This is a genomic window from Arenimonas aestuarii, assembly GCF_054781715.1.
Map to the genome: position 1 here is coordinate 338,634 of NZ_BAAGTW010000006.1, position 56,091 is coordinate 394,724.

Here is a 56,091-nt window from a genome sequence, read left to right on the forward strand (position 1 = left end):
CGTCGCCGTTCGGGAGCCTTCCTCACTTTCGACGCCGGTGATGGTCGGCGCCAGCGGCGGCGTGCCGTTGCCGCTGGGCACGTGCGGCCGGGCCAGGTGGAGCCGGATGCCGTCGAAAACGGCCTCCGCGACGTCTTCGAAGCCATCCCCGTCGAAATCACCGACCGCCAGCGAGCGCCCGTCGGGCGGGAGGATCGAGCTGTACCCGCCGATGGTCACCTGCTCAGGCATCTGCAGTTGCCCATCGCGCTGCTGGAACGACAGCAGCCAGCTCGGGAAGCTCCCCGCGGGCACCATGTCCGTGAATGCCACCAGGTCGTCGCGGCCATCACCATCGGCATCGAGCCGATGCAGTGCACGCAGTGATCCGACCATGGGTAGCGAACGGGGCGCAGCCAAGGTGCCACCCGGAAGTTGCTGGTACTGCTTCAGGCGCACATCGTCCAGGCCCGGCAAGCCGCCGGTCACTAGGTCGGTACGGCCGTCGCCGTTGAAATCGCCCGCGGCGAGGCCGCTGGCGTGGTCCGCGAAACGCACCGGGGCCGAGAAGGCGCTGCCGCCGAAGCCATAGCGCACGACGAGATTGATGGCGTTGCCCTGGTAGGCCCCGCCCTCGGCGGTGGCGATGTCGACGAAGGGGTCCGCGTTGAAGTGGCCGGCCAGCACGCCACGGAAATTGTCGCGACCGGCATCGATCACGCCCCGGGGCGCCAGCGCACCGGTTCCGTCACCAAAATACAGGTGCAGGGCGGAGCCGATCAGGTGGCCGGAGCCGGGGTAGGATTCGATCTGTTGCGCCTGCACCAGGTCCAGGTGGCCATCCCGGTCGATGTCGGAGACCAGCGGCGTTGCGACGCCCTGGTGCCGGTTCGGTGGTGGGCTCCGGACGACCCAGGCGCCGCCCGGCTGCGAGAGCAGCATCCGCCAGCCACCGTCGCCGGCGAACACCAGGTCGTCGCGGCCGTCTTCGTTGAAATCACCCGCAGCGAAGAGCGGCGTGCGCCCATCGGCCCAGGGCTCGAAGCCGGCAGGCGCCAGGGTCGTCGCCGTGAAGGCACCGTCGGACGTCTGCAGCTGCAGGGTCACGCGGTGCTGGTAGTCGAGTATCGCGAGGTCGCGCCGGCCGTCGCCGTCGAAGTCGCCGGCGGCGATCGCCTCGGTTTCCTCGTGGGCAAGCAGGTCGCCGGTGACGAACCTGACCTGCGCGGCAGCGGGGTAAGGCAGCGCCAGCACCAGCGCTATGCCGAGGAACAGGGCGATCGAACGATTCATGGACGTCGGGTTGCCAGTGGGTGTCGACCGCCGGGTTCGGGAGGGCGGGGTCTTTGCCCCGCCCGGGGATAGAATCCGGGTTTCCGGCCAGGAGTGTACTGTGCACCGACCAAGAATATTTCTCGGATGACCCCGCTGCTGCTGTCCACGCTGGACCTGGTCGGCACCTTCGCCTTCGCCATCAGCGGCGCCACCCTGGGCGTGCGCAAGCGCCTTGACCTGTTCGGGGTGCTGACGCTGGCCTTTGCCGCGGCCACGGCCGGTGGCATCACCCGCGACCTGATCATCGGCGCCCACCCGCCCGCGGCCTTCGGTGACTGGCGCTACCTGGCCACGGCGATGGCTGCGGGCCTGGTGACCTTCTTCGGCTACGAACATGTCGAACGCGTGCGCAACCCCGTGCAGATGTTCGACGCCGTCGGCCTGGCGCTGTTCGCGGTCAGCGGAACCAGCAAGGCGCTGGCCTTCGGCATCGACCCGGTGGGCGCGGTGCTGCTGGGCATGCTGTCGGGCATAGGCGGCGGCATGCTGCGCGACGTGCTGGTGACCGAAATCCCGGCGGTGTTGCAGCGCGAACTCTATGCGGTCGCTGCGCTGCTGGGTGCGACGCTGCTCGCGACCGGTACGTGGCTGGGTCTGCCGCCGGCGCCGACCGCGCTGGTCGCGGCGCTGGCCTGTTTCGTGCTGCGCTACCTCGCGATCCGGCGTGGCTGGAACCTGCCCATCGCCACCTGGCGCGACCCCGAATCCTGACCCCGCCCCGCTGTCCATGCAAGGGGGGGCAGCGGCGGGGCATGTATGCGAGTATCGGCCGGCCGGGCCCGCCCCGCCTGCTGTCCCGACGCCCCCACGGCAGGCCCTGCGCTTCAACTTCCCTTCGAAAGGAGTTTGCAGATGCGCAAGATCGGTTCCTGGGCCAAGCGTGGCCTGTTCGTGGTTTCCCCCCTCGCCCTGCTGCTGTCCATGTCGGTATCGGCCGCCGGGCCGGCTGATCGCGATGTCGCGCCCAAGGTGCGGGAAGCCCTGCAGCGTGATCTCGGCCTGTCGCCGCCCCAGCTGGCCCAGTACCTGAAGGTCGAGCGCCTCGCCACGTCGCAGCAGGACGTGCTGGCGACGTCGGGCGATGGCCGTTTCGCCGGCAGCTGGCTCGAGCGCAAGCCCAATGGCGACTACCAGATGGTGGTGGCCTCCACGTCCATCGCGCCCAAGCGCGGCATGGCCGATGTCGAATTCCGAAACGTCCGCCACAGCCTGGGTCGGCTGGCCGAGTCCAAGGCCGAGCTCGACACCCTGACCGAGCGGGGCGCCAAGGTGCCCAAGGGTGTCTACGGCTGGTTCGTCGATGTCCGCAGCAACGCCGTCACCGTGAACGTCGCGCCGGGCGCGCAGTTCTCGGCCATCGACTTCGTGGCTTCCAGCGGTGCCGACGCCGAAACCATCCGCTTCCAGACCATGGCCTCCGCGCCGCGGCCGCTGGCTACGCTCAAGGGCGGCAGCGAGTACCTGTCCAACGACGGTTCGAACTACTACTACTGCTCGGTCGGCTTCGCCGTCACCCGCCAGGGTGATCAGGGCTTCGCGACCGCCGGCCACTGCGGCAACGCCGGCGACCGCGCCTTCGTGGCGGTGAACCGCCGCACCGTCAGCCAGATCGGTGCCTTCGCCGCGTCCAACTTCCCCAACACCGACCGCGCCTGGGTGCGCGTGGACAACAACCACAGCCTGCTGCCGGTGGTGGACGGTGAAAACCAGGGCGACATTCCCGTGTACGGCAGCACCGAAGCGCCGATCGGCGCCGCCGTCTGCCGTTCGGGCCGCACCACGGGCCTGCACTGCGGCACCATCGAGGCCAAGAACGTGACCGTGCAGTACCCGGGCGAGTCGGTGAACGGCCTGACCCAGGTGAAGGTCTGCGCCGAAGGCGGCGACTCAGGCGGCTCCTTCATCACCACCCCGGGCCAGGCCCAGGGCGTGCTGTCGGGCGGCAACTACAGCTGCAAGGGCAAGCAGGCGCGGCTGGCCACCAGCTACTTCCAGCCGATCAATCCGCTGCTGCAGGCCTATGGCCTGACGCTCAAGACCAGCCAGTAAGCTTCCGGCTGTTTGCGACAAACGAACGCCCTGCATCGCCGGGGCGCCAGGAAGCGGCGGGGGGATTCCCCCGCCGTTTTCCTTTCAGTGCAACCCGCTCAGGCCCCGACCCGCCGCTGCTGCGCCGCCAGGAATGCCCGCAGGCTCGCGGGCTTCACCGGTTTGGTCAGCACCGGGATGCCCAGCTCGCGCGCCGCGCGTTTGACGGTGTCGCTGCCGTCGGCGGTCACCAGCACGGCAGGCGTATGCAGGCCACAGACCTCGCGCAGCGCGACCAGGGCGCCCAGGCCGTCGAGCTCGTCATGCAGGTGATAGTCGGCCACCAGGACGTCGGGGCGTGAGTCGCTGGCCAGGGCAAGTGCGGCGGCCACGGTTTCGGCCACGCGCACGTCCACGCCCCAGCGGCCGAGCAGGGCCTCCATGCCGTCGAGGATTTCGCGGTCGTTGTCCAGGCACAGCACCTTCAGGTCGCCCAGGTCCCCCGCCGGCGCCGCGGCACGTGGTGGTTTGGCCGGCGCGGCGGTTTCCGCCAGCGGTACGCGGATGCTGAACACGCTGCCGCGGCCGGGCCAGGAGCGCACGGAAATCGGATGGTCGAGCATGCGCGACACGCGCTGGCAGATGCTCAGGCCCAGGCCAAGTCCACGTTCGCCCCAGGGCGATGGCTGGTCGAAGCGTCGGAACTCCTCGAAGATTTGGGCCAGGTGGTGCGGCGGGATGCCGGGACCGCTGTCCCAGACCTCGATCTCGACCGCGCCCTGGCGTCGGCGCGCGCCGATGATCACCCGGCCGTCCTTGGTGTAGCGCAGGGCGTTCGCGACGAAGTTCTGCAGCGCCCGACGCAGCAGACGGCGGTCGCTGCGTACCGAGAGTGGGCCCGCGTGCACGCGAAAGCCCAGGCCACGCGAGGCCGCCAGCGGTGCGTACTGGGCCGCGACGCTGGCGACCAGTTCGTCGAGCCGGAACACCGTCAGCTCCGGCTTCAGCGAACCGGCATCCAGGCGCGAAATGTCCAGCAGTCCGTCCAGCAGTTCCTCGGCATCGCGCAGCGAGACGTCGACACGCTCGGCCAGGCGCCGCTGTTCAAGGGCCTCGTCGGTATCGCGCAGCGCCGAGGTGAACAGGCGCGCGGCATTGATCGGCTGCAGGACGTCGTGGCTGATCGCGGCCAGGAAGCGGGTCTTGGACAGGTTGGCGGCGGCGGCCTCGCGGGTACGCTGTTCGACGCGCTGTTCCAGCGTTTCGTTGGATTCGCGCAGGGCCTGTTCGGCGCGCTTGTAGTCGGTGATGTCGCTGTATGTCGTCACGTAGCCGCCGCCGGGCAGCGGCTGCCCGCGCATTTCGATCACCTGGCCGTTGGCGCGCACGCGTTCGAACACATATGGCGTGCCTTCGCGCAGGTGGCCGATGCGCTTGTCCACCTGCGCTTCGATGTCGCCCGGGCCCATTTCGCCGCGTTCGGCGTTGTAGCGGATCAGGTCCACCACCGGCCGGCCCACGTAGAGCATGCCGTCGGGGTAACCGAACATCTGCTGGTAGCGGCCGTTCCAGGCCACCAGGCGCAGGTCGCGGTCGACCACGCTGACCGCCTGCGACAGGTTCTCGAGCGTGGCCGAAAGGATCTCGCGGTTGAAGCGCAGCTCATGGCTGGCCTCGTCGAGCAGGCTCATCACTTCTCCCAGCTCCATGCCCGAGCCGCGCAGCGCGGTGGTCAGGGTCAGGCGCGCCGAGGCCGCGCCAATGGCGCCGGCCAGCAGCCGTTCGGTGAACTGGATCAGCGGCCGGTCGGCCGGCGCCGAGGCGCTGAGCTCGCGGCCCTGGGCGGCGGCGTGTTCGGCGAAGGCGCGGCGCGCGGCGCGTTCACCGACGATGCGCGTGGCCAGGGCCAGCAGGTCGCCGGCGCTGAGCGTGGCCGACCAGCTTCCCGGCGAGGCCAGCGGACGCGCGGCATACGGGTCCAGGAAGGGCGTGGCGCGGATGCGTTCTTCCAGGCTGGGGCGGTAGCGCGCCGACACCAGCAGCAGCGCCAGCACGTTCACCAGAAGCGACCAGAAGGTGCCGTGGGTGATCGGGTCCCAGCCGCGCAGGCCGAACAGGCTTTCGGGCTGCAGCCAGGCAATGCCCAGCGGGCCCAGTTGCAGCCACGCGGTGTCGAACCAGCCGGCGCGGGTCAGCGTCGGCAGCAGCAGCGTGTAGCCCCACAGCACGAAGCCCGCGACCAGTCCGGCGACCACGCCACGCCGGCTGGCGCCGCGCCAGTACAGGCCGCCGATCAGCGCCGGCGCGAACTGGCCGACGGCGGCGAACGCCAGCAGGCCGAAGGCCGCCAGCGAGCCCGATTCACCGGCGCCGCGGTAGTAGGCGTAGGCCAGCAGCGCGATCGCCACGATGGCGAAACGCCGCACCCACAGCACGCGCCGGCCCAGGTGCTGGCGCTGGCTGGGGTCGGTGAGGCTGCCGCGCCAGAGCAGCGGCATCACCAGGTCGTTGCTGACCATCGTCGCCAGCGCCACCGAAGACACGATCACCATGCCGGTGGCGGCGGAAAAACCGCCCACGTACGCGGCCAGCGCCAGCGCCGTGTTGTCGAAGGCCATCGGCAGCGCCAGCACGTAGGTGTCGGGCGCCACGCCGGCCCCGGCGAAAAGCGCCTGGCCGGCCGAGGTGATCGGCAGCACGAAGATGCAGATCACCACCAGGTAGCCACTGAACAGCCAGCGCGCCCGGCGCACGTCGGCGACTTCGCCGCATTCGACGACCGCGACATGGAACTGGCGCGGCAGGCAGACGATGGCCACGAAGGCCAGCAGCGTCTGCGCCATGAAACCCTGCGGGATGCCCGGCGCGACGAAATCGCGCGTGGCCGACTGGAAGCGCGACAGCAGGTCCTCGCTGCCTGGCAGGTGCCCCAGCGCGAACACGCCGACGGCGGCGAACGCGACCAGCTTCACCAGCGATTCCAGCGCCACGGCCAGGATCATGCCGTGGTGGTGTTCGGTGGCGTCGATCTCACGGGTGCCGAACAGGATGGCGAACAGCGCCAGCAGCAGGGCCGAGTACAGCGCAGGGTCGGTGAGCACGCCGCCGGCGCCGTCCGATGGTGCCCCCGAGAGCACGTCGATGCTCATCGCCACTGCCTTGAACTGCAGGGCGATGTAGGGAATGGCGGCGATCACCGCGATCAGCGTGACGGTGGCGGCGATGTTCTGGGCGCGGCCGTAGCGCGCGGCCAGGAAGTCGGCGATGGAAACCGTGCTCTGCTCGCGCGCCACCAGCACCAGGCGTTCAAGGATGCGCCAGCCGAACAGCAGCAGCAGGATCGGCCCCAGGTAGATCGGCAGGAAGCCCAGGCCGGTGGTCGCGGCCGTGCCGACCGCGCCGTAGAAGGTCCACGACGAGCAGTACACCGCCAGCGCCAGCGAATAGATGATCGGCCGCAGCCAGTTGCGGCGTGGGTACAGCGGCTTGCGGTCGCCCAGCCAGGCCACGCCGAACAGCAGCCCGACGTAGCCCACCGACACCAGCAGCAGGATCCAGCCTGCAATCACGGCCCCTCCCCGGGGGAACCTGCGGACCGGCCGAGTGTAGCGCCAGCCGCCGCCCGGCAACTTCGACCAAAGTCGCAGGCACGCCAACGCTGACGCCACGCCCGGGTCGTGGCAGGCTGGCGCCATGGCCACGCCCGTGCCCGGACTGGACCTCGATTCCCCGCCCTTCGACCTGCTCGACGCCGGCCAGAAGCGGCGGCTCTCGGCCGCCGTCGACCTGGCCTACCACGCGGCCGGCAGCCGCATCATCGAGGCCGGCGAGCCGTCCGAGCACGTGCAGGTGATCCTCAAGGGCGAGGTGCAGGCCTTCGACGGCCGCGGCGCCGACAGCACGCGCTTCGCCGACTATGGCCCGGGCGACCTGTTCGGCGCCTTCGCGGTGATCGCCGGGCGGGCGCGGCATCGTTACGAGGCGGTGCAGGACACGGTGTGTTTCCTGGTGCCCGCGGACACCTTCCAGGCGCTGCTGGCCGACAACCCGCGCTTCGCCGCCTACTTCCACGAGGCGCTGTCGGTGAAACGGAAGCTGCTGGCCGACCAGCAGCAGCCCAGCGAACTGGGCCGGCTGATGCTCACCCGGATCGCCGATGCCCAGCTCGCGCCCGTGCACGCGGTGCCGCCGGACACGGGCATCGCCGCCGCGGCCAGCGCGCTGCGCGAACACCGCGTGGACTGCCTGCTGGTTGAACCGGCGGCCGGCGAAGACGGGCCGGGCATCGTCACCCGCACCGACCTGCTCGACGCCCTGGCCGTGCAGGGCCTGGACCGCGATGCCCCCGTCGGCCCGCTGGCCAGCCGGCCGCTGCTGTCGGTGCGCGCGGACGAAGTGCTGTTCCAGGCCCTGGTGACGATGACCGAACACCACGTCGAACGGGTCATCGTGCGCGACGCCGACGACCAGCCCGTCGGCAGCCTCGGCCTGGCCGAGGTGCTGGCGCACTACGCCAGCAGTTCGCACCTGATCAGCCTGCGCCTGGCCCGTGCCGCCAGCGTGGAAGAGATCGCCGACGCCGCCCGCGGCATGACCGACCTGGTGCGCCAGCTTCACGCCCAGGGCGCGAAGATGAGCTACCTGATGGAAATGGTCAGCGCGCTCAACAGCCGCATCCTGGCCCGGGTGTTCGCGCTGTGCGTGCCGTCGGAATTCCACGAACACCTGTGCCTGCTGGTGCTGGGCAGCGAAGGCCGCCGCGAACAGATCCTCAAGACCGACCAGGACAACGCCCTGGTGCTGGCCGACGGCTTCGACTGGCCGGGACTGCCCGAGGCGATGCAGGCGTTTTCCGCAGCGCTCGAACACATCGGTTACCCGCCGTGCCCGGGCAAGGTGATGGTGAACAACCCGCACTGGCGGCTCAGCCAGAGCGCCTGGCGCGAGCGCATCGGCGAATGGGCGCGCGTGGCCGACGGCCAGAGCGCGCTGGACCTGGCGATCACGCTCGACGCCCGGCCCGTCGCCGGCAACCCGGCGCTCTACGATTCGCTGCGTCCGGCCATGCAGGCGCTGGGGCAGGACGCCATCGGCCTGAAGTACCTGGCCGAAGCGACGCTGAGCAAGGGCAACCCGCTGACCTGGCTGGGCCAGGTGCGCGAAACGCAAGGTCGCGCCGACCTCAAGCGCGGCGGCGTTTTCCCGCTGGTGCACGGCTTGCGTGTGCTGGCCCTGCGCCACGGCATCGCCCACCGCAACAGCTTCGACCGCTGCGCATCGCTGGTGAGAGCCGGCGACCTGTCGCCGGAACTGGGTCGCGACGTGCCGCAGGCGCTGGCGGTCCTGATGCGCCTGCGCCTGGGCCAGCAACTGGCCGACATCGATGCCGGCCGGCCGCCGTGCAACGGCGTGGATGTCGCCGCGCTGCGCCGGCTCGACCGCGAACTGCTGCGGGACGCCCTGCGCGTGGTCAACGCCTTCAAGGAACACGTGGCCGACGTGTTCCACCTGGACGGCTAGGCCGTGAACCCGCTGCGCCGCTGGTGGCTGGGCCGCCGCAATGCGAGCAGTGAGTGGGCGCCACTGTTCGCCGCCCCGGCGAAAGACGAATGGGTATCCCTCGACCTTGAAACCACCGGCCTGGACCCGCGCGGCGACGCCATCCTGAGCCTGGCGGCGGTGCCGGTACGCGAAGGCCGGGTGCGGCTGGCGGAGCGTTTCGAAACCCTGGTGCACCCGGGCCGCGCCTTCGACATCGAATCGATCCGCCACCACCGGCTGACGCCGGCCGACGTGGCCGATGCCCCGCAGCTGCGCCAGGTCCTGCCGGATTTCCTGCGCTGGCTGGGCCCTCGAACGCTGCTGGGCCACCACCTGGCCTTCGACCTGGCCATGCTCGATGGCCCGATGCGCGTGGTGGTGGGCTTCCCACTGCCCAACCGCCGCGCCGAGCTGGGCCAGGCCTGGCTGGACCATCGGCGCCTGGCCGACCCGCATGCGCACGTGGACCTGTCGCTCGACGCCATTGCCGGCGCCCTGGGCATCCCGGTCATCGCGCGGCACACCGCGCTGGGCGACGCCAGCACCGTGGCGCTGTGCTGGCTGGCGCTGCAGCAGCGCGCGGGCTGAGGATCAGGCCTCGGCCAGCACCTTGCGCATGCGTTTGATGTCGCGGCGGTACTGGCCGGCGAGCCTGGTCTTCTGCGCCCCGGTGAGCAGCTTGCCCGAGACCTGGAAAAACTTCCTTTCCTCTTCGCGCAGGTGGTGGTGCACCTGGTGCGACAGGGCGCGGGCGGTGTTCATCCAGCCACGGTCTGAGGGCTCGCCCTCCTGGAGCTTTTCCACCAGCTCGTCGATCTCGTGATGTTCGTGCAGGGCGTGGCGGGACGCGTCGAGGCCGCCGTCGTGCATGAGCAGCGGGGCATAGAGGTAACGTTCCTCGGACGCGGCGTGCGCGGCCAGCTCGATGCGCAGCTGCGTGAAGATCGCCTGGCGGTCGTCCCCGCGGGCGCTGGTGCGCAGCAGGCGGCGGCACAGCGAACGCTGGATTTCATGGCTCTCGCGCAGGGCGTCGTAGATGGACTCGCTCATCGGCGTGCTCCCGTGGGCCTGCCCCGAGTCTAGCCCCCGCCCAGGCGGCCGGGCGGTGCCGCGGCTGAATGGCCGTGGACACCCCCGCCGCCACGGGTCAAAATCCGTGCATGCACCTCACCGTCTCCGCCGAACGCAGCCTTCCCTGCACCCCCGAGGTCGCCTTCGAACTGGCGACCAACCCGGACCGGTTCCCGGTCTTCTTCACCGGCTTTGGCCCGATACGCGGCATCAGCGGCATCCGCCTGCATTCCGACCTGGCCGTCGGCAGCCAGCGCCGCGTGCACCTGGTGGACGGCAGCGTGCTGACCGAGCGCGTGGTCGAACACGACCCACCAGTGCGCCACGGCTACACGCTCAGCGGCTTCCGACCGCCCATGGCCTGGCTGGTGTCGCAGGGCGAGGCCATGTGGAGCCTGGCCGGACACGAGTTCGGCTGCCGCGTGCGCTGGGATTACGAATTCACCCTGGCCAAGCGCTGGCTGGCGCCCGTGGCGGTCGTGGTGCTGCACCTGTTCATGCGCCGCGCCATGCACCGCTGCCTGAAGAACATGGCCCGTTCGCTCGAAGCCCCGCTGGAAGCCGCGCCCTGATGGGCGAATGGCTGCTGCTGGCGCTGGCGCCGGTTTTCCTGGGGTTCGTCATCTGGGAAGCCTGGTACTGGCGGCGCCGGCAGCCGGCCATGTACAGCTGGCGCGACACGCTGTCCAACGCCAGCCTGGCGCTGATGCACCAGGCCGTCGATGCGCTGGCCTGGCTGGCGCTGATCGGCGTGTTCTGGTGGCTTCACCAGTACCGGCTGTTCGAAATCCCGACGACCTGGTGGACGATCGCGCTGCTCTTCGTCGCGCAGGACTTCTGCTATTACTGGTTTCATCGCGCCGCGCACCGCATCCGCTGGTGCTGGGCCTCGCACGTCACCCACCATTCGTCCGAACGCCTGAACCTGTCGACGGCGTTCCGGCAGTCGGTCACCTACCCGGTATCGGGCATGTGGCTGTTCTGGCTGCCGCTGGCGCTGCTGGGTTTCTCGCCGACGCACATCGTGCTGGTGGTGGCGATCAACCTGGCCTTCCAGTTTTTCGTGCACACCCAGGCAGTGGGCCGGCTGGGCTGGATTGAATACCTCTTCAACACGCCTTCGCACCACCGCGTGCACCACGCCAGCAATGCCCGCTACATCGACCGCAACTACGCCGGCGTACTGATCATCTGGGACAAGCTCTTCGGCACCTTCGAACCCGAGGACGCCGCCGAGCCCTGCCGCTACGGCCTGGTCAAGCCCGTGCGCAGCCACAACCCGCTGGTGCTCACCTTCCACGAATGGGGCGACATGCTGCGTGATGCCTGGCGTGCGCGCGGCCCGCGGGCCCGCCTGGGCCAGCTGTTCGGGCCGCCCGAGCGCGCAAGTTCGCAAGCCGGGTACCCACGCGGGCCCTGAGTGCGTCACTTGATGCATATCAAGGGCTTATGCCTGCTGCGGGCCTAGGCTGGTGGTGTCCCATGCAGGAGTAGCTGCCCGTGGCCAAGGTCGCGACGGTGCGCGCTGTGCCCCAGGGCCCTGGCCTGGGCGGCGACCTGCGCGCCTACGCGCTCGACCAGCTCGCCGCTGCAACGGCGCAGCTGGGCCGTGAGGGTGATGCCCGCCACGACGGCATCCACCAGGCGCGCAAATCCCTGCGCCGAGCGCGCGCGACGCTGGCCCTCGCCCCGCGTGCACTGGGTGACAAGGCCGGTCGGATCGATGCCGCCCTGGCGACTGCCTGCCGGGGTTTGAGCGCGCTGCGTGATGCTCAGGCCCTGCTCGAGGCCCTGCAGCGACTGGCACCGAAGCTGCCCGCCGACGCGCGCGACACGCTGCCCGAGGCGATGGCGCTGGCAACGGCGCGCCGGGACAGGATGCTTGCCGCCGCCCTCGAACGCGACCCGGGATTCGCACGACGCCGTGCGCGGCTCGAGACCCTTGCCCGCAGGCTGGCGAAACTGGACTGGGACGCCGTGCGGGAGAAGCACGTCGCCAAGGCGGTCGCGCGCAGCGAACGCCGGATGGCCAAGGCGCACCGGCGCGTGAAACGCCATCCCGAAATCGACGAGGGCTGGCACGTGCTGCGCCGCCGCCTGCGTCGCCTTCGCCAGCAGGACAGCCTGCTGCAGGCCGTGGCGCCGGCCCTCCGACCAGCGGACGGTGTGTCCGCCGACCAGGCCACGGTCCTGGGCGAAGCCCAGGACGATGCCCTGCTGCTGCGCCACTGCGCGCGGCGTTCGCCCTTCCCGCCGCCGATCCGCCGGGTGATCCGGTCTGTGGCCCGCGCGCGCCTTGCAGGCGTGCGTGATAACGGCAACCAAGTCTGAAACAAGGCCGCGGCGCGGGGTCCTGGCTGAACAATGGCGGCGTCGCGGGTCGCGCCGGTGCGTCCGGGGCTGGCACACTTGGGCCCCCTTCGCCGCCGGTGGCCTTGCCATGACCGACAGGAACCGCCTGAAGCTGCAGTGGGTGCTGTACACGGTAGTCCTGACCATCGTGGGCATCGCCATCGCCGCGAACTTCGACGTTCCCGAACGACAGCTCGAGCGCATGGTCGAGCACCAGCATGGCATCGGCAGCTCGCAGTTCCGTCGCGAAGTGGGGTCCCTGCTGGGGCCTTCGGTGGTCAACGGCAACCACGTCGAGGCCTACAACAACGGCGACCAGATCTTCCCGCCGATGCTCGAGGCCATCCGTTCGGCTGAAAAGACCATCAACTTCGAGACCTACGTGTACTGGTCGGGCGAGATCGGCCAGGAGTTCGCCGAGGCCTTCGCCGAACGTGCCCGCGCCGGCGTGAAGGTCAACGTCATCGTTGACTGGGTCGGCGGCCTGAAGATGGAGCCGTCGCTGGTCGCGCTGATGGAAGACGCCGGCGTAAGGGTGGAGCTGTACCGGCCGCTGCAGTGGTACAACATCAGCCGCCTGAACAACCGCACCCACCGCAAGCTGCTTGTCGTCGACGGAAAGATTGGCTTCACCGGCGGCGTCGGCATCGCCGACCTCTGGTCCGGCGACGCCGAGGACCCGGATCATTGGCGGGACATGCATTTCCGTGTTCGCGGCCCGGTCGTGTCGCAGCTGCAGGCAGCGTTCAACGACAACTGGATCAAGTCCACCGGCGAGATCCTGCACGGCGAAACCTATTTCCCGCCACAGCCCGAGGTCGGCGAAATGGATGCGCAGATGTTCATCAGCTCACCCGTGGGCGGCGGCGCCACGATGCACCTGATGTACCTGATGGCCATCGCCGCGGCCGAACAGAGCCTGGACATCCAGGCCTCGTATTTCGTGCCTGACAAACTGGCACTGGACGCCATGCTGGCGGCCATCGAACGCGGGGTGAAAGTGCGCATCCTGGTACCCGGCGAGCACATGGATTCTGAAACCGTGAGCATCGCCTCCAAGAAACTCTGGGGACCGCTGCTGGAAGCGGGCGCCGAGGTCTACGAATACAAGCCGACGATGATGCACGTGAAGATGATGATCGTGGACAACTTCATGGTGTCGGTGGGCTCGACCAACTTCGACGAACGCAGCTTCCACCTCAACGACGAAGCCAGCCTCAACGTCTACGATCGCGATTTCGCCCTGGCCATGACCGAAGTCTTCGAGCGCGACATGCGTCGGTGCGAGATCTACGACCACGACAGGTGGAGCGAACGGCCCTGGACCGAAAAGTTCATGGAAACAGCAATCATCCCGCTGCGCTCGCAGCTGTGAAGCGGGCCCGCTGGCTGCTGCTTCCCGCGCTGGCGGGACTGGCCGGTGCCGCGGCAGGCGCGGTGGCGCCGCCGCCGGTGCAGCTCGAGCCCCTGGTCGTGACCGCCACGCGCCAGCCGCTGCCGCGGCTGCAGGTGCCGGCGGCGATCAGCGTGCTCGACGCCGACGACCTGCGCGCTGGCCGCGCGGCGCTCTCGCTGGCCGAGTCGCTGCCGCGGATTCCCGGCGTGGTGGTGCGCGAACGCCAGAACCAGGCCCAGGACGTTCAGCTGTCGATCCGCGGTTTTGGCGCGCGCGCGAGTTTCGGCGTGCGCGGCGTGCGCCTCTACGCCGACGGCATCCCGGCGACGATGCCCGACGGCCAGGGCCAGGTTTCCCATTTCCTGCTGCCCGCGGCCGAACGCATCGAAGTGCTGCGTGGTCCGTTTTCGGTGCTCTACGGCAATTCCAGCGGCGGCGTCGTGTCGGTTTTCAGCGAAGCGCCGCCTGCGGTGGCCGAGGCGGGTGCCGAAGGTCTGGCCGGCTCCGACGGCCTGTGGCGCGCTTCGGCGTCCTGGCGCGGGCCGGTGGCCGGAAGCGCCGGGCTGCGACTGGATGTGCAGCGCGCGGCGGCCGATGGTTACCGCCGGCACTCGGCCTGGCGCCGCGACAGCGCCCAGCTGCAGATGCGCGGGGAGACGTCAGGCGGCGGGCAATGGACGCTGCTGGGCAACCACCTCGACCTGGCCGCCGACGACCCGCAGGGCCTCAGCGCTGCCCAGCTTGCCGGCGACCGCCGCGCTTCGAGCCAGGGCGCGCTGCTGTTCGACACCCGCAAGACCGTGTCGCAGCAGCAGTTCGGCGCCCGCTTCGCGCAGCCGGTCGGCGAGGCCCACGAGCTGGCCCTGGTGGCCTACAGCGGTCGCCGCCAGACCTTCCAGGTGCTGTCGATCCCGGCGTTCGTGCAGGCCAGCGCGAGTTCGGGCGGCGGCGTGATCGACCTCGACCGCGACTACCGGGGTTTCGATGCGCGCTGGCGCTGGCAGGCCACGGACACGCTGTCGCTGGTGCTGGGCGCCGGCCAGGAGCGCGCGGACGAAACCCGACTGGGTTTCGAGAACTTCATCGGCGGCCAGCTTGGCGTGGTCGGCGCCCTGCGCCGCGACGAAGACAACGCCGTGCGCAGCGACGACCTGTACCTGCAGGCCGACTGGCAGCCCGCCGATCGCTGGCGTGTCAACGGTGGCCTGCGCAGCAGCCGGGTGCGCTTTGATTCGCGCGACCGCTACGTGCGCGCCGGCAACCCCGACGACAGCGGCACGCGCCGGTATGCGCGGATTTCGCCGGTGCTGGGGGTGCTTTACCGGGCCAGCGAACGGACCAGCCTCTACGCCAACGCCGGCCGCGGTTTCGAAACCCCCACCTTCGCCGAACTGGCGTATCGCCGCGACGGCGCCAGCGGCCTGAACGACCTGGAGCCCGCGCTCAGCCGGCACCTGGAGCTGGGCCTGCGCTGGCAACAGGCCCGTTGGCAGGGCGACGTGGTGCTGTTCCAGGCCACGACCACCGACGAACTGGTGGTGGCCGCCAGCCAGGGTGGGCGCACGGTGTTCGACAACGCCGGCCTGACCCGTCGCCGCGGCGCCGAACTGTCGCTGGCGATGGAACTGGCGCCGGCCTGGGCGCTGGCCGCCAGCGCCACCTGGCTCGACGCGCGCTACCGGCGCGACGTAGCGGCCTGCGACACGCCGCCCTGCGCCGGTGGCCTTCGCATCGAGGCCGGCCGGCGCCTGCCCGGCATCGCGGCGCGCACGGCCTGGGCACAGCTGCACTGGCAGGCCGGCGAGCGCACCGACCTGTGGCTGGAGGCCCGCGCCAGCAGCCGGTTTTATGCCAACGACGCCAACACGGCCGCCGCGCCGGGGCATGTCGTGCTCGGCCTGGGCGCCGAGCAGCGCCTCGGCGACGGCCGCTGGACCGCCTGGGCCCGCCTCGACAACCTGGCCGACCGCCAGGTCATCGGCTCGGTGATCGTCAATGAAGGCAACGGCCGCTACTTCGAACCGGCGCCCGGGCGGACCTTCATGCTCGGCCTGCGGCTGGAGTCGCCGCTGCAATAAAAAAACCCGCCACGAGGGCGGGTTTTTCCGGAGGCGATCGAAGCCGTGAGGCTTATTTGATCTTGCCTTCCTTGTACATCACGTGCTTGCGGACGACGGGATCGTACTTCTTGATCTCCATCTTGTTCGGGGTGGTCTTCTTGTTCTTGTCGGTCGTGTAGAAGTGACCGGTGCCGGCAGAAGACGTCAGGCGGATCTTGTCGCGCTTGGATGCCATTTTTCAGTCCTCCTCAGATCTTTTCGCCGCGGGCGCGCATTTCGGCCAGGACGGAGTCGATGCCGTTCTTGTCGATGGTGCGCAGGGCGTTCATGGAAACACGCAGTTTGATCCAACGGTTTTCCGAGGCTACCCAGAAGCGGCGCTCGTGCAGGTTGGGAAGGAAACGGCGGCGGGTACGGTTGTTGGCATGCGAGACGTTGTTGCCGCTCTGCACACCCTTGCCGGTAACTTGGCAAACTCGGCTCATTGTGGAACTCCTGGGTCAGGACTGGCCGCCCATAGCCCGGGCGGCGGCGGCCCCGCGCGGCGGGCCGGAGGGCCTGCAGGCGCATGCGATGCGGGATACAGCAAACGCTCCGCCAGGGGCCGGGATCGCACTACCGGGGCCAGGGCCTGGGGGCAGATGCGGAGCGAGCCGCGCATTATGCCCGCAGGCGGGCCCGGGGGCAATACTTATCCACAGGGGGGCTAATGCCCGGCGCGGTCGCGGTGCCAGCCGCGGTGCTGGATGTCGAGGTAGAGGCTGTAGGCGGCGGTGAAGGTCGGGAAGAGGTTCTGCAGCACGCCCACCGAGTCCTGCTTGGCCGAAAACAGGAAATAGCTCAGGGTCATCATGGCGCCGGCCAGGCTCATGTACCAGAACACCCGTGGGATCACCGGCTTGCCGGCCTGGCGCGAGGCCAGGAACTGCACCACCCAGCGTCCGCCGAACATCAGCGCGCCCATGTAGCCGATCAGCTTCCATGGGGTGACGTGCAGGCCGGACCAGTCCAGCCACATGATTTCCTGGTTCATGGCTTACTCCAGTTCGCGCACGGCCGTGCGCCGGCTGCGCGTGATCAGCCAGGCCACGCCCATCAGGTCGCGGATGCCGACCAGGGCGCGGCCCAGGTTGGTGTACTTGGACATGCCCGCGCCCCGCGGCCGGTGGTTCACCGGCACGCTGGTGGTGCGCCAGCCGGCGCGCTGCATCAGCGCCGGCAGGTAGCGGTGCATGTGGTCGAAATAGGGCAGGTCGAGGAAGGCGGCCCGTTCGAACAGCTTGGTGCCGCAGCCGGTGTCGGGCGTGGCGTCGCGCAGCAGTCGCGAGCGGATGCCGTTGGCCCACTTCGAGGCCCACTTCTTGCTGCCGCTGTCCTGGCGGTTGACCCGCCAGCCAGCGTAAAGCTTCACGTCGGGCGGGCCGGCGTCGCGCGCGGCCACCAGCCTGGGCAGGTCGGCCGGGTCGTTCTGGCCGTCGCCGTCGAGCGTGGCGACCCAGGGGGCGCGCGCCGCCTTCACCCCGTTGCGGATGGCGGTGCTCTGGCCCGACTGCGTTTCGTGCGCCAGCACCCTCAGCTCCGGGGTGGTCGCCCGGGCACCCTGCAGCAGCGCCAGGGTGCCATCGTGGCTGTGGTCGTCGACGAAGATCACCTCGAAGGCCAGCACGCCGCGCAGGGCGGCCACGGTTTCGGCCAGCAGCGCCAGCACGTTGCCTTCCTCGTTGAAGGCGGGAATGACGACCGACAGCTGCAGTGGAGTCACGGGGCGAACTGGCCTGGACGGGAACCGGTGGCGGATTCTCGCAGGTGGCCTGTTAAAACTTGGCTACGCGATTCAGCCGCGCAGGCGCTCGAGGATGCCTTCCAGGCTGTCCAGGCCGTGGTAACTGATGACCAGTTTGCCGCGGCCGCCGCGGCCGTGCTGCACGGCGACCTTGGCGCCCAGCTTTTCCGACAGCTCGCGCTCGAGGGCGGCGATGTCGGCGTCGGACTTCTTTTCCGGCCCCTTCGTAGGCTTCTTGCCGGGGATCTGGCCCTTGGCCATCAGCTGGGCGCGGCGCTCGACCTCGCGCACCGACCAGCCCTCGGCCACGGCTTCGCGGGCCAGGGCCAGGGCGGCCTGCGGCGCCAGGGTGAGCAGGGCGCGGGCATGGCCCATTTCCAGCTGCCGCTCTTCGAGCAGCTTGCGGATGCCTTCCGGCAGCTCGAGCAGGCGCAGCAGGTTCGACACCGAGGCGCGCGAGCGGCCCACGGCTTCGGCGGCCTGCTGGTGGGTGAGGGAAAACTCGTCGATCAGCCGGCTCAGGGCCAGGGCTTCCTCGAGCGGGTTGAGGTCTTCACGCTGGATGTTCTCGATCAGCGCCATGGCGATCGAGGCGCGGTCGTCGACCTCGCGCAGCACCACCGGGACGTCGGACAGGCCGGCCTCGGTGGCGGCGCGCCAGCGGCGTTCGCCGGCGATGATTTCGTAACGCACGACGCCGGCCTTGTCCTTGCCGATGCTGCGCACGACGATCGGCTGGATCAGGCCCTGGGCCTTGATGGACTCGGCCAGCTCGGTGAGCTTGTCCGGGTCCATGCCGCTGCGCGGCTGGTACTTGCCGGGCTGGAGCTGGTCGATGGGCAGCGTGTGCAGGCCCTCGCCGCCGGAGGATTCGTCGCTGGCGGGCGCCGCACCCTTGTTGCCGGTGCCCAACAGGGCGTCGAGGCCGCGGCCAAGGCCGCGCTTCTTGCTGCTCATGCCATCTCCTTGTGCATCTTCTTCTCGCGCCGGACGATTTCGCCGGCCAGGCCCAGGTAGGCGATGCCGCCCCGGCTGCCGCGGTCGTAGCCGACGATCGACTGCCCGTGGCTGGGCGCCTCGGCCAGGCGCACGTTGCGCGGGATGATCGAGCGGAACACCTTGTCGCCGAAATGCCGGGTCAGTTCACCCGACACGGCATTGGCCAGGTTGTTGCGCACGTCGAACATGGTGCGCACGATGCCTTCGATTTCCAGCTGCGGGTTCAGCTTGCCCTTGAGCGCGTTGATGGTGTCCACCAGCGAGCTCAGGCCCTCGAGCGCGAAATATTCGCACTGCATCGGCACGATCACGCCGTCGGCCGCGGCCAGGGCGTTGAGCGTCAGCAGCGACAGCGAGGGCGGGCAGTCAATGATCAGGTAGTCGTACTTGTCGCGCAGCGGCGCCAGCGCGGTCTTGAGCCGCTGTTCGCGCGCCGTTTCGTCCATCAGCCGGATTTCGGCCGCGGTCAGGTCGATGTTGCCGGGCAGCAGGTCGAAACCTTCCGGCGCCTTCACCACCACCGATTCGGCCGTGCATTCGCCCAGCAGGACTTCGCAGGCGGAGTTGTCGAGCTCGCGCTTGTCCACGCCCGAGGCCATGGTGGCGTTGCCCTGGGGGTCCATGTCCACCAGCAGCACACGCCGGGGCGTCTGTGCCAGCGCGGCGGCCAGGTTCACGGCGGTGGTGGTCTTGCCGACCCCGCCCTTCTGGTTGGCGATGGCGATGATGCGACCCATGCGATCTCCTTGCGCGGCCTGGACCGGGGATTATGCCGGCTTGGCCGGGTCACGGGTGACCGTGACCAGGTGGCGGTCGCCTTCCAGCCCCGGCACGACCAGGGATTCCAGGGCCTCAACCCGCCAGCCGGGCGGCAGTGCGGCGATTTCGGCGTCGGGGCGCTGGCCTTTCATGGCCAGCAGGCGGCCCTGCGGCGCCAGCAGGTGGCCGCCGACGGCCAGGATGCCGGCCAGGGAGTCCATGGCGCGGGCGGTGACCTGGTCGAAGGCGCCGGGTTCGGCCACGGCTTCGGCCCGGGATTCGAGCACCCGGACGTTGTCCAGGCCGAGCTGGCGCACGACTTCGCGCAGGAACCGGGTCTTCTTGGCGATGCTTTCGACCAGGGTGACCTGCAGGCCGGGCACGGCCAGCGCCAGCGGGATGCCGGGCAGGCCCGGGCCGGTGCCCAGGTCGGCCAGCGTGCCCGGGCGCACGTGGCGCCACATCGACAGCGAGTCGAGCAGGTGTTTGGCGATCATCTCGCGCGGGTCGCGCACGGCGGTCAGGTTGTAGGTGCGGTTCCAGCGGTCGAGCAGGGCCAGGTAGTCCAGCAGCCGGCCGGCCAGTGGCTGCGGCGGCAGGCCGAGCGCGACCAGCCCGGCTTCGAGCTCGGGCCCGAGATGGGAAAGCGGGTTCATGCCGCCATTATGGCGACAACCCGGTTTTCAGGCGACGCGGCAGCGGATGACGCGCAGGCCCTTGGGGCCCAGCCGCTGGTTCATGTCCACCTTGAGCGTATCCGGGCCGGTGGGCGCGTCCAGCAGCGGCAGGGCCTCGCGGATGACCAGGGCGTCGATGTCGTCCAGCGCCTCGCCCGCCAGGGCCGGGTCGAGGATCTGGTAATAAAGCTCCGCTTCCGTGCCCTGGGCGCCGACCACCGACAGGTGGTGCCCGATCAGGCAGACCGGCTGCCCCAGCTGGTCCAGCCCCGGCAGGGTCCAGCGCCAGCCCGGCCCCAGGGCCCGGATGAAGCGCCCGAAGCGGTGCACGGTCACCACGCTGTTGTCCGGAACCCGGCGAAAGCCGGTCAGCCAGGCCAGGGGTGCCAGGGGGATCGGCAGGGGCAAAAGCGGGGACATGAATGTCATGGGTGCCAGTAACTTAGCCGGGGTTCCTGAAGCATAGTCTAGTTAACGTGACTGCTCCCGGAACTCGGCCACCTCGGACAGATGAACGCCCAGGTGGGCCTGGCCCCCAGCCCCGGCCTTCGCGACTGCCAGGCTGGATCGGTGGCACGGCCCCATCGCCACCAGGGTGCAGGCCGAATTCGCCGGTTCGCCGCGTCGAGCTGCGCAGGGAGCTGATCGGGCATCGCGGGGCATCGGCGGATTCGGGGTCGGTCAACACAAGGGCAGGCATGTTCCATCGCGTTGCGCGCAAGCCAAAGCCGTCACTGGGCAAGCCCTCGGAAGTGTCGACTGCGGCGGGACTTTTCCGCGGGATTGCTGGTCTAATCGAAACCGAAGCCAAAGGAGGCGCCGGTTTGGAAGATGGAATCATCCTTTGCGTGGATGACGACTCCACGGTTCTGAATGCGCTTCGAAGCGTCTTTTCAAGCCATTTCGGCCCGGGAATGGAGTTCGAGTTCGCCGAGAGCGGCGAGGAAGCGCTCGAGATCGACGCGGAAGTTCGTGCCGGCGGGCGCGAGCTGGGCCTGGTGATCTCCGATTTCATGATGCCGGGCCTGCGCGGGGACGAATTGCTGGTGCGGCTGCACGCGAGCACGCCCAACACGGTCAAGATCCTGCTGACCGGCCAGAGCGACATGAGCGGCGTGAAGCGCGCGATCAACGAGGCCAACCTCTACCGCTTCCTGGAAAAGCCCTTCCTCAACGAGGACATCGTGCTGACCGTGCGAGCGGCGATCCGCGCCTACTGGCAGGAGCGCAACCTGATCCTCCAGAACGAGCGGCTGCGGAAGATGAACACCGAGCTCGAGAACCTGGTGCAGGCGCGCACCCAGGAACTGGTTGAAAAGAACCGCGAGCTCGAGATCCTCTCCGTCACCGACAAGCTCACCGGCCTGGCCAACCGCCGCAAGCTCGACCAGGTGCTGGACGAAGAGCTGATCCGCGCCCGCCGGTACGGCATGGAGTTCGCGGTGGCGATCATGGACATCGACTACTTCAAGCGCGTGAACGACCAGCACGGCCACGCCGCCGGCGACCTCGTGCTCGAGGCGATGGCGCGCATCCTGCGCCAGTGCACGCGGGACGCGGACCTGGTGGCGCGCATGGGCGGGGAGGAATTCGTAGTGGTCTGCCGGCACACCGGCATGGAGCACTGCACCACGGTGGCGGAAAAGGTCCGCAGGGCCATCGAGGCGCATGATTTTTCCGGCATAGGGACGATCACTGCCAGCTTCGGAGTCGCGGCCTTCAAGCCCGACGACAGCATGGCCAGCCTGATGGCCCGTGCCGACGCGGCGGTCTACCGGGCCAAGGCGGCGGGACGCAACCGCGTGGAGGTCAGCGATGGCAACGGATGAGCTGCAGGCGGCAGGCCTGGCCGAGCGCGTCGCGCAACTCGAGCGGGAGCTGGCCGAGCGCCGGCGCGGCGAAGAACTGCAGCGTGCGCTCTACGAGATCGCCGCCCTGTCTTCGGCCGACAGCGGCCAGCACGACCACTACGCGCGGCTGCACGAGATTGTCGGCAGGCTCATGTACGCCAGGAACTTCATCATCGCCACCTACGACGCGGAGGCGGCGATGATCCACCAGGTCTACCTGGTGGACGAGGATCCGAACGAGGTCAAGGAAAGTTTTCCCTACGGCGAAGGCATTTCGTCGCTGGTGCTGCGCAGCCGGCGGCCGTGGCTGCTCGACGACCCGACTTTCAAGGAGCTTGTGGCCCAGGGCGAGATCCGCGCGCCGCGTGGACTGGCCGACTTCAACAGCTGGATGGGCGCGCCGATCATCTTCCAGGAGCGGATCTACGGCCTGATCATCGTGCAAAGCTACAGCCAGGACATCAGCTACGACCAGGCCGACCTCCAGCTGCTCGGTTACGTCGCAAGCCATGTCGCGGCGATCATGGCCCGCTGGGAATCCAACCACGCCATCAAGCAGGCGAACGACGAACTGGCGGCGTCGGCGAATACGCTGCGCCTGCTCGGTGACATCGGCAAGGACCTCACCGCCAGCCTGGACCGGCTGGCCATCTGCAAGACCCTCGAGCAGCGGCTGGCGCCCTTGCTGCCGATGGACGCATTCGGCGTGGCCCTGGTTTCGCCCGACGGCGAGTCGCTCGACTACGTTTATTACGTCGAGGATGGCCAGGAGGACACCGAAACCTCCTATCCGATGGACCATCCCACCTCGTTGGCGGTGCTGACGTTCCGGGAAGACCGTGAAATGACCGTCTTCAACGAAACGCAGTTCGACAATGCGCCCACTCCCGTCTCGATCCAGCCCTCGGCGCCCATCCTTTCGGCGGTGTTCCGGCCGCTGATCGCCAACGGCCGGCGCATCGGCGTGGTGACGGCGCAGAGCCACCAGGTCAATGCCTACCAGGACCGCGAACTCGAGGTCCTGCGCAGCGCCGCCGCCTATGCCGCCATCGCCCTGGCCAACGCCGATGCCTACGCCGCCGCCGAGAGCGCCCGCGCCCGGGCGGACAAGGCGTTGCACGAGCTGCACGAGGCCGAGGCACACCTGGTGCATTCGGAAAAGATGGCGGCGCTCGGCCAGCTGATCGCGGGTGTTGCCCATGAGATCAACACCCCGATCGGTGCCATCCGCTCGAGCGGACGCAACATCACCGAGTCCCTGGGCGAGGCCCTGGCGGACCTGCCGCGCCTGCTCGAGTTGCTCGATGCCGAGCACCGGCGCAGCTTCAGCGCGCTGGTCGCGACGGCGATCCAGCCGCGCGCCGTGATGAGCACCCGCGAGGAAAGGGCGGCGGTGCGGGAGCTGACCGCGCGCCTGGAGTCCCTTGGTTTCGAACAGGCCCGCCATCGCGCGGGGCTGCTGGTGCAGCTGCAGGCGCAGGACGTGCTCGACCCGCTCCTGCCGCTGCTGCGGCACCCCGCTTGCGACCTGGTCCTCGAGACGGCCTACGGGCTGGCTACCGTCACCACCAATGCCGAGAACATCAACACCGCCGTCGATCGCGTGGCCAAGATCATCTTTGCGCTGAAGAGCTTCTCGCGCTCCGGCGGCGAGTCGCTGTGGATGGACGCCGACCTGCGCGAGGGCCTGGAGACGGTGCTGACGATCTACCAGAACCAGATCAAGCACGGCACCGAGCTCCTGCGCGACTACGAGGACCTGCCGCCCGTCCGCTGCCTGCCCGACGAACTCAACCAGGTCTGGACCAACCTCGTCCACAATGCGCTGCAGGCGATGGACCACAAGGGAACCTTGCGCATCGGCCTGCGCCGCGAAGGCGACTGGGCCCATGTTTCGGTCGGCGACACCGGCAAGGGCATTCCCGAGGCCATCCGCGAGCGCATCTTCGATGCCTTCTTCACCACAAAACCCGCCGGCGAAGGCACCGGGCTCGGCCTGGACATCGTCAGGAAAATCGTTGAAAAGCACGGCGGACGGATCAAGGTGGACAGCGAGGTCGGCCAAGGCACTACCTTCACCGTGTCCCTGCCCATGCGAGGAGTGAAGTAATGGAACGTGGCGTACTGCTGTGCGTGGACGACGAGATAATCGTGCTGACGGCGCTCAAGGACCAGCTCAGGCGGGCGTTCGGCAACAGCTTCGTGATCGACGTCGCCGAAAGCGCCGAGGAAGCCCTGGAACTGCTCGACGAGCTCGCCGGGCAGGGCCATACCCTGCTGGTGATCGTGTCCGACTGGCTGATGCCCGGCATGAAGGGCGATGAATTCCTGGTGCATGCGCACCAGCGCTTTCCTTCAGTGGTGAAGATCATGCTGTCGGGCCAGGCCGAACCGGCCGCGGTGGAAAGGGCGCGGCGGGAGGGTGGCTTGCACGAGTTCCTGGCCAAACCCTGGAATGCCGCCGAGCTGGTGGATTCGATCAACAAGGGCCTCGGCGCCAAAGCCTGAGGCCTGCCGGTCATCCCCTGCCGTGCGGCGCCTCCAGGTCCAGCACCGGGCCCTTGGGCACGATGCCGGTCGGGTTGATCATGTGATGGCTCTGGTAGTAGTGGCCCTTGATGTGCCGGAAGTCGACCGTTTCGGCGACGCCGGGCACCTGGTAGAGCTCGCGCAGGAAACCCGACAGGTTCGGGTAGTCGGCGATGCGGCGCAGGTTGCACTTGAAGTGGCCCACGTACACCGCATCGAAGCGAACGAGCGTGGTGAACAGCCGCCAGTCGGCTTCGGTCAGCGCGTCGCCGCAGGTGTAGCGGGTTTTCGCCAGCCGCTCCTCCAGCCAGTCCAGGGCCTCGAACAGCGGCACCACGGCCTCCTCGTAGGCGTCCTGGGTGGTGGCGAAGCCGGCCTTGTACACCCCGTTGTTGACGTCGTCGTAGACGCGCCGGTTGACCTTGTCGATCTCCGCCCGCAGCAGCGCGGGGTAGAAGTCGCCCGGCGCGGCGCCGACGCCGTCGAAGGCACTGTTGAACATGCGGATGATGTCGGCCGATTCATTGCTGACCACCGTCGCGCGCTCGCGGTCCCAGAGCACCGGCACGGTGACGCGGCCGGAGTAGCCGGGGTCGGCCCTGAGGTAGACCTCGTAAAGGCGCCGGGCGTCGTTCACCGGGTCGGGCACCACGCCGGGGCCCGGCTCGAAGGTCCAGCCTTCCTTGCCCATCAGCCAGTTAACCACCGACACGTCGATCATCTTCTCCAGTCCCTTCAGGCGCCGGAAGATCAGCGTGCGGTGCGCCCAGGGGCAGGCCAGCGACACGTACAGGTGGTAGCGCCCGGGTTCGGCCTTGAAGCCGCCTTCGCCGTCGGGCCCGGGCGCGCCGTCGGCGGTGACCCAGTTGCGGAACTTCGCGCTCGAGCGCTCGAAGCGCCCGCCGCTCTTGTCGGTGTCGTACCAGGTGTCTTGCCACTTGCCATCGACCAGCAATCCCATCGCGTGCCTCCACGGCGAAAACCATGCCCGTGACCATAACGCGCCCCGGCAGAACGCGAGGTGATCACGGTCATTACCCGTCGTCCGCGCACCCGCGCTAGCATCGGCGGGAAAGCCCACGTGAGTCCCGCCATGCCTACCGTCCTCGTCACCGGCGCCACCGGCTTCCTTGGCCAGCACCTGCTGCGCGAACTGCGCGCGGCCGGCGTCGACGTGCGCGGCTTGTCGCGCTCGCGGGCCGGCGACGCCGCCGTGGCCGCCGCGGGCGCGCTGCCGGTGCGCGGACACCTGGGCGATGCGGCGTCGCTGGCGGCCGCAGTCGCTGGCGTCGAGGCCGTTTTCCACACGGCGTCCGACACCAACAACTGGGGACCGGGCGATGCCGCCCAGACCGCCACCAACGTCGGGGGCACGCGACGGCTGCTCGACGCCGCGCGCGACGCCGGCGTGCGCTGCTTCGTCTACACGTCGAGCGTCTCGGCCTATTCACACCTGGCGCCGGGGCCGCTGCGCGAGGACACGCCGCAGCAGGGCGCGCGCTCCTGGATCAACTACGAACGCAACAAGCACGCCGCCGAACGCCTGGTGCGCGAATCCGGCCTGCCCTTCCTGATCCTGCAGCCCTCGCACATCCTGGGTCCGGGCGACCGCAACAACTGGTCGAACCTGATCCGCATGGCCGACGCCGGCCAGTTGCCCGGGGCGCCGCCCGGCTCGGGCGCCTTCGCCGACGTGCGTGAGGTCGCGCGGGCGCACGTGCGCGCCTGGCAGGGCCCGGCCCGCGACGAGGCCTGGCTGCTGGGCGGCGAGCACGCCAGCTTTCTCGGCCTGGTGGCGGAAATCGGCCGCCGGCTGGGCAAGCCGGTACCGACGCGCGCGCTGCCGGCGCCGGTGTTGCGCGTTTATGCGCGCACGCTGGACCTGGTCTCGCGCATCACCCGCAAGCCACCGAAGCTGACGCCCGCGGCGGTGTGTTTCACCTGCCACCACCTGCAGGTGGACAGCGGCAAGGCCGAACGTGAGCTGGGCTATCGCGGCACCCCGCTGCCGGCGCTGCTGGCCGACACCATCGCCTGGCTGCGGGCCGAGGGCCTGCTGGCGGCTCAGTCCACCGACAGCCCGTAGCGTTCCAGGATCTCGTTGGCCGATGCCGGCTTCGAGAACAGGTAGCCCTGGCCCAGGCTCAGGCCAAGCAGGCGCAGCTGGTAGCGCTGTTCTTCGGTTTCGATGCCTTCGGCGATCACTTCCAGGCCCAGTGAATCGGCCAGCAGGCGGATGGCCCGCACGATGGCGGTGCTGCCGCCGCTTTCGCCGCTGCGCAGTTCGTGCACGAAGCTGCGGTCGATCTTCAGGCCGTGCAGCGGGAAGCGATGCAGGTAGCTCAGCGACGAATAGCCCGTGCCGAAGTCGTCGAGCAGGGTCAGCACGCCGGCATCACGCAGCCGGCCGAGGCAGGCCTGGACCTCTTCGGGCTGTTCGAGCAGCGCGCCCTCGGTGACTTCCAGGCGCAGGTTGGCCGGGCGTACGTCGTAACGCGTCATCAGCTCGAGCAGGCGTTCGTCGAAATCGGGCGCGCGCAGGTGCCGGGGCGACACATTGAGCGTGGTGTAGGCACGGCCGACCGACAGCCGGCGGATGTCCTTGCAGACCAGGTCGTAGAGCTGCCAGTCCATGTGCTCGAGGCTGCCGGTTTCTTCGGCGGTGCCCAGGAAGTCGCCGGGCACGCACAGGCCTCGCACCGGGTGGTGCCAGCGCATCAGCGCCTCGAAGCCCACCAGGCGGCCGTCTGCCAGGCTCAGGATGGGCTGGTAGTGGGGCACGAACTCCTGGCGATGCAGGGCGCGGCGCAGGTCGCCTTCGAGTTCGAGCAGCTTCAGCGCGGCTTCGTGCAGGTGTTCGTCGAAGATGGCGAAACGCTGGCGGCCGGTGGCCTTGGCGCGGTACATGGCCACGTCGGCGTCGCGCAGCAGTTCTTCCGGGCTGCGGTAGCGCGGGTCCACCAGCGCGATGCCGATGCTGGCCGAGGTGTAGAGCTCCTTGCCGGCGATGCGCATCGGCTCGGCCAGCGAGGTGATCACGCGTTCGGCCACCGCCACCGCGTCTTCGACGGTGTGGATGAAGTCGAGCACGATGGCGAACTCGTCGCCGCCCAGGCGCGCCACCATGTCCGGGTCGCGCACGCAGCGGCCGATGCGGCGCGCGGCTTCCTTCAGCAGTTCGTCGCCGACCAGGTGGCCGACCGAGTCGTTGACCACCTTGAACCGGTCGAGGTCGAGGAACAGCACCGCGAACAGCTGCTTGGGGTCATAGCGGTAGCGCGACAGCGCCAGGCCCATGCGGCCCAGCAGGTGGCTGCGGTTGGGCAGGCCGGTCAGGGTGTCGTGCATGGCCTCGTGCTTGAGCTTGTGCTCCATGCGCTCGCGCACCGAGATCTGGTCGAGCAGTTCGCGGTTGGCGTCGGCCAGCTCGCTGGTGCGCGCGGCGACGCGCTGCTCAAGCTCGGCGTAGGCCTCGCGAAGGGATTCGTGCGCCTGCCGGCGCTCCAGTGCCTGGGCGATGTGGAAGGACACGAAGCTCAGCAGTTCCTGGTCGCGCTTGGTGTACAGGTAGTCGGGCGTGTAGCTCTGCACGGCGATGACGCCGGCCACGGCGCCTTCGATCTGCAGCGGCACGCCCAGCCAGCACACCGACGGCGTGCCGAAGGACTGCACCTTGCCTTCGGCGACCAGGCTGTGGATGCCGTTGCGGTCGGTCAGCAGCGGTTCGCCGGAGGCCAGCACGAACTCGGTGAGGCCGCGGGCGAGCTTGCGGCGCGGGCGCGCCTGGTCGCGTTCGTCCACCGAATAGGGGAAGTCCAGCTCCTGGCCGTCGGGCGTGAGCAGGGCGATGAAGAAGTTGCGGGCGTCGAGCAGGGCGCTGACGATGCCGTGCACTTCGGCGTAGAAGACCTCGATGCTTTCGCTGCGGCCGGCCTGTTCGGCGATCCGGAACAGCGCCGCCTGCAGGCGTTCGCTGCGTTCGCGTTCGGCCACCTGCTGGCGCAGCTCGCTGGTGCGCTCGTCGACGCGGCGTTCGAGTTCTTCCTGGGCGTCGCGGCGTGCCAGTGCGGTGAGGATGTGCTGGGCCACGTAACCGAGCAGGGCGCGGTCGTCTTCGCTGTAGCGCGTGTTCGGGTCGTAGCTCTGCACGACCACGGCGCCACGCACCACGCCTTCGTCCACCATCGGCACGCCCAGCCAGTCCTCGCTGTCCGGGCCCAGGGTTTCGTCGCGGCCGACGCCCAGTTCGAGGCGCACGTCGACCGACGGGCCCAGCACCGGCTTGCCGTGGCGGATGAGTGCCAGGGTGAGGCTGTTGCCCATTTCCGAGGCCGGGATTTCTTCGTCCGGGTCCGGTCGGATGGGGTCCTGGCTGTCGGCGAAATAGATGAAGCGCATCGTGTCGGTTTCGGGCGAATACCGCACGATGTAGAAGTTCTCGGCGTACATCAGCCGGCCGACGATTTCGTGCAGGCCGCGCATCACCGTGGCGGTGTCTTCACCGGAACTTGCCAGGTCGGAGATCGCGAACAGGGCGCGCTGCAGGCGCTCGGCCCGGCCCAGGCGCTCGACGTCCACGCGCAGCCGCTGGACCTCGGCGGCCAGTTCGGCCGGGTCCTCGGCGCGCAGCCGGACCAGCCCGCCAGGGGGTGGCGTGGCGGTGGCAACGCCGGACGAAAGCGGACTGCGTGGCTTCAAACGATTAACCCGTCCCCTGAAGGTCGGCTCGACTATATCAGCCCGCTGCGCGGCGGCTGGCCAACACGTCGGCGGTCGGGCCCAGGGCCACCAGCCGGCCGTCGTCGAGCACCGCGCAGCGCTCGGCCAGCGCCCGGGCGGCCTGCCAGTCGTGGGTGATGAACAGCAAGGCCAGGCCGCGTTCGCGCTTGAGCCGGGCCAGCAAGGCCAGTACCCCGGCGCGGTGCTGGGCATCGAGCGCCGACACCGCCTCGTCGCAGACCAGCAGCTCGGGTCCGGTGGCCAGGGCGCGGGCAATCGCCACACGCTGGCGCTGGCCGCCCGAAAGCTGGTGCGGGAAGCGCGCCGCCAGCTCCGGCGCCAGGCCGACCGATTCGAGCAGGCCGGCGACATGCGCGGTCCGGCCCTGCGCCGGCGTGATGCCGTGGATGCGCAGCGGTTCGGCGACCAGGTCGCGCACCCGCATGCGCGGATCGAGCGACGCATAGGGGTCCTGGAAGACCACGCCAATGCGTCGGCGCAGCGCGCGCAGCTGGCCACGGCCTGCTGATAGCAGGTCTTCGCCGTCGAACCGGATGCGGCCACCGACCCCCTGCCGCAGCAGGCGCAGCAGCGCGCGGCCCAGGCTGGACTTGCCGCTGCCGCTTTCGCCAACCAGGGCCAGGCATTCGCCGCGGTGCAGGGCCAGGCTGATGCCGGTGACGGCCGGCCGCAGCTGACCCGGGTAGGCCACCTGCACGGCGTCCAGGCGCAGCAGTTCGGGGCCGGGCGAGGGGGCGTCCGGCGCCGGCAACTGGTCGGCCGCCAGCAGTTCGCGGGTATAGGCGTGGCGCGGCGCGGCGAAGATGCCGGCGCTGGTGCCCTGCTCGACGACCTCGCCCCGGCGCAGGATCGCCAGCTGGCTGGCATGGCGGGCGACCAGGGGCAGGTCGTGGCTGACCAGCAGCACCGACACGCCCAGGCCGGTGCGCAGCGTGTCCAGCAGGGCCAGGGCGTCGCGCGCCAGGCGCGGGTCCAGGGCCGACGTGGGTTCGTCGGCCAGCAGCACGCGCGGATTGCCGGCCAGGGCCAGGGCCAGCAGCACGCGCTGGCGTTGGCCACCGGACAGTTGGTGGGCATACCGGTCCAACATCCGCACCGGCGCGGGCAGCTGCAGGCGCTCGAACAGCGCGATGGCCTCCCGGCGCGCCCCGGCGCGGTCCAGCCCGCGCAGCAGGCGCAGCGATTCTTCGAGCTGCGCGCCCAGGGTGCGCAGCGGGTGCAGCGCGGCCTGTGGGTCCTGCGGCACCCAGGCCAGCACGCGGCCGGGCAAGCGGGCGTGCGCGGCACTGCCGAGCGCAATGCGTTCGCCATCGAGTTCGATGTCGCCGCGGGCGCTCAGGCCGGGCGGCAGCAGGCCCAGCAGGGCGGCGATGGTGAGGCTCTTGCCGCTGCCGCTTTCGCCGACCAGGCCCAGGCATTCGCCCGCGGGAAGGTCCAGGCTGAGCGGGCCCAGCAGGCGCCGCTGGCCGGCATGTACCTCGAGGCCGATCAGCGACAGCCGGCTCATGCGCCTTCCCCGCGCACGTCCAGCCAGTCACGCAGGCCGTCACCCAGGAACTGGAAGGCCGCCAGCGTCGCGACCAGGAAACCGGCCGGGAACAGCAGCGACCATGGCGCGATGTCGAGTTCCTGGGCGCCTTCGCCCAGCAGGCCGCCCCAGCTGGCCGCGGGTTCGTCCACGCCCAGGCCCAGGAAACCCAGGAAACTTTCCACCAGGATCGCCTGCGGCAGGATCAGCCCCAGGTACACCAGACCCAGCGGCAGCAGGTTGGGCAGCAGGTGCCAGCGCAGCACCTGGTCGAAGCGGGCGCCCGCGGCGCGGGCCGCCAGCACGAAGGGCATGTCGCGCAGGCGCGCGGCTTCGGCGCGGGCGACCCGGGCCAGGTCGATCCAGACGTAGCCGCCTATGGCCGCCAGCAGCAGCCACAGCGAGCGCCCGAACAGGGCCAGCAGCAGGATCACGATGAGCAGGAAGGGCAGCGCCGACAGCACGTCGAGCCCACGCACCATCGCCCGCTCGGTGCGCCCGCCGGCATACCCGGCGATGGCGCCGTAGGCCAGGCCGATCACCAGCGCGACCGCGGTGGCGAGGGCGCCGATGGTCAACGAAAGACGGCCGCCGGCGAGCGTGCGCGACAGGATGTCGCGACCGATGGCGTCGGTTCCGAACCAGTGCCCGTTCGAAAGCGAGGGCGGCGCCGAAAGGGCATTCCAGTCCGGGCGGTGCGGATCGGGCAGGTCGAGCAGCCAGGGACCGGCCCAGCAGGCGAGCGCCAGCGCGGCGATCACCAACAGGCAGGCGCGGGCCTGTCGCGGCAGGCCTTCTCGCGGCGATGACGTGGTCTTCATCTGGCCGTGATCATGCCAGCGTAGCCTCGGACGCGGGGACCCCCACCCCATATCCATCCACCTGTTCTGGAGCCATGCATGACTATCTTTGCACCCCGGCCCCTCGCCGCTACGCTGGCGATGGCGCTGTGTCTGACCCTTCCCGCCACCGCCGCGGAGCAAGCCACCCCGGATGAGCCGGGCAGCAGGACGGCCATCGACCGCGACACCGGTCGCCTCCGCGCCACCACCGCCGCCGAGGACCGTGCGCTTGCGCGTGACGCCGTGCGCCTGCAGGCCCAGCGCCGCCCGATCGCCGCGCCCGGCGTGGCCACGCTCGTGCGTCCGGCCACCGAGGCCGAGGCACTGCAGACCCAGGTCCGCCATGCCGATGGTTCGGTATCGATGATGGTGCCCGAGAACTTCGATAGCGAACTGCGGGTCACCCGCGCCGCTGACGGTGCCCTGGTCATCAGCCACAACGACGCCGGGGAGACCGACCATGCGCAGGAATAAATCCGTGCTCGCGCTGGCCCTGGCGGCCGGCCTCGCTGCCACGCCGGCCCTTGCGGCCGAGTTCGTGGTCGTCAACCTCGACGCCGGCACCGGCGCCGGTCTCGACGACCCGAGCCCGCGCGCCCCGCAGGGCGGTAATCCCGGCACCACGCTGGGCGAGCAGCGGCAGGTCGCCTATGCCTACGCGGCGCGCATGTGGGGCGCGATCATGCAGTCCGATGTCCCGATCATCGTGGGCGCGCGTTTCATCCCGCAGGCCTGCACCGAAACCGGCGCCGTGCTGGGTTCGGCCGGCACCACCCAGATCTTCCGTGACTTTCCGGGCGCCACGCGGGCCAACACCTGGCACAACGTCGCGCTCACCGAGTCGATCGTCGGCTTCGACGTCAACCCGGGCGGCCTGGACATCATTTCCCAGTTCAACAGCCGCATCAGCGGCGACCCGGCCTGCCTGGGCGGCGCCGACTGGTACTACGGACTCGACGGCCAGACGCCCGCGGGCACGGTGAATTTCCTGAACGTGGTGATGCACGAGATCGGCCACGGCATCGGCTTCCAGAGCTTCCTCAGCCTGGGCACCGGCAACTTCCTGGGTGGTTTTCCGGACGTGTACCTGTCGAACGCATTCAACAACACGGTCGGCAAGTCCTTCCTCGACATGACCGCGCCCGAGCGCGCCTTCGCGGTGCGCGATGCGGGAGGCACGGTCTGGACCGGGCCGGACGTCTCGGCGGTGGCGCCGGCCTACCTGGATCCGCAGCTGGCCCTGGACGTGGCCGGGCTTGCCGCCCCGCTGCCGGTCGGGCGCTCCAGCCTGGGTCCGGTGGTCACCGATGGCAGCTTTTCCGGCGCCGTGGTGGCGGCCGACGACGGCGATGGTGTCGGCACCGACGCCTGCTCGGCGCTGGTGAACGCCGCCGACGTCAGCGGCCGGATCGCCCTGGTTGACCGCGGCGCCTGCACCTTCGCCAGCAAGGCGCTCAATGCCCAGGCCGCCGGCGCAGTGGGCGTGCTGGTCGCCAACAACGTGCCGGGCGTGATCGAGCCCGGTGGCGTCGACCCGGCCGTCACCATCCCGGTGCTCGGCCTTAGCCAGGACGGCGGCGCACAGCTGCGGGCGCTGGCCCCGGGCGTGGCGGTGGCGGCGGTGCTCGACCCGCTGCGGCGCGTCGGCGCCGATGACGCCGGCCGCGTTCGCCTAAATACGCCGGCAGCGCTCGCACCGGGCTCGACCTTCTCGCACTTCGACACCGCGCTCAGCCCGAACGCGCTGATGGAACCGTCGATCACCGGCACCCTGCGCGCCGACATCGACGTGGACCTGACGCCGGCACTGTTCCGCGACACCGGCTGGGCCACCCAGGACCGTACGGCCCGGCTGGGCGATTGTGACCTCGGCATTCCGGTGGTGAACCCGGACGGCGTCGCGATCGGGGCCAGCGTCGAGGCGCGGTCCCTGGTCTGCTCGGCCTTCGCGCCCAACCGTGGCCAGTACGTCAGGTGCGTGGTCGGCTACGCCGACGAACTGCTGGCGGCGGGCCTGATCGACGGAGACGACAAGGACCGCACCGCAAGCTGCGCCGCGCGCCAGCGCTGACAGGAACGACGGGGGCCGGCGCGTCCGGCCCCCGTCCCGCCAGGTCGGGCGGCGTATCATGGGCGGAACGACCTCGACGAGCCCGCCCGATGGCCTTTCCCTACACGCGTCCGCGTCGCCTTCGCCGCGATGATTTCTCCCGCCGGCTGGTGCGCGAGCACCGCCTGTCTGCCGACGACCTGATCCTGCCGGTGTTCGTCCACGAGCTCGCCGGCCGCGCGCCGGTCGCCTCGATGCCTGGCGTCGAACGCCTGGACCTGGACGCACTGCTGGAGGTCGCGGGCGAGGCGGTGGCGCTGGGGATTCCGGCGCTCGTGCTTTTCCCGGTGACCGCGCCCGAAGCCAAGTCGCTCGACGCCGCGGCGGCCTGGGACGACGACGGCCTGGTCCAGCGCGCCGTCCGCGCGCTCAAGCGTGCGTTCCCGCAGCTTGGCGTCATCACCGATGTCGCGCTCGACCCCTACACCTCGCACGGCCAGGACGGCCTGGTCGATGCCGACGGCTACGTGGCCAACGACGACACCGTCGACGCGCTGGTCAAGCAGGCGCTGTCGCATGCCGACGCCGGCGCCGACGTGGTGTCGCCCAGCGACATGATGGACGGCCGCATCGGCGCCATCCGCGAAGCGCTGGAAGAGTCCGGTCACGTCAACACCCGCATCCTGGCCTATTCGGCCAAGTACGCCTCGGCGTTCTACGGCCCCTTCCGCGACGCCGTGGGCAGCGCCGGTGCCCTGGGCAAGGGCGACAAGACCACCTACCAGATGGACCCGGGCAATTCCGACGAGGCCCTGCGCGAGGTCGGCCTGGACCTGGACGAAGGCGCCGACATGGTGATGGTCAAGCCGGGCCTGCCCTACCTGGACATCGTGCGGCGGGTGAAGGACCACTTCGGCGTGCCCACGTTTGCCTACCAGGTGAGCGGCGAATACGCGATGCTCAAGGCGGCCGCCATGAATGGCTGGCTGGACGAACGCGCCTGCGTGCTCGAGGCGCTGCTGGGCTTCAAGCGCGCCGGCGCCGACGGCGTACTCACCTATTACGCGCTGGACGCGGCGCGCTGGCTCAAGGAGGACTGACATGACTGCCCGTTACGCCGTGTTCGGACACCCGGTGGTGCACTCGCTGTCGCCACGCATCCACGCCGCCTTCGGCACCCAGCTGGGTATTGCGATGCAATACGCCGCTATCGATGCCTCGCCGGAGGACTTCGCCAAGGCCCTGGCCGCCTTCGCCGCGGGCGGTGGCCTGGGCGCCAACATCACGCTGCCGCACAAGGAGCGCGCCCTGGCCCTGTGCGCCGAAGCCAGCGACCGGGCGCGCCGTGCCGGGGCCGCCAATACCCTGAGCCGGCGCAACGGCCAGTGGCACGGCGACAACACCGACGGTGTCGGCCTGGTGCACGACCTCACCGAGCGCCGCCGCCTGGACCTGCGCGGCCGCCGGGTGCTGATGCTCGGCGCCGGTGGCGCCGCCCGCGGCGTGTCGCCGTCCCTGCTCGATGCCGGCATCGGCGAACTGTGGGTGGTCAACCGCACCGCCGAACGCGCCGACGCCCTGGCCGACGCCCTGGGCGAGCCGGGGCGCGTGCATACCCGCTACTGGTCGGACCTGGGCAACCTGGGTGCCTTCGACATGGTGGTCAACGCCACCTCGGCGGGGCGCAGCGGCGGCATCGAACTGCCGTTTTCGCTCACCACCTCGCGCACGCTGGCCGTGGACCTGAGCTACGGCGAAGCCGCGGTGTCCTTCCTGGCCTGGGCCCGCGCCGCAGGCTGCGAGCATGCCTTCGACGGCATTGGCATGCTGGTGGAACAGGCGGCCGAGAGTTTCGCGATCTGGCACGGCAAGCGCCCGGACACCGACCCGGTGTTCGCCTCGCTCACCGCCCGCGCGGACGCGCTGCAGACCGCGGACTGAGACACCGCCCCCGACGCTTACTCCTTGTCGAAGCGGATGCGGACCCCGTCGACGCTGCTGCTGACCAGCCTGATGTGGAAGCGCGGGTGGTAGAGGCGGCGCTTCACCAGCACGTCTTCGCCGTCGTCGCGCTCAACCCGCCAGCCGCGCGGCAGCTGTTTGTCGAGCGCCCGGCGCACCTTGGACGAGACGCGGTTCTCGCCGTCGTTGCCCTCGATGACCACGCGCACCCGGAAGGCGGCACCGCCCTTGTCGGTGACTTCGAACACCAGCTCACCCGCCGATTCGGCGGCACCACTGAACTCGAGCCGCCACTTGTTCGACAGGGACGCCCCGGCCGGCATCGTGACCGGGACGGGCGTCGCCGCCGCGGCCACCGCGGCCGCGGGCAGGGCGAGGAAGACGGCCAGCGCCAGCGCCCTCACAGGTACTCGTCCTTGAGCCGGACGTAGTGTTTGGCACTGTAGTAGAGCTGTTCGATTTCCTTGTCACTGAGCTTGCGCACGGGTTTGGCCGGGTTGCCAAGCCAGAGCTCGCCGCTGAGCACCTTCTTGCCCGGCGGCACTACGGCGCCGGCGCCGACGAAGCCATGGTCCATCACCTCGGCGCCGTCGAGCACCGTCGCGCCCATGCCGATCAGCACCGCGTTGCCGATGGTGCAGGCATGCACGATGGCGCCATGGCCGATGGTGACGTCGTCGCCGATGATCGTCGGGAAGCCGCCGGGCCGGGTGAATGGGCCCTCGTGGGTGACGTGGATGATGCTGCCGTCCTGGATATTGGTCCGGGCGCCGATGCGGATGTGGTTGACGTCGCCGCGCACCACGCAGCCGGGCCAGACCGAGCTGTCCTCGCCCAGGTGCACATCGCCGATGACGGTGGCGGCCGGGTCCACGTAGGCCCGGGCGCCGAGGGTGGGCAGGATGCCCTTGAAGGGTCGTAGGTTCATGCCGGGATTCTAACGGGTGGCGGCGTTAAACTGCCGGCATGGACACTGCCCCGCACCCCGACCAGGACCTGCGCCCGCTGCTGGCCCACCTGCGCGCCGCCCACCAGCGCCAGGTGCCCGGCTACCGGCAGCGCATGGACGACCTCCAGCGGCTCGGCGAGGCCGTGCGCCGCCACCGGGACGAACTGGTGAAGACGGTGTCGGCCGATTTCGGCCGCCGTTCCCGCCACGAGACCCTGGCCGCCGACGTCATGGTGACGCTGGACGAGATCAGCCACCTGCGCCGCCACCTGCGCCGCTGGATGCGGCCGGAGCGGCGCGGCGTCAACCTGGCCTTCCTGCCGGCGCGGGCCGAGATCCGCCGCCAGCCGCTGGGCGTGGTCGGCATCGTGGCGCCCTGGAACTATCCGATCCAGCTCGCCCTGATCCCGCTGGCCGACGCCATCGCCGCCGGCAACCACGTCATGCTCAAGCCGTCCGAGCACACGCCGCGGACCTCGCAGCTGCTGTCCCGGCTGCTGGCCGAAGTCTTCCCGGTCGAACGCGTGGCCGTGGTGCAGGGTGATGCCTCGATCGGCGCGGCTTTCAGCCGGCTGCCCTTCGACCACCTGCTGTTCACCGGCTCGACCACGGTCGGCCGCGCGGTGATGGCGGCCGCGGCGCCGAACCTGGTGCCGGTGACGCTGGAACTGGGTGGCAAGTCGCCGGCGCTGGTGGCGCCGGACTATCCCATCGAACAGGCCGCCGACCGCATCGCGGCGGGCAAGTGTTTCAACAGTGGCCAGACCTGCGTGGCGCCGGATTACGTGCTGGTGCCGCGCGACCAGCGCGACGAATTCGTGCGGGCCTACATGGCCTCGGTGCGGCGGCGTTACCCGAACCTGGCCAGCAATCCCGACTACACCGCCATCGTCAATCCCGGTCAGGCCGAACGCCTGCGCGAGTGGCTCGACGATGCCCGCGATCGCGGCGTTGGCGTCGTGCAGCACCGCCCAGACGGCGACCCGCCGCCGCCGGGCGTCGAAGTGATCCCGCCGACCGTTCTGCTCGACCCGCCGGACGATGCGCGGGTGATGCAGGAGGAAATCTTCGGTCCGCTGCTGCCGGTGAAGTCCTACGACAGCCACGATGCGGCCATCGACTACATCCTCGGCCGCGACCGGCCGCTGGCCTTCTATCCCTTCGACAACCAGCGCAAGCGCCTGCGTCACACGCTCGACCGCGTGGTGGCCGGCAGTGTCTGCGTCAACGACACCCTGGTGCAGTTCGGCCAGCATTCGCTGCCGGTGGGCGGCGTCGGGCCCAGCGGCATGGGCCAGTACCACGGGGAGGCGGGTTTCCTCACCTTCACCAAGCCCATGCCGGTGATGTACCAGTCGCGCCTGAACGGCATGAAGCTGTTCGACCCGCCGTTCGGCAAGCTGGCCGACTTCGTGGTCAAGTTCCTTACCCGCTGATCCCGGCCGCGCGGGTTGAATCGCGGCCGTCCCGACACCATGTGACTGCCATGACCCAGACCCCGAACCCCCTGCTCGCCGACGCCGAACTGCCGGCGTTCTCCGCCATCACGCCCGCCCACGTGAACCCCGCCATCGACGAGGTCCTGGCCGGGTTCCGCGCCGAGGTCGAACGCCTGGCCGCCGACCCGGCGGCGCGCGACTTCCAGACGCTGATGGCGCCGCTGGAGCGCTGGGAAGAAACCCTGGGCCGCACGTTTTCCCCGGTCTCGCACCTGCACGGCGTGAAGGATTCACCCGAACTGCGCGAAGCCTATTCCGCGGCGCTGGAAAAGCTGACCGAACATTCCACCGAGCTGGGCCAGCACCGCGGCCTCTATGCGGCCGTGAAGGCGCTGCGCGAATCGCCGGCTTTCGACACGCTGGACCGTGCCCGCAAGACGCTCGTCGAAGACAGCCTGCGCGGCTTCAGGCTCAGCGGCGTGGCGCTGGAAGAACCGGCGCGCTCGCGCTTCAAGGCCATCCAGAACGAACTGAGCAAGCTCGAGACGGCGTTCGAAGAGGCCGTGCTCGACGCCACCGACGCCTGGACCCGCCCGGTCACCGAAGCCGAACTGGCCGGCCTGCCCGCCTCCGCCCGCGACATGCTGCGGGCGATGGCGAAGGAGAAGGACGCCGAAGGCTGGCTGGCCACGCTCAAGGGGCCGGTGGTGCAGGCCATCCTGACCTTCGCCGACAGCCGCGCGCTGCGCGAGGAAATCTACACCGCGTCCAGCACCCGCGCCTCCGACCAGGGCCCGCATGCCGGCCAGTACGACAACAGCGAGCGCATCGGCCAGATCCTGGCGCTGCGCCATGAAGCCGCGCAGCTGCTGGGATTCGATTCGGCCGCGCACGAATCCCTGGACGACAAGATGGCCGGCACGCCCGAACGCGTGCTGGGTTTCCTGCGCGAGCTCGCCGCCAAGGCGCGGCCGGTGGCGCAGCGCGAGTACCAGGAGCTGCGTGCCTTCGCCGCTGAAAAGCTCGGCATCGCCGACCTCCAGCCCTGGGACGTCGCCTACGCCTCGGAAAAACTGCGCGAGTCGCGTTTTGCATTCAGCGAAGAAGACCTCAAGCCCTACTTCCCGGTGCCGGCGGTGATGCAGGGCCTGTTCACCGTCGCCGAACGCGTGTTCGGCGTGCGCCTGGTCGAACGCCGGGGCGTGGACGCCTGGCACAAGGACGTTCACTTCTTCGACGTCGTGGATGCGGATGGCACGGTGCGCGCCGGCGTTTACCTCGACCACTACGCCCGCGCCGGCAAACGCGGTGGCGCCTGGATGGACGTGTGCCGCGCGAAGCTCAACGACGGCATCAGCGCGCACAAGCCGGTGGCCTACCTCACCTGCAACTTCCCGCCGCCCAACGACGATACGCCGGCCCTGCTGACCCACGACGACGTAGTCACGCTGTTCCACGAGTTCGGCCACGGCCTGCACCACCTGCTGACCGAGGTCGACTGGCCCAGCGTCGGCGGCATCAGCGGCGTGGAATGGGACGCGGTGGAGCTGCCCAGCCAGTTCATGGAGAACTTCGCCTGGCAGCGCGAGGCGCTGGACATGTTCGCCAGGCACTACCAGACCGGCGAGCGCCTGCCCGATGCGCTGTACGCCAAGATGCTCGAGGCCCGGCATTTCCACGCCGGTCTGTTCCTGGTGCGGCAGCTGGAATTCGCGCTGTACGATTTCCGCATGCACCTGGAGTTCGACCCGGCGCGCGGTCCGCGCACGCTGGCGCTGCTGGACGAAGTGCGCGACGAAGTCGCGGTCATCCGGCCGCCGGCCTTCAACCGGTTCCCGATGGCGTTCACCCACATCTTCGCCGGCGGGTATGCGGCCGGCTATTACAGCTACCTGTGGGCGGAAGTGCTCAGCGCCGACGCGTTTTCGGCCTTCGAGCAGGCCGGCGTCTTCGATGCCGAGACCGGTGCCCGCTACCGCCGCGAAATCCTCGCCGTCGGTGGCTCGCGCCCGGCCCTGGAAAGTTTCGTCGCCTTCCGCGGCCGCGAACCCGACCCGGATGCCCTGCTGCGCAGTTACGGACTGGCGGCCTAGAAGCCTTTGCCCGCGCGAATCCGCGGCCGGGGCGCCGTTCAACCGCCGGGTCTGCGCCAGATCATGTAGACGTCGGCGCGCTGGTAGTGGCTGCCCGGCTTGTTGGCGGGCTGGCGCTCGAAGCCGACGCTTTCGTAGAGCCGCAGCGCGGGCTGCAGCCGGGTCTGCGACTCCAGGAACAGCTCGGTGCCGCCCAGGCGCTGGAACTCGGCGATGGCGGCCTCCATCAGCTTGCGGCCGATGCCCAGGCCCTGGTGGCCGGGCGTGACCGCCATCTTGGTCAGTTCGTAGACGCCGGGCGTGTCCACCATCAGCGCGCAGGTGCCGACCACCTCCTCCCCGACCATCGCGAACAGGATGCTGCCGCCAGGGTCGAGGATGTGTTTTTCAGGTTCGGACATCACCGCGTGGTCGATCGGTTCGATCTGGAAGTACCGGGCCAGCCATTCGGCGTTGAGCCGGTAGAAGTGCTCGCGCAATCCGGGAACGAAGGGCTCGATGCGCACGGTATTGGCCTGTAGCAGCTTCATGCGCCGCGCCACGTCGGCCGGCAGCGGCTGTTCGTCCAGGCTGGCTTCGTATTGCGTCAGCGCGCCGAGCAGGTCGACGCCGGTATCCATGATCCGCCGCTCCACGCTGGCCCGCATCGCCTGCCACAGGGGCCGGGCGGCGCGCAGTTCCTGTTCGCAGCGTTCGCTCAGGGCCAGCACGCGCTGGCGACGGTCGCCGTCGCCGGGCACCCGCTGCAGCCAGCCGCCCTTGATCAGCTTGGTGGCCAGCTGGCTGATGGCCGAATGGGTAAGCCCGATCTCGCGGGCGATTTCCCCGACGCTGAGCGGGCCACGCTGCTCGAGCAGCCGCAGCACCGGGAACCAGCGGGCCTGCAGGCCGATGCCATGCTCGCGATAGACCTGGTCGACCAGGTCATAGCTGCGTTCGCTGAGCACCTTTAGGCGGCTGGCCAGGGCCAGGGTGCCCTGCACGGACAGGAAGCTCATACGAACTCCGACAGATGTTGTGTAAGCCCTAACGTAATATCGGGCAAGCCGTCGCGCAAGTCCCCCGGGTCACGGCCGCCGCTCCCGGCTTGCGGCCCCGGTCCCGCATGGGCGAGGCTGCCCGGATGCTCCCGCGCCTTGCCACCGGGCCGGCCCGCCCGTGAACCCCGGCCGCCGCCTCTCGCTGATCGTCGCCACCACCCTGTTCATCGAAACCATGGACTCGACGGCGATCGCGACCTCGCTGCCGGTCATCGCCGAAGACCTGGGCACCGAGCCGATCGCGCTGAAGCTGGCGCTGACCGCCTATCTGCTGGCCTTGGCCGTGTTCATCCCGGTCAGTGGCTGGGTGGCCGACCGCTTCGGCGCCAAACGCACCTTCATGTTGGCCATCGGTGTGTTCCTGCTCGGCTCGCTGGCCTGCGCGGCCAGCGCCAGCCTGGAACAGCTGGTCGCTGCGCGATTCCTGCAGGGCATGGGCGGCGCGCTGATGGTGCCGGTCGGGCGCCTGGTGCTGCTGCGCACCGTGCCCAAGAACGAACTGGTGCAGGCCCTGAGCTGGCTGACCATCCCGGCGTTGGTGGCGCCGATCCTGGGGCCGCCCATCGGTGGTTTCATCGCCACCTACAGCGACTGGCGCTGGATCTTCCTGATCAATATCCCGATGGGCCTGGTCGGCATGGTGCTGGCCTGGCGCTTCGTGCCCGACCTGCGCGAGGCGGTGAAGCCGCTGGACTGGACCGGCTTCGCGCTGTCGGGCCTGGGCCTGGCACTGGCGCTGTTCGGATTCTCGACGCTCGGCCGGCACCTGGTGACCACGCCGGTGGCCGTGACATCACTGGTGGTGGGGCTGGGCGCGATGCTGGCCTACGTCTGGCACGCCCGGCGGCATCCCCACCCGCTGATCGACCTGGGCCTGCTGCGCCTGCCCACGTTCCGCGCCGGCGTGGTCGGCGGCATGCTGTTCCGCATCGGTATCGGCGCCACGCCATTCCTGCTGCCGCTGATGCTGCAGCTGGGCTTTGGCCTGACGCCGTTGCAGTCGGGCCTGCTGACCTTCGTTTCCGCCGTGGGCGCGATCTTCATGAAGACGATGGCGGCCGCGGTGCTGCGGCGCTACGGCTTCCGGCGGGTACTGTGGATCAATGCCCTGCTGGCGTCGGCGATGCTGGCGGGCTTCGGCCTGTTCCGCGCGGACACGGCGCACTGGGTGATCATGGCGGTGCTGCTGGTTTCGGGTTGTTTCCGTTCACTGCAGTTCACCAGCCTCAACGCGATCAGCTATGCCGAAGTGGACCCGGCGCGCATGGGCCAGGCCAGTAGCCTGTCGGGCATGCTGCAGCAGTTTTCGCTGGCGCTGGGCGTCGCCATCGGTGGCTACGCGCTGCAGGTGGCCGGCAGCCTGACCGGAAATGACTACGCCGACCCGGTCAACTTCGCCTGGGCCTTCCTCACGGTGGGCGTCATCTCGGCGCTGTCGGCCTGGATGATGTTCCGCCTGCCGCACGACGCCGGTGCCGAGATGGCTGGCCGCGCCGAGGTCGGCAAGGAGTTGTCGGAACAGAAGGCCGAGCAACGCTCCGCGACCTAGGCGAAGAACTCGCGGAAGCCGGTGATGGCGCGTTCAAGGCCGGCGTCGTCGATGTCCAGGTGCGTGACCAGCCGGATCCGTGGCCCGCGGCCCGCGGCGATGCGCACGCCGCGCGCTTCCAGCGCACTGGCCAGCGCCGCCTGGCGGCCATCGGGCACCGTGACGAACACGATGTTGGTAAACGCCCCGTCCACCGACAGGCCCATCGATTCCAGCGCCGAGGCGAGTTCGCTGGCGCGGCGGTGGTCGTCGGCCAGCCGGGCCACGTGGTGATCGAGCGCGTGTTCTGCCATGGCGGCCATCAGACCGGCCTGGCGCCAACCGCCGCCCAGCACCTTGCGCCAGCGCCTGGCCTTGTCCACCAGGGCCCGCGAGCCGGCCAGCACCGAACCCACCGGTGCGCCCAGGCCCTTGGACAGGCATACCGACACGGAATCGAAATGGCCGGCGATCTGCGCCGCGGGCACGCCGCAAGCGACCGCGGCGTTGTACAGGCGCGCGCCGTCGAGGTGAAAGGCCAGCCCGCGTTCGCGCGCGAAACCACCCGCCTGCGCCAGGTAGTCCAGTGGCAGCGGCCGGCCGTGCCAGGTGTTTTCCAGCGCCAGCAGGCGGGTGCGGGCGAAGTGCGGGTCGCCCAGCGGTTTCACCGCGGCATCCAGGGCCTCGATCGGCAGGGTGCCGTCGGGCGCGTGCACGATCGGCTGTGGCTGGATGGAGCCCAGCACCGCCGCGCCGCCGCCTTCGTACTTGTAGGTGTGCGCGTCCATGCCGACCAGGTATTCGTCGCCGCGCTCGCAGTGCGCCATCAGCGCCAGCAGGTTGGACTGGGTGCCGCTGGGCACGTACAGCGCCGCTTCGAAGCCCAACTCCCGGGCGACCCGGTCCTGCAGCGCGTTGACGCTGGGATCATCGCCCATCACATCGTCGCCGACCGCGGCGGACAGGCCGGCCTGGCGCATCGCGGGGGTGGGCTGGGTCACGGTGTCGCTGCGCAGGTCAACCCACTTCATGCTCGCCAGCCTCCGGTCAGGTCATGCGCCGCAGGGTATCGTCGCGGCGGATGAAGTGATGGTACAGCGCCGCCGCCACGTGCAGGCCAACCAGCCAGTAAAAGGCGGTGCCGACCAGTTCGTGCAGTTCCTCGAGTCGATGCGCCAGGTCCTCGTCGGGCGAAAGCAGGGGTGGCACGACGACCTGGGTGAAGGGCAGCAGCAGTTCCTTGCCGTCGGTCCAGGCGGTCAGCAGCCCAAGCACGGGCTGCAGCACCAGCATCAGGTAGAGCAGAAGGTGCAGGCCCTTGGCCGGCAGCGATTGCCAGGCGGGCAGTGGCGGCGAAACCGGCGGCGCAGGGCGCGAAAACATCAGCAGCAACCGCGGCAGCATCAGCGCCAGGATCGCAAGGCCGATCCAGAAATGGGCCTGCACCATCGCCTGCCGGGCCTCGCTGCCCCGCTCGAAGTTCTCGCGACCCAGGATGAAGACGTAGGCGAGCACCATCAACACGGCAATGCCCCAATGCAGGGCGCGTCGCGATGGGGCGTAGCGGGATTTCGGGAAAGCCATGGCCGGTCTCCGGACGTAAACGTGCGCCCCAAGGGTGCGCCGATTGATGCCGCCTGCCTTGATTCCCGTCAATGCTTCGCGGCGGGGCGCGCGAACGGTTAGCATTTGCGCCATGGACACCACCACGATCGCCAGCTGGAACGTCAACTCACTCAACGTGCGCCTGCCGCACCTGGAGGAGTGGCTGAAACTCCGCCAGCCCGACATCGTTGGCCTGCAGGAAACAAAGCTCGAAGACCCGCGCTTCCCGGATTCGGCCCTGGCCGGCCTGGGTTACCGCAGCGTGTTCAGCGGCCAGAAGACCTACAACGGCGTGGCCATCCTGTCGCGCCGGCCGATTGACGAATCCAGCTGCGTGATGGGCATCCCGGGGTTCGCGGACGACCAGAAACGCGTCATCGCCGCCACCGTCGGCGACCTGCGCATCGTCAACCTCTACGTGGTCAACGGCCAGGACGTCGGCACGGAAAAGTATGACTACAAGCTGCGCTGGCTGGACGCCGTGCACGACTGGCTTGCCAGGGAGCTGGAGACGCACCCGAAGATGGTGGTGATGGGCGACTTCAACATCGCCCCGGACGCGCGCGACGTGCACGACCCGGCAGTGTGGAACGAGGAACACATCCTCACCTCCGCCGCCGAGCGGGCCGCGCTGCGCCGGCTGATGGACCTGGGCCTGCACGACAGCTTCCGCCTGCACCACCAGGAAGAAGGCGTCTTCAGCTGGTGGGACTACCGCGCCGCCGGTTTCCGCCGCAACCTGGGCCTGCGCATCGACCTGTGCCTGGTTTCCGACGCCCTGCGCGAACACTGCACCGGCGCGGAAATCGACCGCGAGCCGCGCACCTGGGAACGCCCGAGCGACCACACCCCGGCCCTGGTCACCCTGAACGCCGGTCCCTAGGCGACAGGGTCAGCGGAGGCAGCGGGCGAAGAAGTCCTCGGCCATGCGGTAGCGATGCAGTGCATCCGCGCCACGCAGGCCGTGCTTGGCGCCCGGATAGGTCATCAGTTCGAAGGGCGTGCCGCGCTTCTGCAGCTCGGACATCAGCTTGGTCGAGTTGGTGAACAGCACGTTGTCGTCGGCCATGCCGTGCACCAGCAGCAGCTTCGAGCGCAGGCCGTCGAGGTGGGTGAACACCGAAGACACGCGGTAACCGTCAGGATTGTCGGCCGGATGGTCCATGTAACGTTCGGTGTAGTGGGTGTCGTACAGCGCCCAGTCGGTGACCGGTGCGCCGGAGACACCACAGGCGTAGTGCCCGCTGGCCTGGGCGAGCAGCATCAGCGTCATGTAGCCGCCGTTGGACCAGCCATGCACGCCGATGCGCGCCGGATCCACCCACGGCTGCCGGCGCAGGAACTCGACGCCGGCCACCTGGTCCTGAACCTCCACCGTGCCCTGGCGGCCATACAGCGCGCCGCCGAACCTTGCGCCGCGCCGCGGCGTGCCGCGGTTGTCCAGCGAGAACACGACGTAGCCGTTCTGGGCGAGGTACTGGTTGAACAGGTGGTCGCTGCGCCCGGGCCACGCCCGCGTCACCGTCTGCGCGGCGGGACCACCGTAGACGTAAACGACCACCGGGTACTTGCGGGCCGGGTCGAAGTCCGCGGGTTTGATCAGGCTGTAGTGCAGGACGCTGCCGTCGGCCGCGGCGAAGCTGCCGAACTCGACCGGCCGGTGCGCAGCGCGGTAGGGCGCGTACGGATGGGCCGGGTCGGAAAGCTCATTGGCGACCAGGGTCGCCAGCAGGCTGCCGTCGGCCTTGAACAGCTGGGTCTGCGGTGGCGTCGTCGGGTTCGACCACAGGTCCACGAACACGCCCGCATTGGCGCTGAAGCTGGCCTCGTGCATGCCCGGTTCGGCGCTGAGCCGACGCGGTTCACCGCCGGCCAGCGGCACGGCGTAGACGTTTTTCTCGAGCGGCGAGTCCCTGGTGCCGGCGACGTAGGCCAGGCCAGCCGCCTCGTCAACGCCCAGCAGCGCGTCGACCACCCAGTCGCCGGAGGTCAGCACGCGCTCGAGGCTGCCGTCGGCGGCGTGCAGCTGCAGGTGCTCGAAGCCGCTGCGCTCGGAAATCCACAGGAAACGATCGTCCGCCAGGAAACGCAGGCCGTTGTGCAGCGGCACCCAGGTGTCGCTGGTTTCGGTGACCAGCACGTCCTGCTTGCCGGTCGCCAGCGTGGTCTGGATCAGTTCCAGCGTGCGCTGGTCGCGCGACTGCCGCTGGAAGCTCAGCACGCCAGGCGCGCGCCACTGCACGCGCGGCAGGTAGATGTCGGTTTCCGGTCCCAGGTCGACGTCGGCCACCGCCAGCGTCGCCGGGCGATCGACGCCGGGCCTGCCGGCGCGCATCGTCGCCAGGTCGGCCACGTGCAGGCTGATGCGCACGTTCGGATCGCCGGCGGCCGGGTAGCGCTGCTGCACGACCTCGGTCCGGTCGGCGTACATCTCGTAGCGCTTTTGCACCGGCACGGGCGATTCATCGATGCGGGTGAAGGCCACGGCCGAATCGTCCGGCGCGAACCAGTAGCCGGTGTGTCGGTCCATTTCCTCGTCGGCCACGAACTCCGCGACGCCGTTGCCGATGGTGTCGCTGCCGTCGTCGGTGAGCTGCAGTTCGCGCCCGGTGGCCAGGTCGATCAGCCACAGGTTGCGCTCGCGCACGAAGCCCACGTAGGCGCCGCCAGGCGACACCTTCGGGTCGGTGGCGAAGCCGGTGCCGGAGGTGAGCCTGCGCACCGGGTCGGCGACGTCGTCGCCCAGGTCGTAGAGGTAGAGTTCGCCACCCAGCGGGAACAGCAGCGCCTGCGAGGACGGCGCCCACTGGTAATCAACGATGCCGCTGAAGGCCGCGATGCGCTGGCGCTCGCGCCGCGCCTTTTCCTCGTCCGACAGCGTTTCCTCGCCCGGCAGGACGACCTTGGAATCCACCAGCCGGCGGGTTTCGCCGCTGGCGATGTCGTATTCCCACAGGTCGAGCTGGAAGCGGTCCTCGTCCTTGCCGCGAAGGAAGGTGACGCGGCTGCCGTCGGGCGAGATCGCCGGCTTCATCAGGCTGGGGCCGGACAGCGGCTTGTCGCCGGTGATGGCTTCGAGCGTCAGCTTGTCGGCATGGGCGGTGGAGGCGAGGGTCATGGCGGTGGCAAGCAGCAGGCTTCGGATCATCGGGTCGGTCTCAGGCGAGGTAGCCGCCGTCGACCGGCAGCGCGGTGCCGGTCAGGTAGGACGCGGCAGGGGAGGCGAGGAACAGCACGGCCGGCGCGATCTCGCCCGGCTGGGCCATGCGCGCCAGCGGGATCAGGCGCAGCATCATGTCCATGATCTTGGGGTTGCCGGTCAATGCCGACGCGAACTTGGTGTCGGTCAGGCCAGGCAGCACCGCATTCACGCGCACGCCCATCGGCGCCAGCTCCTTGGCGAAACCTTCGGTCATGTTGACGATGCCGGCCTTGGTCATCGAATACACCAGCTGGCCGGGCGCGGCGCGTTCGGCGTTCACCGAAGCGACGTTGACGATGGCCCCGCCGTGGCCCTTCATGCGCCGGGCCGCCTGCACCGTGGTCCAGAAATAGCCGCGCAGGTTCACTTCCACGGTTTTTTCATAGGCGTCCAGCGTCATGTCGACGGCCGGGCCGAAATAAGGGTTGGCGGCGGCGTTGTTGACCAGGATGTCCACGCGCCTGCCAGCGGCGTCGAGCGTCGTGAACAAGCCTTCGATGGCCGCCGTGTCGCCAACGTGTACCGCATGGGCCTCGGCCGACCCCCCGGCGTCCCGGATGGCGCCGGCCACCGCTTCGCAGCCCTCGATCTTGCGGCTGGTGCAGATCACGTGCGCGCCGTGCGCGGCCAGCAGGTGGGCAATGGCCTCGCCGATGCCACGCGAAGCGCCGCTTACCAGGGCGGTTTTCCCGGTCAGGTCGAACAGGGGATCGGTCACGAAAGGCTCCGGGGACAAGGGGTTAACGGCAGGATTGATATGCTCGGGAATCTAGCACAGGCCTCCTCCGGGGCCCGGCACACAGGAGCAACACCATGGGCCAGCGGCGGGTCTTGATCACGGGGGCAGGCAGCGGCCTGGGCCAGGCACTTGCACATCGTTACGCACGGGCCGGCGACAAGGTCGCCTGCGTCGACCTCGACGCCGCGCGCGCCGAGCTCACGCGGGCCGCGCTCGACGGCGAAGGCCACCTGGCGATGGCCGCCAACGTCGCCAGCGACGAAGCCATGGAGCAGGTGCACGAACGCATCGCCGGCGAGTGGGGCGGCCTGGACGTGCTGGTCAACAACGCCGGCATCGCCACCGGCGGCGCCATGGTCGACACCACCCCGGCCGAGTGGCGCAATGCGCTGGACGTGAACCTGATGGGCGTGGTGCGCGGCTGCCGGCTGTTCCTGCCGGGCATGATCGCCGCCGGTCGCGGCCAGGTGATCAACACCGCCAGCTTCGCCGGCCTGGCCGGCGCGCCCAGCATCATGAGTTATGGTGTGTCCAAGGCCGCCGTGGTGGCGCTGAGCGAACAGCTGCGCGCCGAACTGCACGACAAGGGCATCCGCGTCAGCGTGCTGTGCCCGGCCTTCTTCCGCACCAACCTGCTCGAGAGCTGGCAGGGCGACCAGCGCCTGAAGGCTTTCGCCGGGCGCATGATGGAAACCTCGCCCGACACGCTCGACGGCGTCGCCGACCGCTGTTTCGCGGCGGTTGAACGCGGCGAGTTCCTGGTTTTGCCGACGCGACGCGAGCCGATGCGCTGGCGCCTCAAGCGCTGGTTCCCACAAACCTACTTCAATCAGCTCCTGAAGCTGGCCAAGGCCAGGGGCACTGGGAAATGACATGGACTGGATGATCTACGGCGCCAACGGTTACACCGGCAAGATGGTGGTGGAAGAAGCCGTGCGGCGCGGGCTTCGGCCGGTGCTCGCGGGCCGCAATGCGGCCGCGCTCGAGCCCCTGGCGCAGCAGCACGGCCTGCCGGTGCGCGCCTTCACGCTGGACAATCACGTCGCGCTGCGCACCGGCCTCAACGGCATTGGCCTGGTGCTGCATTGCGCCGGGCCGTTTTCCGCCACCAGCGCGCCGATGCTCGACGCCTGCCTGGAAGTCGGTGCGCACTACCTCGACATCACCGGGGAGATCGATGTTTTCGCGCACTGCCATTCGCGCGACGCCGAGGCACGGCAAAAGGGCATCGTGGTGCTGCCGGGGGCAGGTTTCGACGTGGTGCCCACCGATTGCCTGGCGGCGATGCTCAAGCGCGACCTGCCTTCGGCCACGTCGTTGGTGCTGGCCTTCGAAGCCGGCGGCGGACCCAGCCCCGGCACGGCCAAGACCAGCGTGGAAGGCCTGGGCAAGGGCGGCCGCGCGCGCATCGGCGGTGAACTCAAGCGTGTGCCCCTGGCCTGGAAAACCCGCACCTTCGAACGTGACGGCGAACAGCGTTTTGCCATGACCATTCCCTGGGGCGACGTGTACACCTCCTACCTGTCCACCGGCATCCCGGACGTCGAGGTCTACATGGGCGTGCCGCCGTCCACGGCCATCAAGCTGCGCCGCCTGCGCCTGCTGGGCCCGCTGCTGGGCCTGGGCCCGGTGCAGTCCTGGCTCAAGCGCCAGGTCGGCAAGAAAGTGCGCGGCCCGTCCGACGCCACCCGCGGCAAGACCGGCTGCGTGGTCTGGGGCGAGGTGCGCGACGACCAGGGCGGTGAGCTGGCGCGCCAGCTGCGTACGCCCAATGGCTACGAACTCACCGTGACCGCGTCGCTGGGCATCGTGCAGCGGCTGCTGGTCGAGCCGGCGCCGTCGCCGGGCTTCCATACGCCTTCGCAGCTGATGGGTGCCGACTACGTGCTGTCGCTGCCGGGCGTTCGCCTGGCCTGAACGCGGCGCTTGGCAGCACGGGTCCTTGCCACTACGCTTGCGGTGCCCGGTCCCGGGTACCTTTCTGGAGTGCACCATGCGCATGCCCGCCATCATCATCGGCGTCATCCTGCTTGTCGTCGGAGGCCTGATCACTGCCGGGGTGTTCAAGTACGACAGCAAGGAAACCGCCGAACTCGGGCCCATCGAGCTCAGCGTCACCAAGGAAAAGTCGCCGCCGATCAACCTCGGCTGGATCCTGCTTGGCGTCGGTGCCGTCGCCGTCGTGATCGGCGCGGCCAGCAAGAAATAACCGAAGGAAACCCATGACCAACCCCGCTTCCGCCGGCGTGCCGAAACTCGGCCCGCTGTCCACGCTGATCTTTGCGTCGCGCTGGCTGCAGTTGCCGCTGTACCTGGGCCTGATCCTCGCGCAGTGCGTCTACGTGTTCCTGTTCATGAAGGAACTGACGCACCTGATCTTGGACGCCAACATCCTCACCGAGATGGGGATCATGCTGCTGGTGCTGGGCCTGATCGACGTGGTCATGATCTCCAACCTGCTGGTGATGGTGATCGTGGGGGGTTACGAAACCTTCGTTTCGCGACTGAACCTGCAGGGCCACCCGGACCAGCCCGAGTGGCTGAGCCACGTCAACGCCTCGGTGCTGAAGGTGAAGCTGGCGATGGCGATCATCGGCATCTCCTCGATCCACCTGCTCAAGACCTTCATCGAGGCCGGTGCCCTGGGCGGCGTGCCGCTGTGCAGCAGCCCGGAAGGCATCGAGGCGGTTCGCCTGATGGCCGAGGTCGGCTCGAAGGAGAAGGGCTGCACTTCGGTGACGACCGTGGGCGTGATGTGGCAGACCATCATCCACATGGCCTTCATCGTCTCCGCGATCGGCATCGCCTGGACCGACAAGCTGATGTCGCAGTCCACCGCGGCCGGCAAGAAACACTGACGGCCGCAAAAACCCGCGGCCTGGGGTCCATGGCGCCGGTACAATGGCGCCATGGATGTTTCCCACCTGCTTGACGACCTCAATCCCGCCCAGCGCGACGCCGTTTCGGCCCCGCCGGGGCACCTGCTGGTGCTGGCCGGCGCCGGCTCGGGCAAGACCCGCGTCCTCACCCACCGGATCGGCTGGCTGAACGAAGTCGTCGGCGTGCCCGCGCACGGCGTGCTGGCGGTCACCTTCACCAACAAGGCCGCCGCCGAGATGCGTGGCCGCGTCGAAGCCTTGCTGCGCCACGGCAGCCGCGGCATGTGGATCGGCACCTTCCACGGCCTGGCCCACCGCCTGCTGCGCCTGCACTGGCAGGAAGCCCGCCTGCCCGAGTCCTTCCAGGTGCTCGACCAGGACGACCAGGTGCGCCTGCTCAAGCGCATCGCTGCCGACCTCGACCTCGACGACGGCCGCTTCCCGCCGCGCCAGATGGCCTGGTGGATCAATGCCCAGAAGGACGAAGGCCGGCGCCCGAAGCACATCCAGCCGGCCGGCGGCGACTTCTACGGCCAGACCATGCAGCGTGTATACGAGGCCTACGAAGAGCGCTGCCAGCGCGCCGGCCTGGTGGACTTCGCCGAGCTGCTGCTGCGCGCGCACGAACTCTGGCTCGAACAACCGGCGCTGCTGCACCACTACCAGCAGCGTTTCCGCCATATCCTGGTGGACGAATTCCAGGACACCAATTCCATCCAGTACGCCTTCGTGCGCGTGCTGGCCGGCGACACCGGCGAAGTGTTCGTGGTCGGCGACGACGACCAGGCCATCTACGGCTGGCGCGGCGCCAAGGTCGAGAACGTGCAGCGTTTCCTGCGCGACTACCCGGGCGCGCGCACGATCAAGCTCGAGCAGAACTATCGTTCGTCGGGCAACATCCTGGCCGCGGCCAACGCGGTGATCGCCCACAACCCCGAGCGCGTCGGCAAGCAACTCTGGACCGCCGACGGCGAGGGCGAGCCGATCGACCTCTTCGCCGCCTACAACGAGGTGGACGAAGCGCGGTTCGTCGTCGAACGCATCCAGGCCTGGATCCGCGACGGTGGCAGCGCCGGCGACAACGCCGTGCTCTATCGTTCCAACGCCCAGTCGCGGGCGATGGAAGAACAGCTCGTGCAGGCCGGCCTGCCCTATCGCGTTTATGGCGGCCAGCGCTTCTTCGACCGCATGGAAATCAAGGACGCCCTGGCCTACCTGCGCCTGGTCGCCAACCGCGGCGACGACTCCGCCTTCGAGCGGGCGGTGAACACGCCGCCGCGTGGCATCGGCGGCAAGACCCTGGACGAAGTGCGTCGGCATGCGCGCGAAAAGGCCATCCCGCTTTTCGTCGCCGCCGAAACCATGTCGGGCGAGGGCAGCGGCCTGGCCGGACGTGCCCGCAACGCCCTGCGCGGTTTCATCGACCTGATGGCCGGCCTGGAGGCCGACATCCAGGATTCGCCGCTGCACGAGCAGTTCGACCACGTCATCACCACCTCCGGCCTGCGCGTGCACTACGCCAACGAATCGCGCGGCCAGCTTGATTCGCGCGTGGACAACCTCGACGAACTGGTGTCCGTGGCCAGCCGCTTCGAACGTCCCGACGACGAGGAACTGGCCGGCATGTCCGACCTGGTCGCCTTCCTGGGTTATGCCGCGCTTGAGGCCGGCGAAGGCCAGGCCGAGGCCGGCGAGGACGGCGTGCAGCTGATGACCCTGCACAGCGCCAAGGGACTGGAGTTCCCGCATGTTTTCCTGGTCGGCATGGAAGAAGGCCTGTTCCCCAGCGGCCGGTCGCTCGAGGAAAGCGGGCGGCTGGAAGAGGAACGCCGCCTGGCCTATGTCGGCCTTACCCGCGCCCGCCAGAAGCTGGTGCTGTGTTACGCCGAATCGCGCCGCCTGCATGGCATGGAAATGCTCGGCACGCCTTCGCGCTTCCTGCGCGAGATCCCCCAGGGCCTGCTGCGCGAAGTGCGTCCCAAGGTGCAGGTCAGCCGCCCCACCGGCTTCGGCCCGCCGCGCATGGCGGCGCTGGACGCGTCGTCCGGCCCGGCGCTGCGCCTGGGCCAGCGTGTCGTGCACCCCAGCTTCGGCATCGGCGTGGTGATGGATGCCGAAGGCAGCGGTTCGCACGCCCGCATCCAGGTCAACTTCGAGGACGGCGGCGCCAAATGGCTCGTGCTCGGCTACGCCAACCTCCAGCCCGCCTAGGCCACGCCCTGGAGGCGCTCCTGCAAGGTCCAGTCCGTACGCGGCATACTTCGCGGCGAAGCAATCGCAGAAACCCGGGGAAATCGAATGAAACGACGTGAACTCCTGCGCGGCGCCGGCCTGGCCGCCGTCGCGACCGGCCTGGCCGCCTGCGGTGCCCGTCCCGAGGGCGCGGCCGATGGGGCCGCCACGGCGTCCACCGGGCGCCTGCAATGGAAGATGGTCACCTCCTGGCCCACCAATTTCCCCGGCCTGGGCACCGGCGCCGCCAGGCTGGCCGCGATGATCACCGCCGCCAGCGGCGGCCGGCTCACGATCAAGGTCTACGGCGCCGGCGAACTGGTGCCGGCCTTCGAGGTCTTCGACGCCGTTGGCCGCGGCACCGCCGAAATGGGCCATTCCGCGAGCTATTACTGGAAGGGCAAGGCCGCCGCGGCGCCGTTTTTCTGTGCCGTGCCGTTCGGCCTCAATGCCCAGGAAATGAACGGCTGGCTGTACGAAGGCGGCGGCCTGGAGATCTGGCGCGAGCTTTACGCGCACTTCGGCCTGGTGCCGTTCCCGGCCGGCAATACCGGCGTGCAGATGGCTGGTTGGTTCCGCAAGCCGGTTGATTCGCTGGCCGACCTGCAGGGCCTGAAAATGCGCATCCCCGGCCTGGGCGGCGAAGTGATGGCGCGCGTGGGCGCGACGCCGGTGAACCTGCCCGGCGCCGAGATCTTCAGCTCGCTGCAAACCGGTGCCATCGACGCCGCCGAATGGGTCGGCCCCTACAACGACCTGGCCTTCGGCCTGCACCGCGCCGCCAAGTACTGTTATTACCCGGGCTGGCAGGAGCCGGGCCCGACGCTCGAATGCATGGTCAACAAGGCCGCGTTCGACGCGCTGCCGCAGGACCTGCGCGACATCGTCGATACCTGCTGCCGCGCGGTCAACGACGCGATGCTGGCCGAATACACCGCCCGCAACCAGCAGGCGCTCGACCGCCTGGTCCGCGAACACGGCGTCCAGCTGCGGCAGCTGCCCGACGACGTGCTCCTGGCCTTGCGCCGCGCTTCGGACAAGGTGCTCGAGGAAACCGCGGCCGCCGACCCGATGGCCCGGCGTGCACTCGATTCCATGCGCGCCTTCCAGGCCCAGGCCAAGGCCTGGCACGCGGTGTCGGAAGAGGCCTATTACGCCACCCGCGGCTGAGCCTGCCGGACGTCATGCCCGGGCGGCGCCGGGCAAACCGCGGCTGAACGACGTCGCGGGACAGTGACTTCGGGGACGGCCGACCGGGCCGCCAATTTGCGTACTTTGCCATCACGATCACCAACTCGAGATGTGTCATGCGCAGCTGGATCCTCCGCGCGGCCTGGGTGGCCGCTTCAATGTTCGTCGTCGTCGGCGCCGTCTTCGCCATAGCCTGGTTCAAGACCGAAGCCGACCTGGCCCGGGTCTACGCGGTCTCCGACCCGCCGCTGCCCATGACCGACAGCCCCGAGGCGCTGGCCCGCGGCGAACACCTGTACACCGTCGCCGGCTGCGTGGAATGCCACGGCGAAGCCGGCCGCGGCAAGGCTTTCATCGACGCGGGCCCGGTGGCCTTCGTCGTCGCGCCCAACCTCACGCCCGCTGCCGTGCGCGAACGCTACGACGCCGACGCCCTGGGCGCGGCGATCCGCCACGGCGTCGACCCCCAGGGGCGCCCACTGCGGATCATGCCGTCCACCGACTTCATGAACCTCTCCGACGAGGACACCGCTGCGCTGGTCGCCTACCTGCAGGCGCTGCCGTCTTCGGACCACCAGCCCGGCACCACGGAAATCCGGCCGCTGGGCCGGGTGATGGCGCTGTTCGGAAAACTGCACCTGGCGCCGGCCGCCGACATCGACCACAGCCCGCGCCACCGCATCGCGCCGGCACCCGGCCCCACCCCCGAATACGGCGCCTACCTTGCCCAGGTCTGCACCGGCTGCCACGGCGGTGACTGGGCCGGCCAGCGCGTGCCGGGCACTCCGCCCGAGCTGCCGCCGGCGGCCAACCTGACCCCGCATGCCAACGGCCTGGCGGGCTGGACCGAGGCCGACCTGGGGCGTGCGCTGCGCGAGGGTCGGCGCCCGGATGGGAGCCAGCTGCATCCGTTCATGCCCTGGGGCGCCTATGGCGTGATGACCGACACCGAAGTGGCGGCCCTGTGGCAGCACCTGTCGCGCCTGCCTGCCAGGCCGGGCCAGCCGAAGCTGAAAAAAGCCTAGGTCTGCTGGTAGACGGCCGGCCGGTAGCGCTCCATGAGGCTCTCCGGCCAGGCCGGCGGCGTGAAACCGAAGCCGGCATACAGACGGTGTGCATCGCGGGTGGCCAGCATCATGCGGCGCAGTCCCTGGCTGTCGGGATGCGCCATCACCGTGGCCACCAGCGCCTTGGAAATCCCCCGCCCGCGGTAGTCCGGCAGCACGAACACGTCGGCAAGGTAGCCAAAGGTGGCGCGGTCGCCGATCACCCGGGCAAAACCCACCTGCCCGCCGTCGAGCCAGGCGCTGAAACACAGCGAATGGGCGAGGCCGCGTTCAAGCACGGCGCGTGGGATGCCAAGGCACCAGTAGGCGTGCTGGCTGAGAAAGCCGTGTACGACGTCCAGGTCGACGTCCGCCGGATCGGTGCTGATTTTCAGCTGGTTCATGGCGCTCAGCGGTAAAGGTAGTCGGGCAAGGCGGTGGCCAGCCACGGGAAGGCCGCCACCGCCGCCAGCATCAGCAGCTGCAGGCCGATGAAGGGCAGCACGCCGCGATAGACATCGCTGGTGCGCAGCTCCGGCGGCGCGACCCCGCGCAGGTAGAACAGCGCGAAGCCGAACGGCGGGGTCAGGAAGCTGGTCTGCAGGTTGATCGCCATCATCACGCCCAGCCACACCGGGTCCACGCCCAGCGCCAGCAGCACCGGCCC

At 69.5% G+C, this 56,091-nt stretch carries 52 protein-coding genes (2 of these 52 running past the window's edge); 28 read left to right on the plus strand and 24 right to left on the minus strand.

The window, feature by feature from the left end:
- Positions 1-1,272 carry the 5' end (the start) of an FG-GAP-like repeat-containing protein gene (locus ACYVJH_RS11105; protein WP_460454710.1) on the minus strand. Its footprint begins 3,057 nt before the window's first position, so 1,272 of the gene's 4,329 nt are visible here — the first part of the coding sequence; it begins with the start codon at positions 1,270-1,272; its stop codon lies beyond the left edge, outside the window.
- A gap of 126 nt (positions 1,273-1,398) precedes the next feature.
- On the opposite strand from ACYVJH_RS11105, the gene ACYVJH_RS11110 reads away from it, so the two are divergent.
- Together ACYVJH_RS11110 and ACYVJH_RS11115 are read left to right on the plus strand one after the other, a co-directional pair.
- Positions 1,399-2,025 carry a trimeric intracellular cation channel family protein gene (locus ACYVJH_RS11110; RefSeq protein WP_460454711.1) on the plus strand — a complete coding sequence of 209 codons (627 nt, stop codon included), beginning with the start codon at positions 1,399-1,401 and terminating at the stop codon, positions 2,023-2,025.
- Between the two features lie 141 nt (positions 2,026-2,166).
- Complete coding sequence (locus tag ACYVJH_RS11115; RefSeq protein ID WP_460454712.1) at positions 2,167-3,363, plus strand: S1 family peptidase; 1,197 nt, start codon at positions 2,167-2,169, stop codon at positions 3,361-3,363.
- Positions 3,364-3,461: 98 nt separating this feature from the next.
- Here ACYVJH_RS11115 and ACYVJH_RS11120 read toward each other — a convergent pair whose 3' ends face one another.
- A complete protein-coding gene (locus ACYVJH_RS11120) occupies positions 3,462-6,911 on the minus strand; it encodes a hybrid sensor histidine kinase/response regulator (RefSeq protein ID WP_460454713.1) in 3,450 nt (1,149 codons plus the stop codon).
- Positions 6,912-7,035: 124 nt separating this feature from the next.
- On the opposite strand from ACYVJH_RS11120, the gene ACYVJH_RS11125 reads away from it, so the two are divergent.
- Both ACYVJH_RS11125 and ACYVJH_RS11130 read left to right on the plus strand, forming a co-directional pair.
- A complete protein-coding gene (locus tag ACYVJH_RS11125; RefSeq protein WP_460454714.1) occupies positions 7,036-8,862 on the plus strand; it encodes a DUF294 nucleotidyltransferase-like domain-containing protein in 1,827 nt (608 codons plus the stop codon).
- Positions 8,863-8,865: 3 nt separating this feature from the next.
- Positions 8,866-9,471, plus strand: coding sequence for a 3'-5' exonuclease (locus tag ACYVJH_RS11130; RefSeq protein ID WP_460454715.1), 606 nt, complete (start codon positions 8,866-8,868; stop codon positions 9,469-9,471).
- A gap of 3 nt (positions 9,472-9,474) precedes the next feature.
- Here the strand turns inward: ACYVJH_RS11130 and ACYVJH_RS11135 are convergent, their stop codons facing one another.
- Positions 9,475-9,933, minus strand: a complete 459-nt coding sequence (locus ACYVJH_RS11135) for a hemerythrin domain-containing protein (RefSeq protein WP_460454716.1) — start codon at positions 9,931-9,933, stop codon at positions 9,475-9,477.
- 110 nt (positions 9,934-10,043) lie between these two features.
- On the opposite strand from ACYVJH_RS11135, the gene ACYVJH_RS11140 reads away from it, so the two are divergent.
- The 5 genes from ACYVJH_RS11140 to ACYVJH_RS11160 all read left to right on the plus strand — a co-directional run bounded on the left by ACYVJH_RS11140 (position 10,044) and on the right by ACYVJH_RS11160 (position 15,780).
- Positions 10,044-10,526, plus strand: a complete 483-nt coding sequence (locus ACYVJH_RS11140; RefSeq protein WP_460454717.1) for an SRPBCC family protein — start codon at positions 10,044-10,046, stop codon at positions 10,524-10,526.
- Complete coding sequence (locus ACYVJH_RS11145) at positions 10,526-11,374, plus strand: sterol desaturase family protein (protein WP_460454718.1); 849 nt, start codon at positions 10,526-10,528, stop codon at positions 11,372-11,374. Before ACYVJH_RS11140 ends, ACYVJH_RS11145 begins: the two co-directional genes overlap by 1 nt.
- Positions 11,375-11,454: 80 nt before the next feature.
- Positions 11,455-12,285: a CHAD domain-containing protein gene (locus ACYVJH_RS11150; RefSeq protein ID WP_460454719.1), complete on the plus strand. Its 831-nt coding sequence runs from the start codon at positions 11,455-11,457 to the stop codon at positions 12,283-12,285.
- A gap of 133 nt (positions 12,286-12,418) precedes the next feature.
- Positions 12,419-13,681 (plus strand): phospholipase D-like domain-containing protein, encoded by a 1,263-nt coding sequence (locus ACYVJH_RS11155; protein WP_460454869.1) that lies wholly within the window; start codon positions 12,419-12,421, stop codon positions 13,679-13,681.
- Positions 13,678-15,780 (plus strand): TonB-dependent receptor family protein, encoded by a 2,103-nt coding sequence (locus tag ACYVJH_RS11160; protein ID WP_460454720.1) that lies wholly within the window; start codon positions 13,678-13,680, stop codon positions 15,778-15,780. Before ACYVJH_RS11155 ends, ACYVJH_RS11160 begins: the two co-directional genes overlap by 4 nt.
- Before the next feature lie 52 nt (positions 15,781-15,832).
- Here the strand turns inward: ACYVJH_RS11160 and rpmG are convergent, their stop codons facing one another.
- The 8 genes from rpmG to ACYVJH_RS11200 form a co-directional block, all read right to left on the minus strand.
- Positions 15,833-15,997 carry a 50S ribosomal protein L33 gene (rpmG, locus tag ACYVJH_RS11165; protein WP_034224346.1) on the minus strand — a complete coding sequence of 55 codons (165 nt, stop codon included), beginning with the start codon at positions 15,995-15,997 and terminating at the stop codon, positions 15,833-15,835.
- 13 nt (positions 15,998-16,010) lie between these two features.
- Complete coding sequence (gene rpmB, locus ACYVJH_RS11170) at positions 16,011-16,247, minus strand: 50S ribosomal protein L28 (protein WP_339824784.1); 237 nt, start codon at positions 16,245-16,247, stop codon at positions 16,011-16,013.
- A gap of 221 nt (positions 16,248-16,468) precedes the next feature.
- Entirely contained in the window at positions 16,469-16,795 is a 327-nt protein-coding gene (locus ACYVJH_RS11175; protein WP_460454721.1) for a lipid-A-disaccharide synthase N-terminal domain-containing protein, read from the minus strand.
- A gap of 3 nt (positions 16,796-16,798) precedes the next feature.
- A complete protein-coding gene (locus ACYVJH_RS11180; RefSeq protein WP_460454722.1) occupies positions 16,799-17,524 on the minus strand; it encodes a glycosyltransferase family 2 protein in 726 nt (241 codons plus the stop codon).
- Positions 17,525-17,596: 72 nt separating this feature from the next.
- On the minus strand, positions 17,597-18,502 hold the full coding sequence (locus ACYVJH_RS11185; RefSeq protein ID WP_460454723.1) for a ParB/RepB/Spo0J family partition protein: 906 nt from the start codon (positions 18,500-18,502) through the stop codon (positions 17,597-17,599).
- The gene (locus ACYVJH_RS11190; RefSeq protein WP_460454724.1) at positions 18,499-19,281 is read right to left on the minus strand and encodes a ParA family protein; all 783 of its coding nucleotides are present in this window, start codon (positions 19,279-19,281) and stop codon (positions 18,499-18,501) included. Before ACYVJH_RS11190 ends, ACYVJH_RS11185 begins: the two co-directional genes overlap by 4 nt.
- 30 nt (positions 19,282-19,311) lie before the next feature.
- The gene (gene rsmG, locus ACYVJH_RS11195; RefSeq protein WP_460454725.1) at positions 19,312-19,959 is read right to left on the minus strand and encodes a 16S rRNA (guanine(527)-N(7))-methyltransferase RsmG; all 648 of its coding nucleotides are present in this window, start codon (positions 19,957-19,959) and stop codon (positions 19,312-19,314) included.
- 27 nt (positions 19,960-19,986) lie between these two features.
- Positions 19,987-20,400 carry an SPFH domain-containing protein gene (locus ACYVJH_RS11200; RefSeq protein ID WP_460454726.1) on the minus strand — a complete coding sequence of 138 codons (414 nt, stop codon included), beginning with the start codon at positions 20,398-20,400 and terminating at the stop codon, positions 19,987-19,989.
- Between the two features lie 278 nt (positions 20,401-20,678).
- Here ACYVJH_RS11200 and ACYVJH_RS11205 point away from each other — a divergent pair, with 278 nt between their 5' ends.
- The 3 genes from ACYVJH_RS11205 to ACYVJH_RS11215 are packed head-to-tail and all read left to right on the plus strand — an operon-like array spanning position 20,679 to position 24,338.
- Complete coding sequence (locus tag ACYVJH_RS11205; protein ID WP_460454727.1) at positions 20,679-21,809, plus strand: GGDEF domain-containing response regulator; 1,131 nt, start codon at positions 20,679-20,681, stop codon at positions 21,807-21,809.
- Positions 21,796-23,940: an ATP-binding protein gene (locus ACYVJH_RS11210; RefSeq protein ID WP_460454728.1), complete on the plus strand. Its 2,145-nt coding sequence runs from the start codon at positions 21,796-21,798 to the stop codon at positions 23,938-23,940. Before ACYVJH_RS11205 ends, ACYVJH_RS11210 begins: the two co-directional genes overlap by 14 nt.
- Positions 23,940-24,338, plus strand: coding sequence for a response regulator (locus ACYVJH_RS11215; RefSeq protein WP_460454729.1), 399 nt, complete (start codon positions 23,940-23,942; stop codon positions 24,336-24,338). The genes ACYVJH_RS11210 and ACYVJH_RS11215 overlap by 1 nt, the downstream gene beginning before the upstream one ends.
- 10 nt (positions 24,339-24,348) lie before the next feature.
- On the opposite strand, the gene ACYVJH_RS11220 is transcribed toward ACYVJH_RS11215, so the two are convergent.
- Positions 24,349-25,320, minus strand: coding sequence for a glutathione S-transferase family protein (locus ACYVJH_RS11220; RefSeq protein ID WP_460454730.1), 972 nt, complete (start codon positions 25,318-25,320; stop codon positions 24,349-24,351).
- A gap of 132 nt (positions 25,321-25,452) precedes the next feature.
- Here ACYVJH_RS11220 and ACYVJH_RS11225 point away from each other — a divergent pair, with 132 nt between their 5' ends.
- Positions 25,453-26,445 (plus strand): NAD-dependent epimerase/dehydratase family protein, encoded by a 993-nt coding sequence (locus ACYVJH_RS11225; RefSeq protein WP_460454731.1) that lies wholly within the window; start codon positions 25,453-25,455, stop codon positions 26,443-26,445.
- Here the strand turns inward: ACYVJH_RS11225 and ACYVJH_RS11230 are convergent.
- The 3 genes from ACYVJH_RS11230 to ACYVJH_RS11240 are packed head-to-tail and all read right to left on the minus strand — an operon-like array spanning position 26,424 to position 31,448.
- Positions 26,424-29,057, minus strand: a complete 2,634-nt coding sequence (locus tag ACYVJH_RS11230; RefSeq protein WP_460454732.1) for a bifunctional diguanylate cyclase/phosphodiesterase — start codon at positions 29,055-29,057, stop codon at positions 26,424-26,426. The two genes, ACYVJH_RS11225 and ACYVJH_RS11230, sit on opposite strands and share 22 nt — an antisense overlap.
- Before the next feature lie 37 nt (positions 29,058-29,094).
- Positions 29,095-30,606 (minus strand): ATP-binding cassette domain-containing protein, encoded by a 1,512-nt coding sequence (locus ACYVJH_RS11235; RefSeq protein ID WP_460454733.1) that lies wholly within the window; start codon positions 30,604-30,606, stop codon positions 29,095-29,097.
- On the minus strand, positions 30,603-31,448 hold the full coding sequence (locus ACYVJH_RS11240) for an ABC transporter permease (protein ID WP_460454734.1): 846 nt from the start codon (positions 31,446-31,448) through the stop codon (positions 30,603-30,605). Before ACYVJH_RS11240 ends, ACYVJH_RS11235 begins: the two co-directional genes overlap by 4 nt.
- Before the next feature lie 78 nt (positions 31,449-31,526).
- Between ACYVJH_RS11240 and ACYVJH_RS11245 the strand changes: the two genes are divergently transcribed.
- The 4 genes from ACYVJH_RS11245 to aroE all read left to right on the plus strand — a co-directional run bounded on the left by ACYVJH_RS11245 (position 31,527) and on the right by aroE (position 35,460).
- The gene (locus ACYVJH_RS11245; RefSeq protein WP_460454735.1) at positions 31,527-31,943 is read left to right on the plus strand and encodes a post-PEP-CTERM-1 domain-containing protein; all 417 of its coding nucleotides are present in this window, start codon (positions 31,527-31,529) and stop codon (positions 31,941-31,943) included.
- Complete coding sequence (locus tag ACYVJH_RS11250) at positions 31,930-33,540, plus strand: PA domain-containing protein (protein WP_460454736.1); 1,611 nt, start codon at positions 31,930-31,932, stop codon at positions 33,538-33,540. Before ACYVJH_RS11245 ends, ACYVJH_RS11250 begins: the two co-directional genes overlap by 14 nt.
- A gap of 89 nt (positions 33,541-33,629) precedes the next feature.
- On the plus strand, positions 33,630-34,619 hold the full coding sequence (hemB, locus tag ACYVJH_RS11255; protein WP_460454737.1) for a porphobilinogen synthase: 990 nt from the start codon (positions 33,630-33,632) through the stop codon (positions 34,617-34,619).
- Between the two features lies 1 nt (position 34,620).
- Entirely contained in the window at positions 34,621-35,460 is an 840-nt protein-coding gene (gene aroE, locus ACYVJH_RS11260; RefSeq protein WP_460454738.1) for a shikimate dehydrogenase, read from the plus strand.
- A gap of 17 nt (positions 35,461-35,477) precedes the next feature.
- Here aroE and ACYVJH_RS11265 read toward each other — a convergent pair whose 3' ends face one another.
- Together ACYVJH_RS11265 and ACYVJH_RS11270 are read right to left on the minus strand one after the other, a co-directional pair.
- Positions 35,478-35,885, minus strand: coding sequence for a hypothetical protein (locus ACYVJH_RS11265; protein ID WP_460454739.1), 408 nt, complete (start codon positions 35,883-35,885; stop codon positions 35,478-35,480).
- On the minus strand, positions 35,882-36,409 hold the full coding sequence (locus tag ACYVJH_RS11270) for a gamma carbonic anhydrase family protein (protein ID WP_460454740.1): 528 nt from the start codon (positions 36,407-36,409) through the stop codon (positions 35,882-35,884). Before ACYVJH_RS11270 ends, ACYVJH_RS11265 begins: the two co-directional genes overlap by 4 nt.
- Positions 36,410-36,447: 38 nt before the next feature.
- Here ACYVJH_RS11270 and ACYVJH_RS11275 point away from each other — a divergent pair, with 38 nt between their 5' ends.
- Complete coding sequence (locus tag ACYVJH_RS11275; protein WP_460454741.1) at positions 36,448-37,866, plus strand: coniferyl aldehyde dehydrogenase; 1,419 nt, start codon at positions 36,448-36,450, stop codon at positions 37,864-37,866.
- Between the two features lie 50 nt (positions 37,867-37,916).
- Positions 37,917-39,962, plus strand: coding sequence for a M3 family metallopeptidase (locus ACYVJH_RS11280; protein WP_460454742.1), 2,046 nt, complete (start codon positions 37,917-37,919; stop codon positions 39,960-39,962).
- Between the two features lie 38 nt (positions 39,963-40,000).
- Here ACYVJH_RS11280 and ACYVJH_RS11285 read toward each other — a convergent pair whose 3' ends face one another.
- A complete protein-coding gene (locus tag ACYVJH_RS11285; protein ID WP_460454743.1) occupies positions 40,001-40,960 on the minus strand; it encodes a bifunctional helix-turn-helix transcriptional regulator/GNAT family N-acetyltransferase in 960 nt (319 codons plus the stop codon).
- A 160-nt stretch (positions 40,961-41,120) separates the two neighbouring features.
- Here ACYVJH_RS11285 and ACYVJH_RS11290 point away from each other — a divergent pair, with 160 nt between their 5' ends.
- Entirely contained in the window at positions 41,121-42,551 is a 1,431-nt protein-coding gene (locus tag ACYVJH_RS11290; protein ID WP_460454744.1) for an MFS transporter, read from the plus strand.
- Here the strand turns inward: ACYVJH_RS11290 and ltaE are convergent.
- Positions 42,548-43,561, minus strand: a complete 1,014-nt coding sequence (gene ltaE, locus ACYVJH_RS11295) for a low-specificity L-threonine aldolase (protein WP_460454745.1) — start codon at positions 43,559-43,561, stop codon at positions 42,548-42,550. The genes ACYVJH_RS11290 and ltaE overlap by 4 nt on opposite strands.
- Positions 43,562-43,577: 16 nt before the next feature.
- Complete coding sequence (locus ACYVJH_RS11300) at positions 43,578-44,114, minus strand: cytochrome b (protein ID WP_460454746.1); 537 nt, start codon at positions 44,112-44,114, stop codon at positions 43,578-43,580.
- A gap of 112 nt (positions 44,115-44,226) precedes the next feature.
- Here ACYVJH_RS11300 and xth point away from each other — a divergent pair, with 112 nt between their 5' ends.
- Entirely contained in the window at positions 44,227-45,018 is a 792-nt protein-coding gene (xth, locus tag ACYVJH_RS11305) for an exodeoxyribonuclease III (protein WP_460454747.1), read from the plus strand.
- A gap of 9 nt (positions 45,019-45,027) precedes the next feature.
- Here xth and ACYVJH_RS11310 read toward each other — a convergent pair whose 3' ends face one another.
- A complete protein-coding gene (locus ACYVJH_RS11310) occupies positions 45,028-47,280 on the minus strand; it encodes a S9 family peptidase (protein ID WP_460454870.1) in 2,253 nt (750 codons plus the stop codon).
- 13 nt (positions 47,281-47,293) lie between these two features.
- Entirely contained in the window at positions 47,294-48,055 is a 762-nt protein-coding gene (locus ACYVJH_RS11315; protein WP_460454748.1) for a glucose 1-dehydrogenase, read from the minus strand.
- A 95-nt stretch (positions 48,056-48,150) separates the two neighbouring features.
- Between ACYVJH_RS11315 and ACYVJH_RS11320 the strand changes: the two genes are divergently transcribed.
- From ACYVJH_RS11320 to ACYVJH_RS11350, 7 genes are all read left to right on the plus strand, one after another.
- Positions 48,151-48,948, plus strand: coding sequence for an SDR family NAD(P)-dependent oxidoreductase (locus ACYVJH_RS11320; protein ID WP_460454749.1), 798 nt, complete (start codon positions 48,151-48,153; stop codon positions 48,946-48,948).
- A 1-nt stretch (position 48,949) separates the two neighbouring features.
- A complete protein-coding gene (locus tag ACYVJH_RS11325) occupies positions 48,950-49,993 on the plus strand; it encodes a saccharopine dehydrogenase family protein (RefSeq protein ID WP_460454750.1) in 1,044 nt (347 codons plus the stop codon).
- A gap of 76 nt (positions 49,994-50,069) precedes the next feature.
- Positions 50,070-50,285, plus strand: coding sequence for a hypothetical protein (locus tag ACYVJH_RS11330; protein ID WP_188663283.1), 216 nt, complete (start codon positions 50,070-50,072; stop codon positions 50,283-50,285).
- A 13-nt stretch (positions 50,286-50,298) separates the two neighbouring features.
- Positions 50,299-50,934 carry a TIGR00645 family protein gene (locus tag ACYVJH_RS11335; RefSeq protein WP_460454751.1) on the plus strand — a complete coding sequence of 212 codons (636 nt, stop codon included), beginning with the start codon at positions 50,299-50,301 and terminating at the stop codon, positions 50,932-50,934.
- Positions 50,935-50,985: 51 nt separating this feature from the next.
- The gene (gene uvrD / locus ACYVJH_RS11340; RefSeq protein ID WP_460454752.1) at positions 50,986-53,166 is read left to right on the plus strand and encodes a DNA helicase II; all 2,181 of its coding nucleotides are present in this window, start codon (positions 50,986-50,988) and stop codon (positions 53,164-53,166) included.
- Between the two features lie 87 nt (positions 53,167-53,253).
- Positions 53,254-54,357 carry a TRAP transporter substrate-binding protein gene (locus tag ACYVJH_RS11345; RefSeq protein ID WP_460454753.1) on the plus strand — a complete coding sequence of 368 codons (1,104 nt, stop codon included), beginning with the start codon at positions 53,254-53,256 and terminating at the stop codon, positions 54,355-54,357.
- A gap of 137 nt (positions 54,358-54,494) precedes the next feature.
- On the plus strand, positions 54,495-55,403 hold the full coding sequence (locus tag ACYVJH_RS11350; protein WP_460454754.1) for a c-type cytochrome: 909 nt from the start codon (positions 54,495-54,497) through the stop codon (positions 55,401-55,403).
- Here the strand turns inward: ACYVJH_RS11350 and ACYVJH_RS11355 are convergent.
- Together ACYVJH_RS11355 and ACYVJH_RS11360 are read right to left on the minus strand one after the other, a co-directional pair.
- Positions 55,400-55,837, minus strand: a complete 438-nt coding sequence (locus tag ACYVJH_RS11355; protein ID WP_460454871.1) for a GNAT family N-acetyltransferase — start codon at positions 55,835-55,837, stop codon at positions 55,400-55,402. The genes ACYVJH_RS11350 and ACYVJH_RS11355 overlap by 4 nt on opposite strands.
- Positions 55,834-56,091, minus strand: partial view of a TRAP transporter large permease gene (locus ACYVJH_RS11360; RefSeq protein ID WP_460454755.1) — the final stretch only. The gene runs 1,119 nt beyond the window's last position; only the last 258 of its 1,377 coding nucleotides appear in the window; its start codon lies beyond the right edge, outside the window; it ends in the stop codon at positions 55,834-55,836. The genes ACYVJH_RS11355 and ACYVJH_RS11360 overlap by 4 nt, the downstream gene beginning before the upstream one ends.

Excerpts from the sequence above, each read along its gene's own strand:
- ACYVJH_RS11110 (WP_460454711.1), top strand. The coding sequence starts at position 1,399 with ATGACCCCGCTGCTGCTGTCCACGCTGGACCTGGTCGGCACCTTCGCC.
- ACYVJH_RS11115 (WP_460454712.1), top strand. The coding sequence starts at position 2,167 with ATGCGCAAGATCGGTTCCTGGGCCAAGCGTGGCCTGTTCGTGGTTTCC.
- ACYVJH_RS11125 (WP_460454714.1), top strand. The coding sequence starts at position 7,036 with ATGGCCACGCCCGTGCCCGGACTGGACCTCGATTCCCCGCCCTTCGAC.
- ACYVJH_RS11135 (WP_460454716.1), bottom strand. The coding sequence starts at position 9,933 with ATGAGCGAGTCCATCTACGACGCCCTGCGCGAGAGCCATGAAATCCAG.
- ACYVJH_RS11140 (WP_460454717.1), top strand. The coding sequence starts at position 10,044 with ATGCACCTCACCGTCTCCGCCGAACGCAGCCTTCCCTGCACCCCCGAG.
- ACYVJH_RS11145 (WP_460454718.1), top strand. The coding sequence starts at position 10,526 with ATGGGCGAATGGCTGCTGCTGGCGCTGGCGCCGGTTTTCCTGGGGTTC.
- rpmG (WP_034224346.1), bottom strand. The coding sequence starts at position 15,997 with ATGGCATCCAAGCGCGACAAGATCCGCCTGACGTCTTCTGCCGGCACC.
- rpmB (WP_339824784.1), bottom strand. The coding sequence starts at position 16,247 with ATGAGCCGAGTTTGCCAAGTTACCGGCAAGGGTGTGCAGAGCGGCAAC.
- ACYVJH_RS11175 (WP_460454721.1), bottom strand. The coding sequence starts at position 16,795 with ATGAACCAGGAAATCATGTGGCTGGACTGGTCCGGCCTGCACGTCACC.
- ACYVJH_RS11185 (WP_460454723.1), bottom strand. The coding sequence starts at position 18,502 with ATGAGCAGCAAGAAGCGCGGCCTTGGCCGCGGCCTCGACGCCCTGTTG.
- ACYVJH_RS11190 (WP_460454724.1), bottom strand. The coding sequence starts at position 19,281 with ATGGGTCGCATCATCGCCATCGCCAACCAGAAGGGCGGGGTCGGCAAG.
- rsmG (WP_460454725.1), bottom strand. The coding sequence starts at position 19,959 with ATGAACCCGCTTTCCCATCTCGGGCCCGAGCTCGAAGCCGGGCTGGTC.
- ACYVJH_RS11200 (WP_460454726.1), bottom strand. The coding sequence starts at position 20,400 with ATGTCCCCGCTTTTGCCCCTGCCGATCCCCCTGGCACCCCTGGCCTGG.
- ACYVJH_RS11205 (WP_460454727.1), top strand. The coding sequence starts at position 20,679 with ATGTTCCATCGCGTTGCGCGCAAGCCAAAGCCGTCACTGGGCAAGCCC.
- ACYVJH_RS11210 (WP_460454728.1), top strand. The coding sequence starts at position 21,796 with ATGGCAACGGATGAGCTGCAGGCGGCAGGCCTGGCCGAGCGCGTCGCG.
- ACYVJH_RS11215 (WP_460454729.1), top strand. The coding sequence starts at position 23,940 with ATGGAACGTGGCGTACTGCTGTGCGTGGACGACGAGATAATCGTGCTG.
- ACYVJH_RS11220 (WP_460454730.1), bottom strand. The coding sequence starts at position 25,320 with ATGGGATTGCTGGTCGATGGCAAGTGGCAAGACACCTGGTACGACACC.
- ACYVJH_RS11225 (WP_460454731.1), top strand. The coding sequence starts at position 25,453 with ATGCCTACCGTCCTCGTCACCGGCGCCACCGGCTTCCTTGGCCAGCAC.
- ACYVJH_RS11235 (WP_460454733.1), bottom strand. The coding sequence starts at position 30,606 with ATGAGCCGGCTGTCGCTGATCGGCCTCGAGGTACATGCCGGCCAGCGG.
- ACYVJH_RS11240 (WP_460454734.1), bottom strand. The coding sequence starts at position 31,448 with ATGAAGACCACGTCATCGCCGCGAGAAGGCCTGCCGCGACAGGCCCGC.
- ACYVJH_RS11245 (WP_460454735.1), top strand. The coding sequence starts at position 31,527 with ATGACTATCTTTGCACCCCGGCCCCTCGCCGCTACGCTGGCGATGGCG.
- ACYVJH_RS11250 (WP_460454736.1), top strand. The coding sequence starts at position 31,930 with ATGCGCAGGAATAAATCCGTGCTCGCGCTGGCCCTGGCGGCCGGCCTC.
- hemB (WP_460454737.1), top strand. The coding sequence starts at position 33,630 with ATGGCCTTTCCCTACACGCGTCCGCGTCGCCTTCGCCGCGATGATTTC.
- aroE (WP_460454738.1), top strand. The coding sequence starts at position 34,621 with ATGACTGCCCGTTACGCCGTGTTCGGACACCCGGTGGTGCACTCGCTG.
- ACYVJH_RS11270 (WP_460454740.1), bottom strand. The coding sequence starts at position 36,409 with ATGAACCTACGACCCTTCAAGGGCATCCTGCCCACCCTCGGCGCCCGG.
- ACYVJH_RS11275 (WP_460454741.1), top strand. The coding sequence starts at position 36,448 with ATGGACACTGCCCCGCACCCCGACCAGGACCTGCGCCCGCTGCTGGCC.
- ACYVJH_RS11280 (WP_460454742.1), top strand. The coding sequence starts at position 37,917 with ATGACCCAGACCCCGAACCCCCTGCTCGCCGACGCCGAACTGCCGGCG.
- ACYVJH_RS11285 (WP_460454743.1), bottom strand. The coding sequence starts at position 40,960 with ATGAGCTTCCTGTCCGTGCAGGGCACCCTGGCCCTGGCCAGCCGCCTA.
- ltaE (WP_460454745.1), bottom strand. The coding sequence starts at position 43,561 with ATGAAGTGGGTTGACCTGCGCAGCGACACCGTGACCCAGCCCACCCCC.
- ACYVJH_RS11300 (WP_460454746.1), bottom strand. The coding sequence starts at position 44,114 with ATGGCTTTCCCGAAATCCCGCTACGCCCCATCGCGACGCGCCCTGCAT.
- xth (WP_460454747.1), top strand. The coding sequence starts at position 44,227 with ATGGACACCACCACGATCGCCAGCTGGAACGTCAACTCACTCAACGTG.
- ACYVJH_RS11320 (WP_460454749.1), top strand. The coding sequence starts at position 48,151 with ATGGGCCAGCGGCGGGTCTTGATCACGGGGGCAGGCAGCGGCCTGGGC.
- ACYVJH_RS11325 (WP_460454750.1), top strand. The coding sequence starts at position 48,950 with ATGGACTGGATGATCTACGGCGCCAACGGTTACACCGGCAAGATGGTG.
- ACYVJH_RS11330 (WP_188663283.1), top strand. The coding sequence starts at position 50,070 with ATGCGCATGCCCGCCATCATCATCGGCGTCATCCTGCTTGTCGTCGGA.
- ACYVJH_RS11335 (WP_460454751.1), top strand. The coding sequence starts at position 50,299 with ATGACCAACCCCGCTTCCGCCGGCGTGCCGAAACTCGGCCCGCTGTCC.
- uvrD (WP_460454752.1), top strand. The coding sequence starts at position 50,986 with ATGGATGTTTCCCACCTGCTTGACGACCTCAATCCCGCCCAGCGCGAC.
- ACYVJH_RS11345 (WP_460454753.1), top strand. The coding sequence starts at position 53,254 with ATGAAACGACGTGAACTCCTGCGCGGCGCCGGCCTGGCCGCCGTCGCG.
- ACYVJH_RS11350 (WP_460454754.1), top strand. The coding sequence starts at position 54,495 with ATGCGCAGCTGGATCCTCCGCGCGGCCTGGGTGGCCGCTTCAATGTTC.